The 54,394-nt window shown below is 70.6% G+C and carries 57 protein-coding genes and 1 pseudogene (1 of these 58 cut by a window edge); 25 read left to right on the forward strand and 33 right to left on the reverse strand.

Features of this window, described 5'->3' with window-relative positions; all coding sequences use genetic code 11:
* The 6 genes from ACZ6ZP_RS40015 to ACZ6ZP_RS40040 form a co-directional block, all read right to left on the reverse strand.
* Window positions 1–353, reverse strand: a 353-nt coding sequence (locus ACZ6ZP_RS40015) for an ATP-binding cassette domain-containing protein (RefSeq protein ID WP_469410405.1), incomplete at its 3' end; no start/stop codon positions are given.
* Window positions 354–715: 362 nt separating this feature from the next.
* Window positions 716–1,150: an SHOCT-like domain-containing protein gene (locus tag ACZ6ZP_RS40020; RefSeq protein ID WP_351168216.1), complete on the reverse strand. Its 435-nt coding sequence runs from the start codon at window positions 1,148–1,150 to the stop codon at window positions 716–718.
* Window positions 1,151–1,188: 38 nt separating this feature from the next.
* The gene (locus tag ACZ6ZP_RS40025; protein WP_351168214.1) at window positions 1,189–1,449 is read right to left on the reverse strand and encodes a hypothetical protein; all 261 of its coding nucleotides are present in this window, start codon (window positions 1,447–1,449) and stop codon (window positions 1,189–1,191) included.
* Window positions 1,446–1,808: a DUF2089 domain-containing protein gene (locus ACZ6ZP_RS40030; RefSeq protein ID WP_351168212.1), complete on the reverse strand. Its 363-nt coding sequence runs from the start codon at window positions 1,806–1,808 to the stop codon at window positions 1,446–1,448. The genes ACZ6ZP_RS40025 and ACZ6ZP_RS40030 overlap by 4 nt, the downstream gene beginning before the upstream one ends.
* Window positions 1,809–1,861: 53 nt before the next feature.
* Window positions 1,862–2,116 carry a hypothetical protein gene (locus ACZ6ZP_RS40035; RefSeq protein ID WP_469410353.1) on the reverse strand — a complete coding sequence of 85 codons (255 nt, stop codon included), beginning with the start codon at window positions 2,114–2,116 and terminating at the stop codon, window positions 1,862–1,864.
* A 129-nt stretch (window positions 2,117–2,245) separates the two neighbouring features.
* Window positions 2,246–2,863 carry a TetR/AcrR family transcriptional regulator gene (locus ACZ6ZP_RS40040; protein ID WP_469410354.1) on the reverse strand — a complete coding sequence of 206 codons (618 nt, stop codon included), beginning with the start codon at window positions 2,861–2,863 and terminating at the stop codon, window positions 2,246–2,248.
* A 70-nt stretch (window positions 2,864–2,933) separates the two neighbouring features.
* On the opposite strand from ACZ6ZP_RS40040, the gene ACZ6ZP_RS40045 reads away from it, so the two are divergent.
* Entirely contained in the window at window positions 2,934–3,827 is an 894-nt protein-coding gene (locus ACZ6ZP_RS40045; RefSeq protein WP_366463109.1) for an NADP-dependent oxidoreductase, read from the forward strand.
* A 111-nt stretch (window positions 3,828–3,938) separates the two neighbouring features.
* On the opposite strand, the gene ACZ6ZP_RS40050 is transcribed toward ACZ6ZP_RS40045, so the two are convergent.
* The 6 genes from ACZ6ZP_RS40050 to ACZ6ZP_RS40075 all read right to left on the reverse strand — a co-directional run bounded on the left by ACZ6ZP_RS40050 (window position 3,939) and on the right by ACZ6ZP_RS40075 (window position 11,060).
* Window positions 3,939–5,195: an MFS transporter gene (locus ACZ6ZP_RS40050; RefSeq protein ID WP_469410355.1), complete on the reverse strand. Its 1,257-nt coding sequence runs from the start codon at window positions 5,193–5,195 to the stop codon at window positions 3,939–3,941.
* Window positions 5,192–6,331, reverse strand: a complete 1,140-nt coding sequence (locus tag ACZ6ZP_RS40055) for a PLP-dependent cysteine synthase family protein (RefSeq protein WP_469410356.1) — start codon at window positions 6,329–6,331, stop codon at window positions 5,192–5,194. The genes ACZ6ZP_RS40050 and ACZ6ZP_RS40055 overlap by 4 nt, the downstream gene beginning before the upstream one ends.
* A 129-nt stretch (window positions 6,332–6,460) precedes the next feature.
* Window positions 6,461–6,895, reverse strand: a complete 435-nt coding sequence (locus ACZ6ZP_RS40060) for a hypothetical protein (protein WP_383822054.1) — start codon at window positions 6,893–6,895, stop codon at window positions 6,461–6,463.
* A gap of 448 nt (window positions 6,896–7,343) precedes the next feature.
* A complete protein-coding gene (locus ACZ6ZP_RS40065; RefSeq protein WP_469410357.1) occupies window positions 7,344–9,389 on the reverse strand; it encodes an ATP-binding protein in 2,046 nt (681 codons plus the stop codon).
* 320 nt (window positions 9,390–9,709) lie between these two features.
* Window positions 9,710–10,183: a DUF6174 domain-containing protein gene (locus ACZ6ZP_RS40070; protein WP_469410358.1), complete on the reverse strand. Its 474-nt coding sequence runs from the start codon at window positions 10,181–10,183 to the stop codon at window positions 9,710–9,712.
* A gap of 427 nt (window positions 10,184–10,610) precedes the next feature.
* The gene (locus ACZ6ZP_RS40075; RefSeq protein WP_351168194.1) at window positions 10,611–11,060 is read right to left on the reverse strand and encodes a carboxymuconolactone decarboxylase family protein; all 450 of its coding nucleotides are present in this window, start codon (window positions 11,058–11,060) and stop codon (window positions 10,611–10,613) included.
* Window positions 11,061–11,239: 179 nt separating this feature from the next.
* Here ACZ6ZP_RS40075 and ACZ6ZP_RS40080 point away from each other — a divergent pair, with 179 nt between their 5' ends.
* Entirely contained in the window at window positions 11,240–12,100 is an 861-nt protein-coding gene (locus ACZ6ZP_RS40080; RefSeq protein WP_469410406.1) for a sigma-70 family RNA polymerase sigma factor, read from the forward strand.
* Between the two features lie 417 nt (window positions 12,101–12,517).
* A complete protein-coding gene (locus tag ACZ6ZP_RS40085; RefSeq protein ID WP_469410359.1) occupies window positions 12,518–13,993 on the forward strand; it encodes an FG-GAP-like repeat-containing protein in 1,476 nt (491 codons plus the stop codon).
* A 50-nt stretch (window positions 13,994–14,043) separates the two neighbouring features.
* Here ACZ6ZP_RS40085 and ACZ6ZP_RS40090 read toward each other — a convergent pair whose 3' ends face one another.
* Window positions 14,044–14,463 (reverse strand): arsenate reductase ArsC, encoded by a 420-nt coding sequence (locus tag ACZ6ZP_RS40090; protein WP_366463100.1) that lies wholly within the window; start codon window positions 14,461–14,463, stop codon window positions 14,044–14,046.
* 241 nt (window positions 14,464–14,704) lie between these two features.
* On the opposite strand from ACZ6ZP_RS40090, the gene ACZ6ZP_RS40095 reads away from it, so the two are divergent.
* Genes ACZ6ZP_RS40095 through ACZ6ZP_RS40105 form a run of 3 tightly spaced genes read left to right on the forward strand, consistent with a single transcriptional unit; the run spans window position 14,705 to window position 16,253 of the window.
* On the forward strand, window positions 14,705–15,010 hold the full coding sequence (locus tag ACZ6ZP_RS40095) for an ArsR/SmtB family transcription factor (RefSeq protein ID WP_351168188.1): 306 nt from the start codon (window positions 14,705–14,707) through the stop codon (window positions 15,008–15,010).
* Window positions 15,010–16,125, forward strand: coding sequence for an ACR3 family arsenite efflux transporter (gene arsB, locus ACZ6ZP_RS40100; protein ID WP_469410360.1), 1,116 nt, complete (start codon window positions 15,010–15,012; stop codon window positions 16,123–16,125). The genes ACZ6ZP_RS40095 and arsB overlap by 1 nt, the downstream gene beginning before the upstream one ends.
* Complete coding sequence (locus ACZ6ZP_RS40105; protein ID WP_361471259.1) at window positions 16,122–16,253, forward strand: hypothetical protein; 132 nt, start codon at window positions 16,122–16,124, stop codon at window positions 16,251–16,253. Before arsB ends, ACZ6ZP_RS40105 begins: the two co-directional genes overlap by 4 nt.
* Window positions 16,254–16,284: 31 nt before the next feature.
* On the opposite strand, the gene ACZ6ZP_RS40110 is transcribed toward ACZ6ZP_RS40105, so the two are convergent.
* A complete protein-coding gene (locus ACZ6ZP_RS40110; RefSeq protein WP_351168182.1) occupies window positions 16,285–16,650 on the reverse strand; it encodes a metalloregulator ArsR/SmtB family transcription factor in 366 nt (121 codons plus the stop codon).
* Between the two features lie 229 nt (window positions 16,651–16,879).
* On the opposite strand from ACZ6ZP_RS40110, the gene ACZ6ZP_RS40115 reads away from it, so the two are divergent.
* Window positions 16,880–18,238 (forward strand): NAD(P)-binding domain-containing protein, encoded by a 1,359-nt coding sequence (locus ACZ6ZP_RS40115; RefSeq protein WP_399978484.1) that lies wholly within the window; start codon window positions 16,880–16,882, stop codon window positions 18,236–18,238.
* Window positions 18,235–19,372 (forward strand): annotated as a pseudogene (locus tag ACZ6ZP_RS40120) (MFS transporter); the annotation flags it as partial. The gene ACZ6ZP_RS40115 and the pseudogene ACZ6ZP_RS40120, both read left to right, overlap by 4 nt.
* Before the next feature lie 96 nt (window positions 19,373–19,468).
* Here ACZ6ZP_RS40120 and ACZ6ZP_RS40125 read toward each other — a convergent pair.
* From ACZ6ZP_RS40125 to ACZ6ZP_RS40140, 4 genes are all read right to left on the reverse strand, one after another.
* Window positions 19,469–20,257 carry a sulfite exporter TauE/SafE family protein gene (locus ACZ6ZP_RS40125; RefSeq protein WP_361471264.1) on the reverse strand — a complete coding sequence of 263 codons (789 nt, stop codon included), beginning with the start codon at window positions 20,255–20,257 and terminating at the stop codon, window positions 19,469–19,471.
* Between the two features lie 233 nt (window positions 20,258–20,490).
* Window positions 20,491–20,874 carry a hypothetical protein gene (locus ACZ6ZP_RS40130; protein ID WP_469410361.1) on the reverse strand — a complete coding sequence of 128 codons (384 nt, stop codon included), beginning with the start codon at window positions 20,872–20,874 and terminating at the stop codon, window positions 20,491–20,493.
* Between the two features lie 56 nt (window positions 20,875–20,930).
* Entirely contained in the window at window positions 20,931–21,737 is an 807-nt protein-coding gene (locus ACZ6ZP_RS40135) for a hypothetical protein (RefSeq protein ID WP_469410362.1), read from the reverse strand.
* Window positions 21,734–22,318 carry an RNA polymerase sigma factor gene (locus tag ACZ6ZP_RS40140; protein ID WP_469410363.1) on the reverse strand — a complete coding sequence of 195 codons (585 nt, stop codon included), beginning with the start codon at window positions 22,316–22,318 and terminating at the stop codon, window positions 21,734–21,736. The genes ACZ6ZP_RS40135 and ACZ6ZP_RS40140 overlap by 4 nt, the downstream gene beginning before the upstream one ends.
* Window positions 22,319–22,618: 300 nt before the next feature.
* On the opposite strand from ACZ6ZP_RS40140, the gene ACZ6ZP_RS40145 reads away from it, so the two are divergent.
* Complete coding sequence (locus ACZ6ZP_RS40145; protein ID WP_351168170.1) at window positions 22,619–23,254, forward strand: HAD family hydrolase; 636 nt, start codon at window positions 22,619–22,621, stop codon at window positions 23,252–23,254.
* A 221-nt stretch (window positions 23,255–23,475) separates the two neighbouring features.
* Entirely contained in the window at window positions 23,476–24,402 is a 927-nt protein-coding gene (locus tag ACZ6ZP_RS40150) for a bile acid:sodium symporter family protein (protein WP_361471272.1), read from the forward strand.
* A gap of 80 nt (window positions 24,403–24,482) precedes the next feature.
* Here ACZ6ZP_RS40150 and ACZ6ZP_RS40155 read toward each other — a convergent pair whose 3' ends face one another.
* From ACZ6ZP_RS40155 to ACZ6ZP_RS40175, 5 genes are all read right to left on the reverse strand, one after another.
* Complete coding sequence (locus ACZ6ZP_RS40155) at window positions 24,483–24,941, reverse strand: nitroreductase family deazaflavin-dependent oxidoreductase (RefSeq protein ID WP_351168166.1); 459 nt, start codon at window positions 24,939–24,941, stop codon at window positions 24,483–24,485.
* Window positions 24,942–25,122: 181 nt separating this feature from the next.
* Window positions 25,123–25,857, reverse strand: coding sequence for a hypothetical protein (locus tag ACZ6ZP_RS40160; RefSeq protein WP_366463094.1), 735 nt, complete (start codon window positions 25,855–25,857; stop codon window positions 25,123–25,125).
* Window positions 25,858–26,021: 164 nt separating this feature from the next.
* A complete protein-coding gene (locus ACZ6ZP_RS40165; protein WP_399978463.1) occupies window positions 26,022–27,410 on the reverse strand; it encodes an MFS transporter in 1,389 nt (462 codons plus the stop codon).
* Window positions 27,407–29,431: a PEP/pyruvate-binding domain-containing protein gene (locus ACZ6ZP_RS40170; RefSeq protein WP_469410364.1), complete on the reverse strand. Its 2,025-nt coding sequence runs from the start codon at window positions 29,429–29,431 to the stop codon at window positions 27,407–27,409. Before ACZ6ZP_RS40170 ends, ACZ6ZP_RS40165 begins: the two co-directional genes overlap by 4 nt.
* Entirely contained in the window at window positions 29,428–30,783 is a 1,356-nt protein-coding gene (locus tag ACZ6ZP_RS40175) for an ATP-grasp domain-containing protein (RefSeq protein ID WP_454429281.1), read from the reverse strand. Before ACZ6ZP_RS40175 ends, ACZ6ZP_RS40170 begins: the two co-directional genes overlap by 4 nt.
* Window positions 30,784–31,167: 384 nt before the next feature.
* Between ACZ6ZP_RS40175 and ACZ6ZP_RS40180 the strand changes: the two genes are divergently transcribed.
* Both ACZ6ZP_RS40180 and ACZ6ZP_RS40185 read left to right on the forward strand, forming a co-directional pair.
* Window positions 31,168–32,463 (forward strand): PAS domain S-box protein, encoded by a 1,296-nt coding sequence (locus tag ACZ6ZP_RS40180; protein WP_366463091.1) that lies wholly within the window; start codon window positions 31,168–31,170, stop codon window positions 32,461–32,463.
* 121 nt (window positions 32,464–32,584) lie between these two features.
* Window positions 32,585–32,977 carry a hypothetical protein gene (locus ACZ6ZP_RS40185; RefSeq protein WP_351168283.1) on the forward strand — a complete coding sequence of 131 codons (393 nt, stop codon included), beginning with the start codon at window positions 32,585–32,587 and terminating at the stop codon, window positions 32,975–32,977.
* 99 nt (window positions 32,978–33,076) lie between these two features.
* Here ACZ6ZP_RS40185 and ACZ6ZP_RS40190 read toward each other — a convergent pair whose 3' ends face one another.
* A complete protein-coding gene (locus ACZ6ZP_RS40190) occupies window positions 33,077–33,646 on the reverse strand; it encodes a TetR/AcrR family transcriptional regulator (protein WP_351168156.1) in 570 nt (189 codons plus the stop codon).
* 115 nt (window positions 33,647–33,761) lie between these two features.
* Here ACZ6ZP_RS40190 and ACZ6ZP_RS40195 point away from each other — a divergent pair, with 115 nt between their 5' ends.
* Window positions 33,762–34,772 carry an NADP-dependent oxidoreductase gene (locus ACZ6ZP_RS40195; protein WP_469410365.1) on the forward strand — a complete coding sequence of 337 codons (1,011 nt, stop codon included), beginning with the start codon at window positions 33,762–33,764 and terminating at the stop codon, window positions 34,770–34,772.
* 87 nt (window positions 34,773–34,859) lie between these two features.
* Here ACZ6ZP_RS40195 and ACZ6ZP_RS40200 read toward each other — a convergent pair whose 3' ends face one another.
* Window positions 34,860–35,612 (reverse strand): TioE family transcriptional regulator, encoded by a 753-nt coding sequence (locus tag ACZ6ZP_RS40200; RefSeq protein WP_469410366.1) that lies wholly within the window; start codon window positions 35,610–35,612, stop codon window positions 34,860–34,862.
* 58 nt (window positions 35,613–35,670) lie between these two features.
* Between ACZ6ZP_RS40200 and ACZ6ZP_RS40205 the strand changes: the two genes are divergently transcribed.
* The 6 genes from ACZ6ZP_RS40205 to ACZ6ZP_RS40230 all read left to right on the forward strand — a co-directional run bounded on the left by ACZ6ZP_RS40205 (window position 35,671) and on the right by ACZ6ZP_RS40230 (window position 41,248).
* On the forward strand, window positions 35,671–36,873 hold the full coding sequence (locus ACZ6ZP_RS40205) for an erythromycin esterase family protein (protein ID WP_469410367.1): 1,203 nt from the start codon (window positions 35,671–35,673) through the stop codon (window positions 36,871–36,873).
* Between the two features lie 255 nt (window positions 36,874–37,128).
* Window positions 37,129–38,733: a PP2C family protein-serine/threonine phosphatase gene (locus ACZ6ZP_RS40210; RefSeq protein ID WP_351168281.1), complete on the forward strand. Its 1,605-nt coding sequence runs from the start codon at window positions 37,129–37,131 to the stop codon at window positions 38,731–38,733.
* The gene (locus ACZ6ZP_RS40215) at window positions 38,730–39,824 is read left to right on the forward strand and encodes a cobalamin B12-binding domain-containing protein (protein WP_351168148.1); all 1,095 of its coding nucleotides are present in this window, start codon (window positions 38,730–38,732) and stop codon (window positions 39,822–39,824) included. Before ACZ6ZP_RS40210 ends, ACZ6ZP_RS40215 begins: the two co-directional genes overlap by 4 nt.
* Window positions 39,821–40,258: an STAS domain-containing protein gene (locus ACZ6ZP_RS40220; RefSeq protein ID WP_351168146.1), complete on the forward strand. Its 438-nt coding sequence runs from the start codon at window positions 39,821–39,823 to the stop codon at window positions 40,256–40,258. Before ACZ6ZP_RS40215 ends, ACZ6ZP_RS40220 begins: the two co-directional genes overlap by 4 nt.
* Before the next feature lie 58 nt (window positions 40,259–40,316).
* A complete protein-coding gene (locus ACZ6ZP_RS40225; RefSeq protein ID WP_361471289.1) occupies window positions 40,317–40,811 on the forward strand; it encodes a MarR family winged helix-turn-helix transcriptional regulator in 495 nt (164 codons plus the stop codon).
* Window positions 40,812–40,954: 143 nt separating this feature from the next.
* A complete protein-coding gene (locus ACZ6ZP_RS40230) occupies window positions 40,955–41,248 on the forward strand; it encodes a VOC family protein (protein WP_351168142.1) in 294 nt (97 codons plus the stop codon).
* Window positions 41,249–41,251: 3 nt separating this feature from the next.
* Here the strand turns inward: ACZ6ZP_RS40230 and ACZ6ZP_RS40235 are convergent, their stop codons facing one another.
* The 3 genes from ACZ6ZP_RS40235 to ACZ6ZP_RS40245 are packed head-to-tail and all read right to left on the reverse strand — an operon-like array spanning window position 41,252 to window position 44,482.
* A complete protein-coding gene (locus tag ACZ6ZP_RS40235; RefSeq protein WP_469410368.1) occupies window positions 41,252–42,148 on the reverse strand; it encodes an MBL fold metallo-hydrolase in 897 nt (298 codons plus the stop codon).
* A gap of 50 nt (window positions 42,149–42,198) precedes the next feature.
* Window positions 42,199–43,164: a D-2-hydroxyacid dehydrogenase family protein gene (locus ACZ6ZP_RS40240; RefSeq protein WP_469410369.1), complete on the reverse strand. Its 966-nt coding sequence runs from the start codon at window positions 43,162–43,164 to the stop codon at window positions 42,199–42,201.
* Window positions 43,157–44,482: an MFS transporter gene (locus tag ACZ6ZP_RS40245; RefSeq protein ID WP_351168136.1), complete on the reverse strand. Its 1,326-nt coding sequence runs from the start codon at window positions 44,480–44,482 to the stop codon at window positions 43,157–43,159. The genes ACZ6ZP_RS40240 and ACZ6ZP_RS40245 overlap by 8 nt, the downstream gene beginning before the upstream one ends.
* Before the next feature lie 198 nt (window positions 44,483–44,680).
* Here ACZ6ZP_RS40245 and ACZ6ZP_RS40250 point away from each other — a divergent pair, with 198 nt between their 5' ends.
* A complete protein-coding gene (locus tag ACZ6ZP_RS40250) occupies window positions 44,681–45,283 on the forward strand; it encodes a TetR/AcrR family transcriptional regulator (protein ID WP_469410370.1) in 603 nt (200 codons plus the stop codon).
* Window positions 45,284–45,371: 88 nt separating this feature from the next.
* Here ACZ6ZP_RS40250 and ACZ6ZP_RS40255 read toward each other — a convergent pair whose 3' ends face one another.
* Entirely contained in the window at window positions 45,372–45,968 is a 597-nt protein-coding gene (locus ACZ6ZP_RS40255; protein WP_469410407.1) for a TetR/AcrR family transcriptional regulator, read from the reverse strand.
* Window positions 45,969–46,167: 199 nt separating this feature from the next.
* Between ACZ6ZP_RS40255 and ACZ6ZP_RS40260 the strand changes: the two genes are divergently transcribed.
* Together ACZ6ZP_RS40260 and ACZ6ZP_RS40265 are read left to right on the forward strand one after the other, a co-directional pair.
* Window positions 46,168–47,133: an alpha/beta hydrolase family protein gene (locus ACZ6ZP_RS40260; RefSeq protein ID WP_469410371.1), complete on the forward strand. Its 966-nt coding sequence runs from the start codon at window positions 46,168–46,170 to the stop codon at window positions 47,131–47,133.
* Between the two features lie 217 nt (window positions 47,134–47,350).
* Window positions 47,351–47,515, forward strand: coding sequence for a hypothetical protein (locus tag ACZ6ZP_RS40265; RefSeq protein WP_351168128.1), 165 nt, complete (start codon window positions 47,351–47,353; stop codon window positions 47,513–47,515).
* 304 nt (window positions 47,516–47,819) lie between these two features.
* On the opposite strand, the gene ACZ6ZP_RS40270 is transcribed toward ACZ6ZP_RS40265, so the two are convergent.
* Window positions 47,820–48,452 (reverse strand): TetR/AcrR family transcriptional regulator, encoded by a 633-nt coding sequence (locus tag ACZ6ZP_RS40270; protein WP_361471301.1) that lies wholly within the window; start codon window positions 48,450–48,452, stop codon window positions 47,820–47,822.
* A 190-nt stretch (window positions 48,453–48,642) separates the two neighbouring features.
* On the opposite strand from ACZ6ZP_RS40270, the gene ACZ6ZP_RS40275 reads away from it, so the two are divergent.
* Together ACZ6ZP_RS40275 and ACZ6ZP_RS40280 are read left to right on the forward strand one after the other, a co-directional pair.
* Entirely contained in the window at window positions 48,643–50,040 is a 1,398-nt protein-coding gene (locus ACZ6ZP_RS40275; RefSeq protein WP_366463081.1) for an MFS transporter, read from the forward strand.
* Entirely contained in the window at window positions 50,037–51,314 is a 1,278-nt protein-coding gene (locus ACZ6ZP_RS40280) for an FAD-dependent monooxygenase (protein WP_469410372.1), read from the forward strand. The genes ACZ6ZP_RS40275 and ACZ6ZP_RS40280 overlap by 4 nt, the downstream gene beginning before the upstream one ends.
* Before the next feature lie 66 nt (window positions 51,315–51,380).
* On the opposite strand, the gene ACZ6ZP_RS40285 is transcribed toward ACZ6ZP_RS40280, so the two are convergent.
* On the reverse strand, window positions 51,381–51,803 hold the full coding sequence (locus tag ACZ6ZP_RS40285) for a MerR family transcriptional regulator (RefSeq protein WP_351168120.1): 423 nt from the start codon (window positions 51,801–51,803) through the stop codon (window positions 51,381–51,383).
* 49 nt (window positions 51,804–51,852) lie between these two features.
* Between ACZ6ZP_RS40285 and ACZ6ZP_RS40290 the strand changes: the two genes are divergently transcribed.
* Window positions 51,853–52,737 (forward strand): NAD(P)-dependent oxidoreductase, encoded by an 885-nt coding sequence (locus ACZ6ZP_RS40290; protein ID WP_366463078.1) that lies wholly within the window; start codon window positions 51,853–51,855, stop codon window positions 52,735–52,737.
* Between the two features lie 60 nt (window positions 52,738–52,797).
* On the opposite strand, the gene ACZ6ZP_RS40295 is transcribed toward ACZ6ZP_RS40290, so the two are convergent.
* Both ACZ6ZP_RS40295 and ACZ6ZP_RS40300 read right to left on the reverse strand, forming a co-directional pair.
* Window positions 52,798–53,601 (reverse strand): SDR family oxidoreductase, encoded by an 804-nt coding sequence (locus tag ACZ6ZP_RS40295; protein WP_366463077.1) that lies wholly within the window; start codon window positions 53,599–53,601, stop codon window positions 52,798–52,800.
* A 229-nt stretch (window positions 53,602–53,830) separates the two neighbouring features.
* A protein-coding gene (locus ACZ6ZP_RS40300) for a sensor histidine kinase (protein WP_469410373.1) crosses the window boundary here: on the reverse strand, window positions 53,831–54,394 show its 3' portion. 549 nt of this gene lie beyond the right edge of the window; 564 of the gene's 1,113 nt are visible here — the last part of the coding sequence; the start codon falls outside the window, past its right edge — the gene reads right to left on this strand; it ends in the stop codon at window positions 53,831–53,833.

Consider the following 54,394-nt stretch of genomic DNA (forward strand, 5'->3'; position numbering starts at 1 on the left):
AGGTGGTGCAGGTCGGCCATGAGGAGCATGTTCTCCTCGCCGGTGATCAGGCCGTCGACGGCGGAGAACTGCCCGGTCACGCCGATCGCGGCGCGCACCCCGTCCGGGGAGGTGGCGATCTCGTGGCCCGCGACTTGGGACTGTCCGCCGTCGGCGCTGATGAGGGTGGAGAGGATCTTGACGGCGGTGGTCTTGCCGGCGCCGTTCGGGCCGAGCAGCGCGAAGACGCTGCCGGCCGGGATGTGCAGGTCGATGCCGTCGAGGACGGTCTTGTCACCGAACGACTTGCGCAGACCGACGGCTGAGATGGCGGCGGACGGCTGAGGGCCACCAGCCTGCGTGGATGTGGGCATGACAAAATAAGCCATGGAGCTCTCCCTTTCGGAGGCTGGAGCGCCGGGGTGGCTGAAGTGACTGGGGGAGTGGGGAAGTTGGCAGGCCGGGAGTCAGGGCCGGGTGCGGCGTGGGTCTCGACAGTGTCCGCGGCCTTCTGTTCCGGGGCCGCAGGCGTCGAGTGCCGTGCGCCCGCCCGGCGCCGGAGGAGGCGTCGAGCCAGATAGCAGTGCCCGCTGCGATGCCGACCTTCAAGTCGCGGTGCGCGGTCCTGAGTTCGGCCGCATCACAGGCAGCCTGGCCCGGGTGAATGCTGCCGTCACCTACTGAGACGGGTGAACGCCCGTGCCCGTGCCCGAGGTCGTGGCGGTGCGTGGCGGGATCACTCGCAGAAGATCTGCACCTGGGCGTCGGGGTCGTCGACGTCGATGGTGAGCTCGTCGAGCTGTTCTACGAGCTCTTCGAGGTGCTGCGGCTTGAGTTCAGTGAGGTCTATGGGTACTCCTGCCTTGTTCAGCTCCGCGTTGGCCTTGGTGAGCGCCTGCGGAGGGAGAAGGCTGGTGAGCCGGACTCCGGCGCGCAGGAGCTGGAGCGGGACTCGGATGTTGACCCTGCTCGTCCCCTCGGCGCCGGATTCGTCCGTCGCGTTCACAATTACGCGCAGGTACTTGGCTCGGGCTTTCGGGTGGCGGTACGCGGTTCCCGGCGGCGACTCGGGCTGCTGTCGTTCCAGGGCCCCGATCAGCCGCTCGGCCTCGTCCGCGGTGATCTTGCCCTCGGCCAGCATCTCCAGGATCTGGCGGCGCTGTTCGTTCACTGCTACTCCTCGCTTCGCTGAGCTTGTCTGACTCTGACTCATCTGACGCTGACCAGTACGGCCGTGCGGTCGTACGCGAGCTCGAACCGGGTGCCGGGCAGCGCCCACAGCAGCTGTCCGGTGCCGCGCAGCGCGCCCGCCGGGCTCACCCCGTAGATGCGGCAGGCGACTACTCCGGCCAGCACGGCGAGCAGCAGGAGCGGCGAAAGCACCAGCACCACCGGCAGGACCGGGACGTACAGGCGCTGCCAGCGGCCGCTTGGACGGCGGCGGCGCACCGTCACCAGCTGCGGGATCACCGCGATTTCTCCAGCTCGGCCAGGGCTTCTTCGGCGCTGATCTCCCCCCGCCGCAGGCGCTCGACGACGTCCGCGCCGGTAGGAGCCGGGTCGGTGTCGACGAAATCGAGCTGCTCGGTGATGCGGTTCAGCCGGGACTTGATCGTCGGGTAGCTCACCCCGAAGATGCGCTCCATCTCCTTGATCGAACCGTGCGACCGCACGAACGCGGCCACGAACACCTGGTCGTCGATGCCGAGTTGGGCCAGCTGAGGCGGCTCGAACTGCCCCTCGATCGCGACGCCGCTGCCGTCGAGGCGGACCCGCTCGACCACGAACGGCTGCCCGCGTGTCAGGTCCGTCAGTTCCTGCCAGTCCACCCTGGACTCCTTACTCTCGGCGACTCTCTCAGTTCCGTTATAGATTGAGATTCTTAAGGAGTCAACGCGCAGATCTTGATTTTCTCAATCTCGACTTTGATGAGAGTGGTGGCCGGTCTGGTTGCTCGTGTGCTGGGGACGTCGGTGAACGCGTCGCGGTTGATCGCACCGTCGGGTGGGCCGCCGGTGGGGGAGAAGAACACGAGGGCGGTCAGCGCGGTGTCGAGGGCGATGCCCAGATGCGTGGCGGTGTTGGGCAGACCCGAGGCGGAACCGGCGTTCTCATGCGACACCTTGGCTAGCGACATGTCGGCGAGCGGGCTGCGGCCCGACGCGTGGGGCCGGGCTACCGTCCCCGGGCTGGACCGTGACCACGGCGGACCGCCCGCCACGGCGCGGGCCACTGGTCACTGGTGCCAGATCGTGTCCATCGCCTCTCAGGGCTGAGTGGAGACGGGAACGGTTCCTCGCGCGCGTCCGGCAGGGGGAGCGGCCTCCCAGGCCGCCTCGATCATCTGGAAGATTTCGTCCACCGCGGCGTCCGGATCTGCCGTCTCGCGGGCCAGTGCGTAGGCGTCGATCGCGAACCTCGCGATCGTGCGGCAGGCCGTTGCGGACTGGGGCAGGTCGGGGTCGGCGGCGATGGCCGTCGCCAGTGACTCGGCATGACGCAGCCTCATCGACTCCTCGTACTCCCGCAGGGCGGGTGATTCGTCGACCATGCGGTAGATCGGGGCGGCGCTGTCCGCCGTGCAATGCCGCACCAGGGCCAGGATCTCGCGGCGCAGAGCCGGGATGAGCGGCTCGTGGGGCGCCCGGTCGGTGACCGCCTGCGTGAGGCGTTGCTCGAAGTCCCGGTCCTGCTCGAAGACCAGGGCCTCTTTCGAGGCGAAGTGGGAGAAGAGCGTGGTGACGGCCACGTCGGCCTCGGCGGCCACATCCCGGATGCCCACCGCGTCGTACCCGCGTTCCAGGAAGAGTTCCATGGCGGTGTCGGCGATCTTCTGGCGGGTCGCGGCCTTCTTGCGCTCACGACGTCCGGGCTGCACGGTCATGCCCTCAAGCTACCAGGTGCGAAAGAGAAACCGTTCTTAAACACTAACCGTTAGTGCTACGGTCCTCGGCATGAAGAAAGTGAGCTTCGCCGAATTCGGCGGTCCCGATGTCCTGCAACTTCTCGATGCCGAGGAGCCCCACGCGGGTCCCGGCCAGGTACGCATCGCCGTGCGGGCGGCGGGCGTGAACCCCGTCGACTGGCGGGTCCGTGAAGGCCAGGTCCTGGGCGCCCATCCGATTGAGCTGCCCTCCGGAGTCGGTCTTGACGCCGCCGGGGTGGTGGACGAGGTCGGTGAGGGCGTCGAAGGCATCAAGGTCGGCGACCACGTGTTCGGCGAAGGCGCGAGCACCTACGCCGAGTTCGCCGTGCTGTCGGCATGGGGCCGCATGCCCGAGGGCCTGACGTTCGAAGAGGCGGCCGGGTACCCCTCCGTGATGGAGACCGCGCTGCGCATCATCCGCGAGGTGGGTGTGCAGCCCGGGCAGACGCTGCTGGTCAGCGGTGCGTCCGGGGGAGTCGGATCGGCGGTGCTGCAGATCGCCCGCGACCGAGGCATCACGGTGATCGGCACAGCTGGGAGCGCCAACCAGGACTATCTGCGCAGCCTGGGCGCGCTCGCCACGACGTACGGCGAGGGCTGGGCCCAGCGGGTGCGGCAGCTCGGCCCAGTCGACGCAGCCCTCGACCTGGCCGGTTCGGGCGTGATCCGCGAGCTCGTCGAGCTGACCGGGGACCCGCGGAAGGTGATATCCATCGCCGATCTGGATGCGCCCAAGCTCGGTGTCCGCTTCTCCGGCGTGGCCGGGAGCGTTCCGGACGCACTGGCCGAGGCCGCCGACCTCATCGCGCGGGGCAGGCTCCACATCCCGGTCGAGAAGTCGTACACGCTCGCCGAGGCCGCGGCGGCGCACATCGACAGCCAGGCCGGCCACTCGCGTGGCCGCCGGGTCGTGGTCATCTGAGGAGAGCCGAGAGCCGAGAGCCGATTGCGTAAGGACGCCTGGAGAAACACAGAGGAGCAGGGGCGGCGGCGTGGTGCGCCGCCGCCCCTGCTCCCGCTGTCCTTGCCAGGATCAGGCGGCGGCGAGCTGCGCATCCCGCGCGGTCAGGCGTCCGCTGCGTGCCAGAGCGGCGACGGAGGCCGCGCACGCGAGCCCGGTGGCGGTCAGGGCGCACCAGGTCATCCACAGGGCGTTGTGCCGCTCGGCGAAGTCCCAGACGGCTCCGGTGAGGAGATTGCCGAGGGTGATGCCGAGGCCGGAAATGGTGTTGTAGAGGCCGTAGTGGGTGGCGACGAGACGGTTCCCGGAGAGGGCGACCACGGTGTCCATCTCCAACGGGTAGACCACTGCGCTGCCCGCCGCGAGCAGGACCACGGCCGCCAGCAGGGCGGCCAGGACCGCGGGCGCGGCACTGGAGGGGGTGAGAGCCAGCGGCAGGAAGGCGATGCCCATCGCGAACAGTCCCCGGCTCAGCGCCTGTCCCGGCTCCCACCGCCGCTTCGCCCAGGCGGTGAGCCGCAGTTGGCCCACGACGGCGACCGCGGCCGACACGACGAAGAGCCCGCTGGTGACCCATGTGCCCCGCGCGCCCAGGGCGTTGGACGCGGCCAGCGGGAGGGCGAGGTAGACCTGGAAGGTCAGGACGTACGAGCCGATCATCGCGGTGGCGAAGAGCAGGAACGGCCGGTTGGCGACGACGGTGCGCCACTGTGCCAGTACGCCCTCCGGCCGGGCTCCGGCGGCGGAATCGTCACCGCGGCGTGCGGGCAGGGCCCGCCACTGCAGCAGGGTCAGCGCGGCGAAGATCGCGGCGGCGGCCGTGCAGACGAGGCGGAAGTCGGCGGCGAGCAGGGCGAGGCCGACCAGCGGGCCGAGGAGCATGCCGGCCTGGTAGTAGACGTTGAAGGTGGCGAAGGCGTCCACGCGCCTGTCCCCTGCCTCGGCCGCCAAGTAGGCGCGCACGGCCGGGTTGAACAGAGCCCCCGCGAAGCCGGTGGCCGCCGAAGCGGCGACGAGCGCGGGGAGATTGTCGACCCAGCCCAGCAGGCCGAAGCCTGCGGTCCGCAGGAGGCACCCCGCCATGATCGGCGCCTTGTAGCCGAAACGGTCGGCGATGGTGCCGCCGATGAGGAACATGCCCTGCTGGGAGAAGTTGCGTACGCCCAGGACGAGCCCCACGGCCCAGGCCGCGAGCCCGAGTCGACCGGCCAGATGGGCGGCGAGGTAGGGCATGAGCATGTAGAAGGCAAGGTTGATGGCGAACTGATTGGCCATCAATAGGCGTACCGCGGGCGGGAAGGAGCGTGTCTGCTGCCACAGGTTCTTCATCGGGTGGCTCCCAGGGGCTCGTGCGCGTGAGCGTCGGCGAGGGGGTCGGTGATGCGCGCGCAGCGGGTCCAGCGGGTGACGACACGGTCGGTGGGGCGGTCGATGTCGTCCGGGTCATCGGCCGGCAGATGGCCGAGCAGGTCGTGCTCGCGGCAGTAGACGTCGTCGAAGACGGTGCCGACATAGCGTTGCGGCCCGTCGGGCAGGACGGTGACGATGCGGTCCTCGGCGGGCAGGGTGCGGGCCAGCCAGCGGGCGACGAGGGCGACGGCCCCGACGCTCCAGCCGCCGGTGGCGTAGTGGTGGCAGGCGAGTTGGCGGGCGGCCCAGACGGCCTCGGGCGCCGCGACCCAGTGCACTTCGTCGAAGAGGTCGTAGGCGACATTGCGGGGGTAGATGCTGCTGCCGAGGCCGCGCATGAGGCGGGGAGCGGCGGGCTGGCCGAAGATGGTGGAGCCGGGCGTGTCCACCCCCACGACCCGCAGGCGGGGGAAGTACGCGCGCAGGACGGAGGCGACGCCGGCGGAGTGGCCGCCGGTTCCCACCGAGACGACGAGGGTGTCGATCCGGCCGAGTTGGGCCACCAGTTCGTGGGCGAGCGGGGCGTAGGCGGCGACGTTGTCGGGGTTGTTGTACTGGTCGGGGCACCATGCGTGGGGGTGCAGGGCGAGGAGTTCCTCGACGCGGTGGCGGCGTGCCTGCTGCCAGCCGCCGGTGGGGTGCGGGGCGTCGGCGAGTTCGATCTGCGCTCCGTAGGCGGTGAGCAGGCCGGTCATCAGCGGTTCCATGCCGGGGTCGGTGACGACGGTGACCGGGTGTCCGAAGGCGTTGCCGGCGAGGGCCAGGCCGAGCCCGAGGGTGCCGGAGGTGGACTCCACGATCCGGGCGCCGGGCGCCAGGTGCCCGCGCTCACGGGCGGCCCGCACCATGTGCAGGGCGCTGCGGTCCTTGATGCCACCGGGGTTGTGGCCTTCGAGCTTGGCCCAGAAGCCGCGTCCGGCAGCGGTGAAGGGTGCGCCGACCCAGAGGACCGGTGTGTCGCCGACCAGGCCGGCGGGGGTGTGTGCCGGGCGTTTGGTGCCGCTGAGCAACTGGGCCGGTGGGAGGGAACTGGGGGCGGTGGCGAGCTGGTTCATGGCGTGCTTCTCCCGCGAGCGATGGCGCCAGAAGGCTGTCGCTCGTTCTGTGGGTGGAAGGAGGGTGACTGATCGGGAGCCATCGCGCGGCCTTGCGAGCGGTGCCCGTGGCCGTGGCTCAAGGGGCGATCAGGTCCTCCACACGCCCAGGCGGGCCCGCTCCCGCCCGGCGGATGCGGTGCCGGTGTCCGGAGGCGGGGGAGCGCCTTCGCGTACGGAGCGAGTCGACCCGTCGGTGTCCAGGGCCGCCTGCGCGTCCTGCACGGCCTCGGCGTCCGGGGCGATGGCGCGGGGTGGCTGGATCGTCGGCTCGTCCGTACCCCAGCACTGCGCCGGGCTGTTCTCGACGGGCGCTGCCTGTCGCGCGGCCGGATCGACGCTGGGCTCGGACGGCGGAGTACAGGTCGCGGTGGCGGCGAGGAGGGAATCGGCGCGTGCCGCCCCGGTCGGCGCCGGTCCGTGGGCACAGGCCAGCAGGTGGACCAGCGTGACCAGCAGCACCGCGAGCGCCGCTCCGGTGCGGGACACGGAGCGGCCGCCGCGGGATTCCGACCGAGCCGTCATGAAGCCACACAGTAATCGATGAGTTACGTAAGGTGCGTGTGAGGTGTACGGAGGGTGGCTGGAACGGCCCCCTCCTTGGAGTGTGTTGGGACGGTCCGCAGGGGCGGGGGCGGGGGCGGGGGCGGGGGCAGGGGCAGGGCAAGACAGGCGGGCGGCTTGCTGCAGGTCGTGGTGGGGGCGCCAGGTGACGGCCCGGCCGTCCTTCGCGGTGGTGCCGCGGGACGTGAGCGGACAAGTGGGGCACTGCTTGGCGGTTGGCGGTGAACCAGGCTTTGCGCCGGTGTGGCTGCCGCCGGGTGGCAGCAGGACGGTGGTGTGGCCGCCCGGGCAGGTCAGCGTGCCGGCCGTCGTGTCGATGTGGAAGTCGTAGAGGGTGAAGCCGCCGGGGATGGCGGGGTTCAGGGCCGGCGGCCCGGTCGGGCGTTCGCCAGCGGGAGCAGGTGCGGGTTCAGGTCTGGTGCAGGGCGTAGGTGATGCCGTCGTCGATGCTGTCTTCCATGCCCTTACGGAAGGCGGCCTCGTACGCGTCGTCGCCGATGCTGTCGCGTGCTTGGCGTTCGCAGGCTTGGCGGGCGGCGAGGAGTTCGGGGACGCCGACCTGGGGCGGACCGGTGGTGTCCCAGATCTGCTGGCCGATGCCGAGCAGCCGGGCCGCGCGCTCGCCCCGGCCGGTGACGGCGTCCAGCGAGGCCAGCACATCGATGGCCGTGGCGCTGCCGATGCTGTCGTGGAGCAGGGCCTTGCCCTTCAGGGCCGTGCGGGCGTGGGCCGCGGCCTGGTCCATTCGGCCGAGGCCGCGTTCCGCAAGCCCCTGTACGTAGTCGGCGTAGGCCCGGATCCACCGCTCGGCGCGTTTGGCGCACTCCGCGCGCAGGGCGGCGGCTACCTCGGCGGCCTCCGTGAACTCTCCCAGGCTGGTGTGGATGAACGCGCGAACCATCCATGCCAGGAAGCGTGGCCCGGTGTACGCACCGCCGTGGTCCCGGGTGTACGGCGTCGTATCGAACATGGTGGCGGCCTGCGCGGGTTTTCCGCACAGCACGAGGCGCCCGCCGTCGAGATGGGCGGCGGCGACCAGCATGGCCGGGTCGGCCGCCGCCTCGGCTTCGGCCCGGAATTCCTTTCCCAGTCGTGCGACTGCGTCGGAGTCGGCCTGCACGTGGGCGATCGCGCCGCAGGCCCATACCGCTTTGCTGCGGGCCGGACTCGGGGCAGGGCACTGCTGCAGGGCGCGGTCGAGGTAGTGGCGGCCTTCGCGCTGGAAGCCGCAGGCGAGCCAGAAGAACCACAGGGCCCCGGCGAGCTCCAGGGCGGTGTGTCCGTCCTCGCCGTCGCCCAGGCAGAAGTCCAGGGCGGCACGGTAGTTGGCGTGTTCGGCGGTGATCCGCTCGTACCAGCTGATCTGGTCGGGTCCGATCCAGTCGGCGTCCGCGCGCAGGGCAAGTTCCCGGTAGTGGATCCGGTGGCGGCAGCGCAGCTCCTCTTCCTCGCCCAGGTGGCGCAGCCAGTCGGCGCCGAACTCACGCAGCGTGTCCAGCATCCGGTAGAGATCCCCGCCGACGGTGGGCTGCCAGGTCACGATCGACTTGTCCACCAGCGCTGCCAGCAGGCCGGTGATGCGTTCGGCAGGCAGATGCCGGTCGGCGCACACCATGCGGGCCGCCTCGGCGTCGAAGGTCCCGGCGAATACCGAAAGGCGGGCCCACAACAGCCGTTCGGCCGGGCTGCACAGCTGGTGGCTCCAGCCGATCGCGGTCCGCAGCGCCTGGTGCCAGGGCGGCTGGGCCCCGCGCACCACCTTGTCGGTGTCCCCCAGGACGGCGAACCGGTCGTCGAGGCGCTCGGTCAGCTCCCGTACCGACAACTCGCCCAGGCGTGCAGCGGCCAGTTCGATGGCCAACGGCAGACCCTCCAACCGCCGGGCCAGGCCGACCAGATCGGCCTGGCTGACAGCGTTGTCCGCGAGGCCGGGAACCTTCTGGGCGGCGCGCTCGGCCAGCAGCACCACCGCATCCGCCTCGGCCGCCGCCGCGTCGTCGGTCTGCGGGAGAGCCAGCGGTTCGACCGTGCACACCTCCTCGCCGGGGACGTCCAGCGGATGCCGGCTGGTCGCAAGGAACCGCAGGCCCGGCGCGGCCCGCATCAGCGCCTGGACAGTCAGCGCGCAGGTGTCGGCCAGATGCTCGCAGGTGTCCAGGATCAGCAGTGGCTCCCGGTCGGCCAGATAATCGGCCAGCACGTCGAGCATCGGGCGGGTGGTCTGGTCGACCAGCGGCAGCGCCTCCGCGATGGCATACGGCAGCGCGTCGCCCTCGCTCAGCGGCGACAGTTCCACCAGCCACACGCCGTCCCAGAAGGCGGGCCGCAGCCGGGCCGCGGCCTCCAGCGCGAGCCGGGTCTTGCCCACCCCGCCCACCCCCGTGAGGGTCACCAGCCGCGCCGGCCCCCTTAACAACCGCACGACCTCCGCCAGCTCGGTACGGCGACCCACCATCCTCGTCGCCGTCGGAAGGTTGCCCACTTGTCGCTGCCCAACAGCCACGATCGCCCTTCCTGCGTTTTGCACACCGCCGCGCGGTACGGACCCGCAGTCTGCCGCCCTCCGCCGCGCCACGTGCCGACCGGCAAGAAAGATTCCGATGACGCCGGAATCGGATCACGGCAGTACAGAAGTGGAAGGTTCCGGGCGCCTCGTGCACTACGACCGACCGGCGGCGGAAGCGTCGTCGGGTCGGCACCGGACCTGATCCAAAGCGATCGACCCGGCCGGTGACCGTTCGCGGCTCGCCGGATACGTCTCGGGCCCCATCTCCCCTAGCCGTCGCTGGGTGCGTAGGCGGTGATGACGTACAAGGCCTCGTCGTCGATCGCGTTCTCGTCCCAGTCCAGCGAGATCCGCACGGGGTGTCCGTCGGCCGCGTACTTCGCCTCCGCCGTGTGCGCCCCGTCGCGCCGGGCTTGTTCCATCTCGCGCAACAGCTCGGCGATGGTGGGTACTTCACCGGGCAGCTGCTTCACCACTCGCCGACCGCTCTCGTCGAGACCGACCGACTTGGTCACCTCGCCGTCGCGCACGGTCACGCGGAGAGTGCCGAGCAGGGAGCGTTCCCCCTCGCTCGACTTCAACGTGTAGGTGTACGAGGAGGGCTGCTTCCAGGTGGCTTCGCTCTGCGTCGCTGATCGCGTGGAGGTGGAGGCCTCCGTGCCGCAAGCGGCAGTCGCGCCGATGAGCCCTGCGATCAGGGCCACAGTGGACACGGCGTGGAGGCTGAAGCGTGCGGCAGGCATGGTGGCTCCCTTGACGAACGGTTACCACTACGACGCTGATCGGCCCGGCAACGTTCGGTCGGTGTCTCCGAGGCGGCCTGGGGCCGGCGCGTTGGCGGCTGTCCGATGTGGCGCCAACCGGAGGCCGGGAGAGACGCGGTCGCGATGGCGGTGATGATCTCGACGGCGTGCTGGAGGCGGGGGATGCCCCGGGCGCCGAGGCGGGTGACGGCCGTGATGCGGTTTCGCCTGCGCCGCAACCCGCCCCAACAGACGGCACTACCCGGTGCGATACAGCGCTGGCGCCCTACCCGGCCACACATCCCGCGCCCTACCCGGCCACACATCCCGCGCCCCACCCGGCCACACATCCCGCGCCCTCCCCGGCCACACATCCCGCGCCCCGACGGACGGCTGTTCGCGGTCGCGGGACGACGCCCCGCCCGACTCACCAGGTCTTGCCGGCCTGCTCCCGGACCGTCCGGTTGAGCCGGTTGAAGAAGTTGGTCATCGCGATCACCAGGGTGATCGCGCCCAGTTGGTCCTCGCTGAAGTGGTCGGCGGCGGCGTCCCAGATCTCGTCGGTCACCCCCGGTGCTCCGTCCTGGAGCCGAGTGGCCGCCTCGGTCAGGGCGAGGGCCGCGCGCTCCTCATCGGTGTAGAAGGGCGTCTCGCGCCACGCCACCACGTTGTGCAGTCGCTCCTCTGTCTCACCGGCCTTCTTCGCCGACTGTATTCCGGCGAAGACGCAGGGGCTGCAGCCGTTGATCTGGCTGGCGCGCAAGTGGACCAGGGACAGCAGTTGCTCGTCCACGCCCCCGGCGTGAACCGCCTTGTAGAGGTGCTGGATCGCTGTGATCACATCGGGATTGGCCGGGCTTGTCATGCGTGCTTCCATCGGACCTGCTCCTTCATCGGTTGCCTGCTCGGTTACCTGCGCCCCTCCGGGCCCGTCATCACCCATGACGGAGCAGAGCCGAGGAAGGTAACAACATGTCCGACACCAGCCCGATGGACAGCCCGGTGGACCCGAGGGACCCCGTGGACCGGATAGACCCGGTGGACCCGGTGGACCCGATGGACCCGGTGGCCGAGACGTTCGAGGCCCAGCGCGAGCGGTTGCGCGCGGTCGCCCATCGCATGCTCGGATCGCACGCCGATGCCGAGGACGTGGTGCAGGAGGCGTGGTTGCGGCTCTCGCGCCAGGACGCGGCGACCATCCACAACCTCGCCGGCTGGCTGACCACGGTGGTCGGCCGGATCAGCCTCGACGTCCTGCGCTCGCGCCAGGCCCGCCCGGAGGCGTCCTACGACGACGGCCTGTCCGAGCTCGTCGTGACGCTCGACGACGGCCCTGCCCCCGAGGACGACGCGGTGCTCGCCGACTCGGTCGGGCTCGCGCTGCTCGTCGTCCTGGAGTCGCTGAGACCGAGCGAGCGGCTGGCGTTCGTCCTGCACGACCTGTTCGCGGTGCCGTTCGACGAGATCGGCCAGATCCTCGGCAGGTCCACCGCCGCAACCAAGATGCTCGCCAGCCGCGCCCGCAGGAAGGTACAGACGGTCGAGCGGCCGAACGGAGTCGGACGCGAGCAGCGAGAGGTGGTCCGGGCGTTCCTGACGGCGGCTCGCCACGGCGACTTCGAGGGATTGCTGCGGGTACTCGACCCCGAGGTGAAACTGACCGTCGACACCCCGTCCGGCGTCGTGGTCGCCCTCGGCGCCACCAAGGTCGCGGCCGGTGCGCGACTGTCGGCCAGCGCAGCCACACAGGGGCGGACGGTGCTCGTCAACGGCCTCCCGGGGGTCATGGCCTGGCACGAGGACGGCACCCCGCTCTCGGTCCTCGCGTTCACCGTCGTCGACGGCCGGATCACCGACATCACGGTGGTGATCGACCCGGCCAAGCTCGCGCTGATGGACCTGCCGGACCCGAGGTGAGTCTCCGCGAGTCCTTGCCGGCCCGATGCGGGTCCCTGCGATGCCCTCCGGGCAGGCCGATCCGCAGGCGCCCGGCGCCGCAGGTGCAGCCGCGGTCGCTTGCCGTCAGCTCCGGTACGCCGACACTCCGCCGACGGGCGAACAAGCCGCCATCGGCGACGACACCGGCACCACCTCGCTCAGCGGCAACGGCGGCCGAGCAGGCCTTCGGCAACAGCAGCACCGAGGGGGACTGCCGGTCGAGGCGCAGCGCGCGACACAACGACCTCACCAGAGCATCAGTCCTGCCTCCTCCAGCCTCATCGGTCCGTTCAAATGCCGTTCAGCGCACAACCATCGGCCGTTTCCGTGTGTCTCGCAGGTGAATCACATTTGCGCGCACGCGTCTCGACATCGCTCGCGCTTCGAGGAGGAACCGTGGGCATCCGCCGACCTGCCATATCGACCGCCGTGGCCGCCGCCCTGATCGGGTCGTTCAGCGTGCCGATCGTCGCCGGCACCGCATCTGCGAAGGACGCCGCCGCCACCGTGCGCGAGGACTTCGACGGCGACGGCTACCAGGACGTCGCCGTCGCAGCTCCCGGCGCGAAGGTCGGGGGTCATGCCTCGGCCGGCTACATCACGATCAGCTACGGCTCGGCGCACGGCCTCGACCCCGCGCGCACCACGGTCATCACCCAGGACACCCCCGGCGTGCCCGGTGCCTCCGGCGACAACCAGGTCTTCGGCTACGAGATGATCTCCCGCGACCTGGACGGCGACGGCCTGACCGACCTGGCGGCGGTCGCCCGTGACTACCGCCCGGAGAACAACGTCAACGGATCGGTGATCGTCCTGTGGGGCGCAAAGGCCGGCATCTCCGGCCAGGGCGCCGTCCGTATCGGCGCACCGGCGAACGCCCAGGTCGGCGACGACATCACCACGGGCGACTTCGACGCCGACGGGCACCCGGATCTCTTCATGGGCAACGGCGAGGACTACGACTACCACGACGTGCTCTACGGCCCCTTCAGCCGGGACGGTCTCCCCGCCCGCGATCAGCAGGTGAAGGTGTACAGCACCGACAATTCCATCAACTCGACCGCCGCGGGCGACTTCAACGGCGACGGCATCGAGGACCTCGCGACGTTCTACGTCTACGAGAACCACGCCGAGGGCGGCAAGTTGTGGCTGGGCACCAAGGACGGCCTTTCCACCGTTCCGCAGCGCCTGAACTCCTCGGCCGGCACCGCCGTCGCCGACTTCGACCAAGACGGCTACGCCGACCTCGCCACCCGGATCTTCCCCAACGGTGACACCGAGGGCACCGAGGAGGACCCCGGCACCGTCAAGATCTACTACGGTTCGCCGTCCGGCCCCAGCCAGACCCGCACGCAGACGATCACGCAGAACACGGCGGGTGTGCCCGGGGCCAACGAGAAGGGCGACCAGTTCGGCGGCCGGCTGAGCGCAGGCGACGCGAACGGCGACGGATACCCCGACCTGGCCGTCGGCGTCCCCGGCGAGGCGATCGGTTCGAAGGCGAAGGCCGGTGCCGTGGTGCTGCTCAAGGGCGCCAAGGGCGGGCTCACCGGCAAGGGCGCCCAGGCCTTCCACCAGGACACGGCGGGCGTGCCGGGTGTCGCGGAGTCCGGCGACGTGTTCGGCGGGTCGGCACGACTGCTCGACGTGACGCGGGACGGCAAGGCGGACCTGCTCGCGGGGGCGCCGGGCGAGAACCTGGGTACCGTCGTGAACGGCGGCGCGGTGTGGCTGCTGCGCGGCACTGCCTCCGGCGTGACGGCCTCGAACTCGGCCGCGCAGAACCCGACGGACATCGGGGCCCCGGCGGCGAAGGCGTTGTTCGGCGCGAACCTGAGCGGCGACAACGGCCCCGGAACGGTGATCCCCTAGTGCGCGCCACAGAAGGCCTTCGGCCGACAATTGACTGACGCAGAGCGGACTTACGCCGTCCGCTGCGCGTCGATCTCGGCGATGAGGGCCTCGATGCGGGTCTTGATCTCGTCGCGGATGGGGCGGACGGCGTCGACTCCCTGGCCGGCCGGGTCATCCAGCGCCCAGTCGAGGTACGTCTTGCCGGGGAAGATCGGGCAGGCGTCGCCGCAGCCCATGGTGATGACGTAGTCGGACGCCTGAACGGCTTCGGTGGTCAGGACCTTCGGCTGCTGGGCGGAGATGTCGACACCGACCTCCCTCATGGCCTCGACCGCCGCCGGGTTGACCTGGTTGCCGGGGACGGACCCGGCGGAGCGGACCTCGATCCGGTCGCCCGCGAGGTGGTCGAGGAATCCGGCGGCCATCTGCGAACGGCCTGCGTTGTGGACGCAGACGAAGAGCACGGAGGCGAGAGGGGAGGTGGTCATGGCGTCTTCCTTCACAAGCATGAGCGGTAGCTATGAGTGGTCAACGGGTTTCTGTGCCCCAGGCATGGGCGAGGACATCCAGGCATTCACCGGCGAACCGCTCGGACAGCACCCACCAGGCAGGTGCGTGGAAGAGGGGGAGACGGTCACCAGGGAACCCTTCATCAGGGGCCCCTTCCGGCGGGCCCTACGGTTCAGCCTAGACTGGTATCAGCTCCAACTGATGTGACAGTATCAGTCCATGCTGACTTCAGTCGATGCTGATGTGATTCGGGTGCTGGGTGACCCGCTCCGCCTGCAGATCGTGACCCTCCTCGCCCAGGAGACGCTCTGCACGACCCACCTGGTGGAAGAGACCGGCGCCAAGCAGACCAACCTCTCCAACCACATGAAGGTGCTGCGTGAGGCGGGTCTGGTGGAGACCGAGCCGTGCGGCCGCTTCACCTACTACAAACTGCGCCCCGAGGTTCTGACCTCTCTCTCCGGGCGGTTCGCCGAGCTGGCCGCCTCCGCCCGCACCGCGGCCGACAACAAGAGGGCCTGCTGATGAGCCGTACCGACACGGCGCCGCGGAGCGACCAGGCAGCGGCACCGTCCGGCGACGGCATCGTCGCCAAGCTCTCCACCCTGGACCGGTATCTGGCCGTATGGATCCTGCTGGCCATGGCGGTCGGCCTGGGCCTTGGCCGACTGGTCCCGGGCATGAACGACGCTCTGGCGAAGATCGAGGTCGGCGGCATCTCGCTGCCGATCGCGCTCGGCCTGCTCGTGATGATGTACCCGGTCCTTGCCAAGGTCCGCTACGACAGGCTCGACACGGTCACTGGCGACAAGAAGCTGATGGCGTCCTCGCTGGTCATCAACTGGATCGTCGGCCCGGCCGTCATGTTCGCCCTCGCGTGGATCTTCCTGCCGGACCTGCCCGAATACCGCACCGGCCTGATCATCGTCGGCCTGGCCCGCTGCATCGCCATGGTCATCATCTGGAACGATCTGGCCTGCGGCGACCGCGAGGCCGCGGCCGTCCTGGTCGCCCTCAACTCCGTCTTCCAGGTCATCGCGTTCGGCCTGCTGGGCTGGCTCTACCTCGACCTGCTGCCGGGCTGGCTGGGCCTGGGCGACGGCGAGCACCTCGACATCTCCATGTGGAAGATCGCGCTGAACGTCGTCATCTTCCTCGGCATCCCACTGCTGGCCGGATTCCTCACCCGCCGCATCGGCGAGAAGAAGATGGGCCGGGCGAAGTACGAGTCCAACTTCCTTCCGAAGATCGGCCCGTGGGCGCTGTACGGACTCCTGTTCACCATCGTCATCCTCTTCGCCCTCCAGGGGAAGACCATCACCACGCAGCCGCTGGACGTCGTACGGATCGCGCTGCCGCTCCTGGTGTACTTCGCCGTCATGTTCTTCGGCGCGTTCCTGCTGGGCAAAGGCCTGGGCCTGGCCTACGACCGCACCGCGACCCTCGCGTTCACGGCCGCGGGCAACAACTTCGAGCTGGCCATCGCCGTCGCGATCGCCACCTTCGGTGTCACCTCGGGCCAGGCGCTGTCCGGCGTGGTCGGCCCGCTCATCGAAGTCCCGGTGCTGATCGGCCTGGTGTACGTCGCCCTGGCCTGGCGCAAGAAGTTCAACACTCAAGGCCTGACGACGGCCCCGTGACGCACACGACGGACGTGGGGGTGATCGGCGGCGGGCAGGCAGGGTTCGCCGCCGATCGCCACCTGCGCCGCAAGAAGCTCGACTTGGTCGTCCTCGACGCGCTGAAGGATTACCTGGCGCGCTGCTGACCGCCGGGCCGCGGCTGACCGGCGGCTGGGGTCAGACGCGCAGGTCGAGCATGGCGGACATCGCCGCGACCACGGAGGGCGCCACCTTGTAGTACACCCAGGTTCCGCGACGCTCGGAGGTCAGCAGACCCGCGTCCTTGAGCTTCTTCAGGTGGTGGGAGACGGTCGGCTGGGAGACGCCGACGTCGGAGATGTCGCACACGCACGCCTCGCCGCCCGCATGTGAGGCGACCTTGGAGAACAGGCGCAGCCGCACCGGGTCGGCCAGTGCCTTGAACATAGCGGCCATTCGCTCGGCGTCCTCAGGGGAGAGCTCCCCGGCGGTGATCGGCGGGCAGCACGGCACCACGGCCTCGGTGTCCAGCACCGGCAGTTCGACAACCTTCGACTTCGACATGTGTCTATGTTGACACCCATCGATACCAGTGGCAAGCTCCAGGCATCGAATGACATCGATGGATGTCGAAACAAGGGGGCGCCGCCTCGCCGGAGTCAGCTTCTGCGACAGCTTCGCCCAGGTCAGCGACCGTGCCGCCCGAGTCGCGGAGATCCGCCGGCGCACCCAGCCGGCCGCCTTCCCTCACGCACGCTGACCCAGTCCACCCCGTTTGAGGAGACCGAGCATCATGAGCATCCAGCAGCTCCCCGTCATCGTCATCGGCGCCGGCCCCATCGGACTGGCTGCCGCCGCACACCTCGTCGAGCGCGGCATCGAGCCCCTGGTCCTGGAAGGGGGCGACAGCGCTGGTGCGGCTGTGCGCGAGTGGAGCCACGTGCGCCTGTTCTCCACCTGGGGTGAAGTCGTCGACCCCGCCGCCGAGAAGCTCCTTGCCCCCACCGGCTGGGTGAAGCCGGACGGCGCGACCTATCCCACCGGCGGCGACTGGGCCAAGAAGTACCTGCAGCCGCTGGCCGACGTCCTTGGCGACAAGGTCCGCTTCGGAGCGACGGTGACCGGCGTCTCCCGCCAGGGCCGTGACCGTGTCGTCGACGCCGACCGCGACCAGCAGCCCTTCACCGTGCACATCCAGAACGCCGACGGCAGCGAGCAGCGGCTCGTCGCCCGCGCCGTCGTCGACGCCTCCGGCACCTGGTCCACGCCCAGCCCCATCGGCGGCGACGGCCTGCCCGCCCTCGGCGAGCGCACCGCGGGCGCGCGCGTCTCCTACCGCGTGCCCGACCTCAAGGACCCCGCCGTCCGGGCCCGTTACGCGGGCAAGCACACCGCGGTCATCGGCTCCGGCGCCTCCGCGTTCACCGCGCTCGCCTACCTGGCCGACCTCGCCAAGGAGACCCCGGGCACCCATGCGGTCTGGGTGCTGCGGCGCGGCATCGGCGGCTCGACCTTCGGCGGCGGCGAGGCGGACCAGCTGCCCGCCCGCGGCGCGCTGGGCCTGGCGGCCAAGGCAGCCGTGGACGACGGTCACGCCGATGCCGTCACCGGCTTCCGCACCGACGCCGTCGAGCGGCGCGGCGAGCAGCTGGTGCTCGTGGCCGAGGACGGACGCCGTCTCGACCCGGTCGACGAGGTCATCGTCCTCACCGGCTTCCGCCCCGACCTGTCCTTCCTCGACGAGCTGCGCCTGGGCCTCGACGAGCGCCTCCAGGCCCCCCTCGAGCTGGCCCCGCTGATCGACCCCAACCAGCACTCCTGCGGCACCGTCTACCCGCACGGCGTGGGTGAGCTCTCCCACCCGGAGAAGGACGTCTACCTGGTCGGCATGAAGAGCTACGGCCGCGCCCCGACCTTCCTGGCCATGACCGGCTACGAGCAGGTCCGCTCCATCGCCGCAGCCCTCGCCGGCGACAAGGAGGCCGCAGAGCGCGTGGAATTGACCCTGCCGGAAACCGGGGTCTGCGGAGGCGCGGGCCTCTTCGACGAGCCCGCCCCGGCCGAGGCCCAGGAGTCCGGCGGCTGCTGCGCGACCCCGTCCACCGTCCAGATCGGCATCGGAGCCCCGGCCGCCACATCGGGCGGCTGCTGACCGACGCCGACGCGAACGCGACCGCGGCCGATGCCGGAACAGCGGTTCCGGAACGGTCGCGGCCGCGCGCCGTGTCGCCCGCGCTGTGCGCCACCCAGATCACCAGCTGGGGGATCGTCTACTGCGCCTTCCCGGTGCTCAACTCCCGTAGACCGGCGGACACCGGCTGGTCCACGACCTCGACGACCGCCGCATTCTCCGCAGCCCTGCTGGTGTCCGCGATGGTCGACATACCCGTGGGCCGCGCCCTGGACCGGCGGGGCCCACGCGCCGTGATGACCGGTGGATCGGTGCTTGCCGTCGCCGCGATCCTCGCGATCGCCTGCGCGCCCAACCCCACCGCGTTCACCGCCGCGTGGCTGCTGGCCGGAGTCGCGATGGCCGCCACCTTCTACCAGCCCGCGTTCGCCGCCATCACCCGCTGGTGGGGCGAGCAGAGAATCCGCGCCCTCACCGTCGTCACCCTCGCCAGGGTCTGGCCTCCACCGTCTTCGCCCCGCTCGCCGCCCACTTCGACTGGCGCACGACGTACGGCCTCCTGGCACTGATCCTCGCCGCGGTCACCATCCCTGCCCACGCCCTCGCCCTGCGGGCCCCCTGGCCGCCGACCTCCGCGCCACGGTTCGACCGGGAGACCGCGACCAGCGCGTCGATCATCCGCAGCCGCCCCTCCCTGCTCCTGACCGCCGCCCTCACCCTCAACGGCTTCGCGATCTACGCGGTCGTCATCGCCCTCGTACCTCTCCTGACAGAACGCGGCGCCAGCCCCTCCGTCGCCGCGTGGGCGCTCGGCCTGGGCGGCGCGGGCCAGACCCTCGGCCGAACGATGTACGCAACTCTGGCTCGTCGTACGGGAGTCACCCACCGCACGGTCGCCCTCATCGCGCTGAGCGGCGCCACCACGGCTGCCCTCGGCCTCGTTCCCGGACCGATCCCGCTGCTCGTGGTTCTGGCGGTCCTCGCCGGCATGGTGCGCGGCAACCTCACCCTCCTCCAGGCCACCGCGGTCACCGACCGCTGGGGCGCCACGCACTACGGCCGCCTCTCCGGCCGCTGGCGGCACCGGTCACGGTGGCCGGTGCGCCGGCCCCCTTCGCCGGAGCCGCACTGGCGGCGGAACTTGGCGGATACCCGGCACCACCGGACGCTTGAGGGCGGGTCTCTTTCCCCTTGGCCGGTCGGTGTGAGTGTCGGAAGGGGGGACGTACGCCGACGGCGGGGTAGGCGGCCTCAGTTCAGATTCTGGGCGGCGTACAGCGCGCCGAGGGCGGCGGCGAGGAGGCCCAGAAGCAGGCGCAACGCGGTTTCCGGGAGCCGAGGTTGCAGGCGGGCGCCGAGGTAGCCGCCGATCAGACCGCCGAGGCCGCAGGCCAGGCCCAGCCGCCAGTCCGGTGCGACGGCTCCGGAGCTCGCCGGGGCCAGTACGGCGTACGCGGCGGCCCCGGCGACGGAGGTGGTGAACGTCGCGGCGAGCGTGGCCGGTGCGAGGCGGGCCAGTGGCATGCCGCGCGCGGCGAGGAGGGGACCGAGCAGGGAACCGCCGCCGATCCCGTAGATGCCGCCCACCACCCCGACGGCCAGAGCCAGGGCGGCGAGCGCGGGCGCCGACGGCTCGCCCGCGCGGGGATGCCGCCGGGCAGGGGGCGGACGCAGGGTGCGCAGACACAGCCAGGTGCCCAGTGGCAGCAGGAGGGCGGCGACCAGCATGCGGAAGACGTGCGGGCCGGGAAGGGCGAAGACCCGGATGGTGGCGCCGAGGATGACGCCGGGCAGCGTCCAGGCGACGAGGCGCCGGGCGAGGCGGCCGCGCAGAGCGCCGTCGCGACGGTAGCGCCAGAGGGCGCCAGGACCGGCCACCACGTTGAACAGCAGGTTCGTCGGCGTGACCGCGGGGCTGGGCACCCCGAGCACGCTGAGCTGGACCGGGAGGAGGAAGACCGCACCGGAGACACCGACGGGCGCGGTCAGCGTCGAGATCAGCAGGCCGGCCGCGAGCCCTGCCCAGATCGTCCAGTCCACCGCCGCTCCTGCCGCTCCCGGCGCTGCCGCCGTTCCTCGACCGCCCGGTCAGTATCGACGGATGGGGCCGCGCGGACGTGGGCCGGCAACGAGATGTTCACGAGCAGCAGGTGCAGCCCTGCTCGCAGCCGCATGCGTCCGCGTCCCCGATGCGGTCCTTCGGATCTGCTCGGCAGCGGAGCCCCGCCGTTGTGGCGGGGCTCCGTTACGGGACCATCTGCTGGTACGGGGGGCTACCGGTTGGCTGGGTCGGCCTGACGGGAGTCCTTGTCGTTCTTCCAGCGGTCGATCACGCGGCGCCCGAGGTCGTAGGCCATGCCGAGTGCGATCAGGACGATGCACGGCCAGACGTAGACCGGCTCGACGTTGCCGGTGGCGATGGCCACGGTGAGGCCGGTGCCGCCCGTCACGGCGCTGCCTCCGGAAATGATGGTGGAACGCGGGGCGGGGAAGCTCACTTCGACCCGTCGCGCCCCGGCGCCGCCTCCTGTGGCGCCGCCCATGCCGTCGCCTCTCAACAGGGTGGTGGTAGGGCCCGCGACGTGGGCGGGGATATGGCACTTGTCGGGCTGCGCCATCGCCTCGGCGTCCTGCTTCGCCCGACGCTTGGACGGCATAGCGGTCTCCTTCAACGGCTCGTCCTGTAGGGAACCTTGGGGCAGGGAGCGGTCTGCTACGGCCGCTTCTTCACGTTGCTCTCTCCGGTCACGATGCGCACGGTGCGGCGCGTGCGGGACCGCTCGCGAATCTCACGCAGGAGGCGGGCGTGCATCAGCTGGCTGCTTCGCGCGTTCCGGCTCTGCTCGTCGTGCAGGTAGCGCGCTGCTCGGGCCGTGCGGGCCGTGGCCCGGATGGACGCCATGGCCCTCCGAAAGGCCACGCCGAACCACATGCTGGCGACCACCAGGGCCGCCACGGGGAAGATCCCTCCCGGAGCGGTGAAAAACACCAGGGCCGCTACGGCGACGAGGACGCAACCGAGGCTGAGGCCGACACGCACCGTGCGCCTCCAACGGCCCGTGCCGGGAAGTGTGTTGGCGTTGCGCGACTGCCTCGAGCGCCCGCCCGTCCGCTCGAAGGGGGCAGGGTCGGGGTACTTCGTGGAGTCCAGGGTGATGATCAACCGGTCGCTCGGCTGCTGCTTGGGGATCTCGCTTTCGGCAGCCGGGGCGGCGAACGCCTCCTCGAGAGCTTGGGTCTCCTCCCTGCGCGCTCGCTGCCCCGCGCTCCGACGCAGGACTTCGGCCAAGTGCCGGTCGTAGTCGACGTAGGGGAGTTCGTCGAATCCCGGCTCCTCCAGCAGATGCTCTTGGACGATGGGGAACAGCATGTCCTCGATCACCGCGTCGCAGTGGTCAGGATCCTCCGCACGGCCCTCCTCCGCACGGCCTTTCGGGAACGGGATCTGGACGGGCGGGACGATGCGCGGGAGTTCAGGGGTGGTGCCGTCCTGACGCGGGAAATCGCTGTCCGAAGTCATTCTCCTGCCTCCTTATGCGTTGTCCTGGGGGTGCGTGGCTCCCTTATCAAGTCCGGGTAGTGGGCGGTGATGATGGTGCGCGCCCTGGCGGTCGCCCTTCGGTAGTGCGACTTCTCGGTGTTGACGGGGATGTCTTTGATGGCTGCTCGCTCCTCGGGCCCGTATCCCCAGGAGCCGAGGTACAGGCTCACCCGCTGTGAGTGCGGAAGCGGGGCGAGGACTTCGTACAACTGCTGCCGTGTGGTGATGAGCGCGAGCGGGTCCTCGATGATGTGCGCGGACAGGGCGCCCCGGTCGCCGGTGTCCTCGACTTTGCGGTGCGGGTTGTCCTTGCCGAGCCTGCGGTTCTCCTGGCGCAGGCGCTCGATGGCCCTGCGGCGCAGCACGGTGTGGAACATCGCCTCCGGGCTCTCGAACATCCACCAGCCGTCGTGGATCGTGGCCAGGGCGTCGTTCGTGGCCTCCTCCGCATCGGCCTGCCGCAGCCCCAGCCGCAGCCCGATGGCGATGCCGACCCGAAGGTGCCGGCGGAAGAAGCGGAGGAAGGCGGGATCTTGCTCCGCCGGTGGGTGGCCGGTCACTCGCCCTCGCTCTCTGATCCGATCATCGCCTTCGCTCCGGTGGTCTCGGGGGGCGGGCCTCAGAGGGCCCCTTCACTCAAGTAGTCGATGGCGGGTGCCTTCAGGGGTGCACTCGCGATGAAACTCCTCCAAGGGCGGTGATGCGGGGCCCGAGTGGTACGTGGTGTTCAGGGGTAGACCGGCGAAGCGATGAGAGAACTGCCGGGCACTCGGGCTCCGTAGGGGACACCTGCGGCGGCCGCATGTCATGAACTGGACATCCGCACTCTTTCGGTGCGCCAGGAGAGGGGCGATGACGCCATGAACAGATCCGTCTTCACAGGGGCGGTCCGCACGAGTCTCGCGCTCGGCACGGCCCTGGCGTCGACCGTGCTGTGCGCCACGGCGAGTGCGGCTGTGCCCGCGGCGGACGGCGGCACGGAAACGGCCGCCGTCGCGCGTGCGGGTACCGAACGCGGTTGCCCCGTCGTGTACTTCGACCTGGGCGAGACCCTGGTGCACACCGCCGACGACGGCAGTACCAGCTATCAGCCCGGCGCGGCCTCCTATCTGCGAGCTCTGCGTGAACGGCACATCAGGATCGGCCTGATCACCAACGTTCCGTCCTCCTGGGGCGCGACCGACGCCGAGCGTGCCGCACGGCTGAAGAAGGAGGTCGATGCCACGTGGCGGGGCTCGGCGCCCTTCGCCTGGAGGGACTTCGGCGACCGGATTCTCACGCCCCGCACGGAGGCGGAACGCAAACCGGCGCCCGCCCTCTGGGAACGTGCGAAGGCCGGCTCGGGCCGCTGCCGCCTCGTCTACCAGGCGGAGACGGCCGAAGAGGTCAACGTCGCGGCCTCGCTCGGCTATGTGCCGTACCAGGTCGCCCGGCCCCACAGGCCCGCGTTCCTCCCGGTCCGACTGATCGAACTCCTCGGCCACCGGACCCGTTGACCGACGTCCGTACGCTCCCGGAGGGTCTGTGGCACCCGGCGGGGCTGTGACGGAACAACCCCCTCACCCTCGACCCCCGCGCACCGGGCGAAATCGGTCGCCACGGCGGTCTCACTCAACTTCCGGGCGCGGGGCCCCGCACGCTCTGTGCCGCGGCGAGCGTGCGGGAGCCGTTCGGTAAGGTCGTGGACTTTTCGCGCGGCCTCCCGGAGTCTGTTCCCGTGGATTCGCCGCTGACCACCTATCTGCTGCCTGCCGTCCTCGCCGTGATCATGTTCGGTCTCGGACTCGGCCTGACGGTGGCCGACTTCCGCAGGATCGCGGCGTATCCGCGGCCGGTGGCCGTCGCGCTCGTCTGCCAGCTGGTGCTGTTGCCGGCCATCTGTCTGGGCCTGGTGCTGGCCTTCGACCTGGGTCCCGCGCTCGCCGTCGGCATGATGTTGCTCGCGGCCTCTCCCGGCGGCACGATGGCCAACATCTTCAGCCATCTGTTCGGCGGCGACGTCGCCCTCAACATCACGCTGACCGCCATCAATTCGGTCATCGCCGTCGTCACCCTGCCGATCGTCGTGAATCTCTCGCTCGACCACTTCATGACCGGCACGGACGAGGCGCTGGGACTGCGCTTCGACAAGACACTGCAGGTCTTCCTCATCGTGCTGGTGCCGGTCGCGGCGGGGATGCTGGTCCGCCATCGCCGTCCGGAGTTCGCGGAGCGCTCCACGCGGGCGGTCAAGGTGACGGCGGTCGCCGCGCTCGTCGGCATCATCATCGCCGCGCTGGCCGCCGAGCGGGAGAACGTGCTCGGCTATCTCGCCGATGTCGGCCTCGTCGTCTTCCTCTTCGGCGCGATCTCCCTGACCGTCGGCTACGGCGCGACCCGGTTGGCCCGCGGCGATCACCGGCAGTCCGTCGCCACCTGCTTCGAGATCGGCATGCACAACACCACGCTGTCGATGGCGATCGCCCTCAGCCCCTCGCTGCTGGACAGCACCCGGATGGCCATTCCCTCCGCGGTGTACGCGGTGGGAATGTTCGCCATGGCCTTGACCGCCGGCTTCCTGCTGCGCCGCATCGCCCCGGCCGAGACTGCCGCCGCCGTCGCGGGAGCACCTCCGGCGCCCCTCCGAAAGCCTGAAGCCGAGTAGGCGGGTGCGCATGCGGTGGGGGTCGGCGGTGGGGGCGGAGGCGTTGTCCCGCCTCACACGAGCCTGCCCGGCCCCGGAGCCTAAGCCTGCCCGGCCAGGTGCTCGGGTTCGAGTACGAAGACGGGGATCACGCGGTCGGTCTTCTCCTGGTAATCGGCGTACGGCGGATACGCGGCGACCGCCCGCTGCCACCACAGGGCCTTCTCGTCCCCGGTGAGCTCACGGGCGATCATGCCCTGGCGTTCGGGGCCGTCCTGGAGATCCACCTGCGGGGCGGCCTTGAGGTTGAAGTACCAGACCGGATGGCGCGGGAAGCCCGCCTTCGACGCCACCGCCGCGTACCGCCCCTCGTGCTCCACGCGCATCAGCGGAATCTTGCGGATCCTGCCGCTCTTCGCGCCGCGCATCGTGACGATGACGACCGGCAGGCCCGTGTCCCAGAGCGTCGTGCCCTCTGTGCCACCCGAACTCTCATACAGCTCGACCTGTTCGCGTATCCACTGCGCCGGACTCGGGTCGTACGGGCCCTCAAGAGGCATCGCATTCACCGCCGTTGTCGTGTGCGGATTATCTCGGGACAGTCCAACACAAGCCTCGCGCGAAGGGGAGACCGCCGTTCCCGCTCTGTCCGACCCGCGCCAGACTCTGCCCGACCCGCACCAGGCCCACGTTTCCCCGACGTCATCCCCCCGGGGCTCTCCCCGGCGCCTTCGGTGAGCTCTACGGGGTCTGCGACGCGGGGTGGGCCAGGTCCTTGAGGGCGGTGGGGGTTTCCAGGCCTCCGAGGGGGTGCCACGTGTTGCCGGCCTGGGCCGTGAGCACGATCAGCGCCGCCACGAAGGTGAGTGAGGCCAGCACGAAGGAGCCCTGGAGGACGTAGGGGTCGTTGGGGTCGGTGCGGCGCAGCAGGAAGAAGGCGTGCACGGCGGGGGCTGCCGCGCCGAGGCCGTAGCACCAGAGAGCCAGGTGGTTGACCGTGGTGCCCAAGTGGCGACGGGCAGCGGGAGCGTGGGCGAAGAGGTCGTTCAGATGAGTGCGGACGGCCGTCTGGAAGGCGGGGTCGCGGCCGATGTCGCCGACGCGTGTGCGGTCGCGGACATGCTGGTACCGGCCGATGGCGCGGAACGCGGCCGCGGTGACCGGGTGCGCCGGCTCAGCCGCGGTCTCCGTCAGCTTCATGCCGTCCCGGTCGAGCAGCTTGTCCTCGCTCATCAGACGGACGGCCACCGCGGCCGCGCGAGAGGAGTTCAGCAGCAGCCTGCCGGGTTGGTGGTCGGTCGAGCACAACGGTTCGGAGGTGCTCAGCAGGTCCGCGTGGTACGCGTCGAGCCCCGGCCAGGCCCGCACCTGCCGGACCGTCCGAGCCTCCACCGACCGCCGCCACGGCCGCGTCACCAGACCCAGCACGATGTTCACGCCGGCCAGCGAGACCAGGCAGGTCATCAGCATCTCCATGGACACGACGATCGATGGCGCGATGTGCGGCCCGCAAGACCCGGGTTCCTACCGGCGCTCCAAACGGGGCCGCGTAAGCCCCGACAGGGTCATGATGACCCTGCCCCGCTGACACACGTTCCCCCAGGGCGCTTACGTCAGCGGGGCAGGCATCCACGCCGCGGCTACATGTCCGACCGCGGTCTGCCGCGCCCGCCTCCGGCCAGCCGGTTCGCGTCGGCTGCGTCATCCACGGCAGTTGTGTCGGGCACCCCGGTCTCGGCCGGGAGCTCCGTTGGTACCGGCGGCTCCTGGCCCCGCTTCACCACCCCGCTGCGCAGCAGCAGTTGGAAGGCTCCGAGCAGTACCGCCGTCGCGAGCGCGCTGTGCCACAGCAGGGCGTCCAGGTGTCCGGCGGAGAGGTAGGCGCCCGCGGCGACCGCGGCCAGGGCGCACACCGCGCGGTCCACGATGCTCTCGATCGACAGCAGCGTGGCGCGCGGGGCGTGCGCGGGCACCGCGTCGTTCACCAGCTTGCGTTGGATGGGGTACGCGAAGCCGGTCGCGGCGGCGAACAGGCAGAGCAGCGCGACCACGGCCCACGGCCCGCCGAGCGTCATGGCCGCCAACGTGCCCGCGAGCGCGAGGCTGAGGATCGAGACCCAGGCCACCGGTGGCAGACGGCGGCTCAGCCACTGGGGGCGGGCCGAGGCCACCGCCTCCGCCACCGTCATCGCGGCAAGCACGCCGCCGTGCGAGGCCTCCGCGATGCCGTGGTCCAGCAGGATCGGCTGGAAGAGGTTGACCTGGCAGATCCGCGAGAGCGTGAAGACGGCGACGCCCTGCACCATCACCAGCGCCAGCCACCGTGAGGAGGCGACGCAGCGCAGCGCGGAGCCCGCGTCCCGCAGGAAAGCGCCGCCCCTGCGCCCTGCCGCGGCCTTTTCCGCGCCGCGGCCCGGCCCCGCGAGCCGGGGCAGGGCGATGGCGCAGGCGAGGGAGCCCGCCGCGCTGGCGGCGCTGAGGACGTACGGCGCCCCGTGGGCGAGGGCCATCAACGGGCCGACCAGCGGCCAGCACACGACTTTCGCGGCAAGGCCCAGGGCCCGCGCGGTGCCTTCGGCCTTGAGGTAGTGCTCGTCGCAGTTCTCGGCCCGCAGTCCGTCGTACAGATAGGCGCTCGCCGCGCCTGAGGTGAGCGAACGGCCCGCGGCGATGGCCAGGAAGTGGACGAGGAATCCGGTGTACGAGGCGCTGATCACCGGTGCCAGGTTCGCCGCCGTCATGACCACCGCCCCGGCCCGCAGGCAGTTGCGGGTGCCGATCCGGTCGGCGATCAGCCCGGTCGGGATCTCGAACAGGCAGAAGGCCACGTAGTAGATGCTCTGGATGCCGAAGATCTGCGCGTCCGTCAGGCCGGCGGCCTTCTGGTAGGCGTAGAACACCGGCATCCACCACAGCAGGTTGAAGAGCAGCTGGAAGCCGTAGTTGAGCCGGATGATGCGGCGGGCTGTGTCCGTCAGGCCGCCGCCCCCCTCCTTGCCGGGACGCGCCCGCCCAGGTCGCGGGCTCACAGCGCGTACGGGCGGATCTGGACCAGGCGGAAGTCGCCCCGCTCGGTCATCAGCCACTCGATGTCCAGCGGCTTGTCCACCTCACCACCACCGAGGTCCGGCCCGCTGAAGTGGGACTGCAACAGCCGCCCGGTCAGGGACAGGTCGGCGAGCCGGGCGCGGGTGGCGGCGGACAGCGCGTCGCCCCAGGAGCCCAGGGCGACGGTGCGGCCGCCGCCCTCCACCGTGTTGTAGAGGTACTGCTGCGGCAGGACCGAGCCGTCGACCACCTGCTCGGGGGAGCCGGGGGAGCAGTTGAGGTAGACGTTGCGGAAGTCCTCGCGGCGGGTGGGGTTGCACGTCACCAGGACACCGCCGAGGGAGGCGGGCACGTACTTCTGGATGATCACGCCCATGTAGGTGTCGTCCAGGGAGATGCCCACCTGGTGGCGCAGGCGCACGCTGCGGGGCGACACCAGGGAGGCCCACACCTGCCGTACGGCGTCCAGGAGTTCGCCGGTGCCGTGCACGGTGGTGACGGAGTCGTAGACGCCCGCCGCGGAGAAGCCCGGAAGGTCCTCGGCGTTGGACGAGGAGCGCACCACCAGACGCGGACGCGCGCCTTCGCTGGCGGGAAAAGCCTGGCTGATCTGTCGGGCGACCGTCTCGGGGAGGGGCGTGTGCCGGATCAGGTGCTGAAGTTGCAGGCACAGCGCGTCCAGGACGTCGGTGGCATCGAGTTCGAGCGCCATCTTGAGCTTGCCGATGCCCTGTTGGAGGGCGGGGGAGGAGGCGAGGAAACGCTGCTGGAGCGCGAAGGGCAGCGCGACGCCGTCCGGCGCGCCGACCGTCCGGGCCACGAAGTCGGCGGCACCGGCGCGCAGTTCGGCCGTGGAGGGCGCGTGCAGGCCCAGCCGGGCCGCGAGGTGCCCGTGGAGGTCCTGGCGCGGCGGGCGGGGCCGGCCGTAGAAGGCGGTGAGATCGGCCGTCCTGCTGTCGAGTACGTGGTGCAGCTCGCCGAGGTTGGCCGCCTTGGTGCCGTACCGGTCCCGGTCGCTACTGCGCAGCCGGTGCAGGGACAGGACCGGGGTGTCGTCGAGCAGGGGCGGTTCGAGGCGGATGCGTTGCTGGTGCCAGGCCGGGGCCTGCAGGTCCGGCTCGTGGTCCAGCCGCTCCAGGGAGATCTCGTCCTCGCGCACGCGGTAGCGCACCCACGCCTCGTCCAGGCCGTCCCGCTCGACGAGGTGGTCCAGGTCGCGCACGATCGCGTTGGGTATGCCCCAGCCGGAGGCCAGGACATTGGTGTGCGACAGCGGGGTGATCGGCGCGGTGTTGAGGAAACCGGCCACCCGGGGCACGTCGTCGGGCAGGCATGGCATGGCCACGATGTCCGCCCAGCCGAGCAGGTCCTCCGCCGCCGCGTACTGCTCGGGCGTACGGAAGTAGCGCAGTCGCCCGGTGGCCTCGCCGACGTTCAGCGGCGTGCGGGTCCTGGAGCCGAAGAGCTCATGGCTCAGGATGCGCGGCACGCGCAGTTCGCTGATCGCCGTCAGCGCCTCCTCCTGCCCGTGGTTGGCGGGCTTGAGCAGGACCGGCAGCCTGCCGTCGACCCGGACCCGGACGAACTCGTAGAAGAGGCAGAGCAGTTCGCCGTGCATGGTGTCGGCTTCGGTCGTCTCCAGGACGAGGAAGGTGCGCTCGGGGCCCTCCGCGTCCTGCTCGGTGTGCAGGGACAGCACGCCGAGCAGGAAGCGGCGCCCGCGGTCCATGTAGACGGAGGTGTTGAACGCGTCCAACTCCGCGTCCAGCGCGGCCAGGTCCATGCCCAGGATGCGGGTGGCGATGTAGTTGACGTGGAAGGGGTGTGCGGCCGTGTCGAGGAGGTGCCAGGTGTTCTCGGCACGGTCGACGACGACCTTGAGGTAGGGGTGACCGGCCAGGACGCCCGAGAGCGTACGGAAGAGCGGCAGGGAGAGGTTCTCGCCGACGACCGTGCGGTCCGCGACCGGTTCGGCGGCGCCGCTGAACAGCTGGGCGGTCATCGGGACACCTGCGCGGGCTGTGCGGCGGGCAGGACGCGGGGCAGGGCGTCCACCAAGGTCTCGAAGTCGCGCAGCACGGTGGCCGGGTCGGTGGCGGAGAGCAGGCACAGGGCCGCCATGGTGTTGGCGCCCGCCGCAGGGTCGTAGACCGGCACGACGTCGCCGTCGGCGAGCGAACTCTCCGCGACCACCGACAGCTCGCTGCCCCCGCTCAGTGCCACGTCCGCGGTGACCGCGGAGAAGTCCCAGACCTTGCGGCCCGGCCAGGCCTTCCCCTGTCCGTCGACCGCGAGGACGACCAGGGAGCCCGCCGCGCCGCGTGCCTGTTCCGGCGTGAGGGCCTGCTCGGGCCACGCGACACGGTGGCCGAGGAGGTGGTCGACGAGCATGCCGACCAGGTCCAGCCCGAAGACCTCCTCGATCTGCGGCACCGTCATCGCGCCGCCGAAACGGGCGGCCGTCTCGATCAGCCACATGCTGCCGTCCGCGCCGAGCTTGATCTCGGTGTGGATGCCGCAGTCGCGCAGGCCGAGGGCGTCGACGGCCTCCCGGGCCAGGGCCACGATCCGGTCCTGGGCGTCCGGGGGCAGCAGGGCGGGGGTGATGCCCGCGCGTTCGGTGAACGGCTCGACGGTGGGCATCCGGCCGCTGAGGCACACCGGGTGGAAGACGCCGTCCGCCACGACGCCCTCGACGCTGACGTAATCGCCCCAGCCGGGTTCGTCGAACCAGTCCGCGGCGGTGCCGGTCACGATCTGCTCGACGACGAAGTCCGTGTCGGCCTCGGCGACATGCAGCTCCGCGTACCCCAACTGGGCCGATTCGGCCATCACTTCCCGCGAGCGGTGCCAGGCGCCGGACACCTCGTGGGGGGAGCGGATGATCTGGTGCGCGGTGGACCCCGCGCTCCAGGCCGCCTTGAGGAGCAGCGGGAAGGGCAGGGCATCGGCCGCCGCGTGCAGGTCCGCCTCCGTGGCGACGGGGCGGAACGCGGGCTGCGGCAGGGCGTGTCGCTGCCAGGTGCGCCGCATCAGACGCTTGTCGCGGGCGAGCGCGGCGGCGCTGCCGGCCCCGGCCAGGCCGAGCGCCTCGCAGGCCTCGGCGACGGCCACGACCGCGTACTCGGAGAAGGTGAGCACCGCGTCCGCGCCCACGGCCCTGGCCTGCGAGACGATCAGGGACACCAGGTCGGAGCGCTGCGCATCGGTCGGTGTCACCACCGTGGCGCACAGGCTGTGGGCGGCGCCTGCCACGGAGGGAGGAAGAGCGCTGAGCGCCAGCAGGTGCACTTCCGCCCTGGCGGCCGTCCGGGACAGGACGTGACCGAGCGGCGGACCACCCTTGGCATGCACTAACAGCACCTTGCTCACTGAAGTTCGTCTCCATTCGTCCGGTTGGTGCGTCTCGTCGTACGGGTCGGTGACGCGCGTAGAGCGCGGGGGAGATCACCCCGTGTCCATCGCGGGGCGTGTTCACCCGCACACTCAAGGAGACCAGGCGACAGGCGCCCGCGGCGCCACGGGGGACTCCGTGGACTCAGGCAAATGCCTGAGTACCAGCACGCGTTGGGCCGCCCGCGGGGTGCGCGAGGGATCACGGGCCGACGCGCGGTCGCGCCGTCGCACTCGGGCGGCCCGCCACTTCGGCCGAGAACCGAGCATGTGCGCGACCGGGACGGGATACGCATCGCGTGGTGACTGTGCGTCAACCAGCCGTATACGGACGGAGAGACCGCTGTGGACGATGCCAACCTCAAGGCGCTGCTCGAGAACCTTCCCGTGTTCTGGTGGGAGGTCGATCAGCCGTGGCAGGTGCTGGAGAGGGGAGGCGGCGCCTTCGCCGACACCGGCACGGCGCAGCGCTTCCTGGAGCGGATGCACCAGGAACTCTCGGCCCCGGGGCACCCACCGCAGCAGGGCTGCTGGCAGGCCCGGTTCGACGGCCGCACCTTCGACGTGAGCTCGTCACTGGACGAGAACCACGCCCCCAGCCGTACGCGCGGCCTCGCGGTGGAGGTCGACGCCCACCCCACCGCCCCGCGCCGGTACGCCGCCTTCGCGGACCTCGTCGACCTGGCCCCGGCCGCCGCCTTCATCCGGGACCGGCACGGACGCTACCTGTGGGCCAACCACGCCTACGCCCACCTCTACGGCACCACGCCCCAACAGCTCGCCGGCAAGTGCATCGAGGACTTCGACGCCCCCGCCGAGGCCGTCCAGTTCCGCGCCCTCGACCAGGAGATCCTCACCCGGGGCACGCCCGTACGCCACACCCTCGGCTACCGCCGCCCGGACGGCAGCGTCGGCCAGGCGGTGGGCCACCGCTTCCCCGTACGGGAGAACGCGCAGACCTGCGTCGCCGGGATCTACGTGGACATCACCGACCACCTCCGCGCCATGGTCCAACGGCGGGAAGCCGAGGAGAACCTCCAGGCGCTGCGCGACCACAGCGGCGTGCCCTGCGCACTGCTCTCGGCCAACGGGCGCGTGCTCGAGGCGAGCGCGGCGGCGGCCGAGCTGGTCCAGCTCAGCCTGCCCCACCTGGTCGGCCGCCGCGCGCACACCCTGCTCGCCCCCACTCCCGAGCTCGACCGGCTGCGCCGCGGATGGAACGGCCTGATAGCCCGCCGCACCAGACGGGTGGAGACCTCCGCCGTGCTCGTCGACGCCCAGGGGCGCCAGCGCCGCGCGCAGCTCCACCTCACCACGGTCGGCCATACCGCCGCCCGCGCCCGGCACGTCTGGGCCGTCGTCACCCATCAGAGCCTGGCCCACGAGGCCCACCCCTCGCTGACCGCCGCCCAGATCCGCATCCTGTCCCTCCTGGCGGAGGGCAGCAGCAACAGTGATATCGCCGCCTCGCTGAAGCTGTCCCGGCAGACGGTCGACTACCACCTCAGCCGCCTGCGGGACATCCTGGGCGCCGCCACCCGCCCCGCCCTCGTCGCCCGCGCCTACGTCCTGGGCATCCTCGCCCCCCGCGCCTGGCCCCCGCGCTCGGCCACGGCGGCGCATCCGCTCAGTACGGCCTGACGAGGACCTGACGGGGACCTGACGGGGAGGAGAGGCTGGTCGGCCCGGCCTGGTTCCGCCTGGTGGGGCGTGACCAGAGCGACGATCCGGCTGTTCGCGACGCCGATATGCTGAGTCCGTGATGATCAGGGGGAAGGGCGGGCAGTGGCTTGTCGCCGCCCTGACCGCTTGTGCGGTACTCGCCTCAGGGTGTACGGACTCGGTCGACGCCGACGAACTGCCCGGCGTGTACCGCAACGACGCGACCGGCGGCGAGATCCAGCTGGAGTCCGACGGGGCGTTCTCCGCCACTGATGTGTCGACCGGCGTGCTCCCCGGCCCCGCCGACTTCAGCGGCCGCTGGGAGTTCGTCGACAACGACGCGTCCAGCGACTTCGTCTACCTGACGGTCGACGACGGCGGACTCGGCAAGATCGGCGGCATCCAGCTCTACCCGGGCGGCCGGGAGACGGTGGAGTTCCGCACGCCGGACAAGCCGCCGTCCCTGGTGCTCACCCGGGTGGCAGCGCCGTAGATCCCGCGTTCCCGGTCCAGGTGAGATCTGGTCCCCGTGCGCGTGTGGGTCGCCGGCACCAACTGACGCACATCGCCCCCTGCTGTCCGGCCGGGCAGATCACTGTGCCGGTGGTGGCGCCTCTGCGGACGTCAGAATCGCGCTCGCGACAACCGCGAAGAGGCGATCGGCGCGGGACGCGAGCGAAGGCTGATCGCCGAGCCAGGCGAGCGCCGCGATCAGCGCGAACAGATCGGTGCCGTCGATGTCGGTCCGCGCCGTGCCCGCGGCCTGGGCGCGGGTGAGGAGACGCGCTCCGGCCGCGCGCAGGGTGACGCACGAGGCGTGGAGCGCTGATTCGGTGTCCTCGATGGCGGCTGCCATCAGCACGGTCACGCCCCGGTACTCGGTCGTCCACGCGACGCAGTCGCGCAGCCATGAAGCGAGAGCGTCTTCGGGCGAGTTCGACGTCTCGAGTTCGGCTGCCTTGGCCGTCAGTTCGTCGAAGCTCGTGCGGAGCAGGGCCTCGAGCAGGGCCTCGCGCGTGGGGAAGTGCCGCAGCAGGGTCGCGAGCCCGACATCGGCCCTGCGCGCGATGTCGCGCAGCGACACGTCGACGTCCTGCTCGGTGATGGCGGTGCCCGCTACTGCGAGCAGGTGGTCGCGGTTCTTCCTGGCGTCGGCCCGCATCTGTCCCTCTTGCTTGACTATCCGGATCAGTGGTCCATATATTCGGATCAGTGGTCCACTTATGTGGATCGCTGATCCGAATAAGCCTATCCCGCAGCGCGGGCAGGAGAAGACGATGCCGACACACACGATGAGGGCGATCCGGCTCCACGAGCACGGCGGCCCAGAGGTGCTGCGCTACGACGAGGTGCCGATTCCCGAGCCGGGGCCGGGCGAGGTGCTCGTTCGCGTCCACGCGGCCGGCATCAATCCTCCCGACTGGTACCTGCGCGACGGGATGTCCAATCTGCCTGAGGAGACGAGGCCGAAGTTCAGCCTGCCCGTGATTCCGGGGACCGACCTGTCGGGTGTCGTCGAGGCCGTCGCCGCGGACGTGGACGGTCTCGCCGTCGGTGACGAGGTCTTCGGCCTCCTTCGCTTCCCCAGCTTCGACGGCAGCACCTATGCCGAGTACGTGGCCGCGCCCGCGTCGGACCTCGCACTCAAGCCGCCCGGTATCGATCACGTGCACGCCGCCGGGGCGCCCATGGCCGGGCTCACCGCATGGCAGTTCCTGATCGAGCTCGGACACGATCACCCGTCGCCCTTCCAGGCGGCGAAGCACCGCCCGGTGCCACTCGACACCGACACGACGGTGCTCATCAACGGCGCCGCGGGCGGCGTGGGGCACTTGGCGCTCCAGCTGGCGAAATGGAAGGGTGCACGGGTCATCGCGGTGGCATCGGGCGCCCATGAATCGTTCCTGCGCGAGCTCGGCGCCGACCAGTTCATCGACTACACCAAGAGGCGCCCCGAGGAACTCGTGCACGGCGTCGACCTCGTTCTCGACGCCGTCGGCGGCCCCTACAGCAGGCGCTTCCTGCGCACGCTCAAGCGTGGCGGCTCCCAGTTCCCCGTGTTCTTCGGCGAGTTCGACGACGAAGAGACCGCGAAGCTGGGCGTCACCGTCACGGCCACCCAGGTCCGCTCGAACGGCGCGCAACTCGCCGAACTGGGAAGCCTGCTCGACGCGGGCACGGTTCGCGTCGCGATCGACAGCACGTTCGCGCTCGCGGATGCCCGGGCCGCGCACGAACGCGCTGCCCGAGGGCACATCCAGGGCAAGATCGTGCTCACGGTCGCTTAGGGGCGAGCTGCTCGACCGACGCGCCCCTCGGGCGCGCGAGCAGCGGCCCGGCCCCCGGAGCCGCGCCGACGGCTGACGGACACCGGCTCAGCCGTGCTCGTGCAGGTACGCCTCCAACTGCGCGGCCCCGGCCAGCATCGCCCGTCCGCGGGCGGACAGCCGGCCGTGCCAGTCGCGCAGTGCCGCCTCCAGCGGCTCCAGCCCGCCGGCCGCCCGTACCTGGGCGATCAGCGGGGCGATCTGCTCCAGCAGGTGGCCGCCCCGCCGGAGTTGGTGGGCCAGCCGGGCGTCTCGTACGTCGGCCTCGTCGTAGACGCGGTATCCGGTCCGCGGATCGCGGCGCGGGCGCACCAGACCGGCGCGCTCCCATTTGCGCAGCGTCGCGGGCCGGATGCCGAGCTGCTGGGCCAGCGGCCCGATGAACGTGGAGCCGGGCGGCCCGGACACCGCGGCCGGCTCCGGTCCCGCACCGGGCCCGGGCGCCGGGGCGGGCTCCAGATCGCGCAGGGCCTTCTCCACGGCCTGGAGGGTCCGCCGGTCGTCGAGGAGCTGGGCGTGACTCTCGTCGATGCGGTGGAACGCCTCGTCGGCCGCGCCCTGGTTCACGGCCCGCATGATCGCCGTCGCCGTCGCGTGGCCGTGGCCGGGAACCAGGGCAAGGAACGCGCGCAGGGCCCCGGCGTGCAGCGCGGTATAGGTGCGGTAGCCGTGGGGTGTGCGCTCGGCGGCCGGAAGGATGCCGGCCTCCTCGTAGTTCCTGACCGCCTGCGTGGACAGGCCGTGTCCGCGCGCCAGGTCGATCGGCCGGAGTCGCCCACCGTTTTGAAGGTTTCGTCCCATGCCCCTGCCGATATCGCGGAGAAGTTTCAACCGAGGGTTCAACGATACCGTTTAAGGCATGGCTACTGACATCCAGGACACCGTCCACGCCGTCGAGGCTGCCGCCGTCATGAGGCTGCTTGCGGCCCGACCCAGGCTGCTCGCGCTGGGCGAGCCCACTCACGGCGAGGACGCTCTGCTCGAGCTGCGCAACGACCTCTTCCGGCAACTCGTGGAGCAGGAGGGCTACCGGGCGATCGCGATCGAGAGCGACTGCATGATGGGCCTGGTCGTGGACGACTACGTCACCTCGGGTACGGGCACTCTCGACGAGGCCATGGAGCACGGCTTCAGCCACGGCTGGGGCGCCTCCGCGGCCAACCGCGAGCTCGTGCGCTGGATACGGGCCCACAACCAGGGGCGGCCCGCCTCCGAGCAGGTCCGCTTCGCCGGTTTCGACGGCCCGCTGGAGATGACCGGTGCGGCGAGCCCGCGGCAGGCCCTCACCGCCCTCCACGCCTACCTCGCCGACCGGGTGGACGCGGACCTGCTCGCCTGCACCGCGCAGACACTCGACGGCCTGCTCGGCACCGACGACCGGTGGACCGACCCCGCCGCGATGATGGATCCGGCCCAGTCCGTGGGGCAGTCGGACGAGGCCGCTCGGCTGCGGCTGCTCGCCGACGAACTGGCGGCGCTGCTCGAAGCACAGCGGCCCCAGCTGAGCACGGCGACGTCGCGCGACGGCTGGGAGCGGGCGTGTCTGTACGCACGCACCGCCACCGGCCTGCTGCGCTACCACCACTGGATGGCCGACACCTCACCGGCCCGACTGACCCGACTGGCGGGCCTGCGCGACCAGATGATGGCCCACAACCTCCTGGCCCTCGCCGAACGGGACCCGGCCCTCATCCACGCCCACAACAGTCATCTCCAGCGGAACAAGAGCACGATGCGCATGGGCGGGCTGCCGCTGTCGTGGTGGGGCGCCGGTGCGCTGGTGAGCGCCCGACTCGGCGAGGAGTACGCCGTCGTGGCCACGGCCCTGGGCACGATCCGGCACCAGGGAGTGGAGGCCCCGTCGCCGGACAGCGTCGAAGGGCTCTTGTACGCGCTCCCGGAGGACCGCAGCGTCATCGACGCCCCGCGGCTGGCGGCCACTCTCGGCGACGCGCTGCCCGCACAGCGCGTATCTCCCTGGTTCGGCTATGCCCCGCTGGACCCGGCTCACCTGGCGGACAGCGACGGGATCGTGTTCGTCAAGGACGTTGCACAGGCCTGAAGCCGGCGCCGCGGGGCAGCCGGTCAGCGTGCCGGGGAAGCCCGGGGAAAGACGTTGGGCAGGAGCGGTGCTGTCGGACAGTCAGAGTATTTCGCCGGTGCGGGGGGTGGTTGCCAGAAGGGTGCGACTTGGGGGATGGTTGCCTAAAGGCAATGTTTCTACGAGTTGATGAGGTGAGGGATTCGCCCAGCGAGTCCTCCGTTTTTGGTCGCTACCCGAGCGCAGACCGCCGCCAGTTCCACGCTCAGCTCTCCGCTGGGCCATGCGCCCTACCCCGTCCTCGTCGCTGACGCCAAGGGCGCCGTCCTGCTGCGCAACGAGGCGGCCGCCCTGCTCCTGCCCGGGGCCCGCCCCGGAACCGCGTTCACGGACGTGGTGCCCGAGTGGCTCTCCGCTGCGCATGACGCACTGCGGGTGCCCGGCCGGCCCCCTGCTCAAACGGCGGGCACACCGGTCTCGGGCGTGATCGGCGACCGCAGTTTCGAGGCGCACCCCAGCGCGCAGGGCGATGGCACCGTGGTGTGGTGGCTGGTCGACGACACCGACCACCAGCTGGTGCGGGACGCCCTGCACATGGAGCGTGAGCGGACCGAGTTCCTGGCCAAAGCGTCCAACCTGCTGCTCTCCTCCTTGAACCTGGAGCGCTGCATGGACGTGACGGCGGAGCTGGCCGCGGAGTACCTCGCCGACGCCGCGCTGGTCATCGCGCCCTCGCGCGGGCAGCGGCTGCCGGTGATGACCTGCCTGCACGGCCACAGCCCCGTCCGCTCCCAGGAGTCGGCGGACCCGGACGACGTGCCCGGTCTCGGCGAGGCCCTGCGCGGCTTCCCGCCGGTGCCGTCACGATGGATCGATCCCTCGGTCGCACCGGACTGGATGGTGCCCGAGGGCTTCGGGCCGGTCGGCTCCATAGTGATCACCCCGCTGCCCGGTCACGGCGTCGCGGCCGGCGCTCTGGTCCTCCTGCGCAGCTCCAGCACGGCGGCGTTCACCGATGGCGAGGAGGTCTTCGCCCGGCTGTTCGCCACGCGCGCCGGGGCGGCCATGTCGGCCGCACGCCTGTACGCGGAGCAGACCTCGATCACCGAGGTCCTGATGCGCGAGCTGCTTCCCCCCGCGCTGCACCAGATCTCCGGGGTGGACTTCGCCGGCGGCTACCGCCCGTCGGAGGACCACGAACGGATCGGCGGGGACTTCTACGACGTGCACCCCGCCGTCGTCGAGGGCGACGCGTCCCTGGTGGCGCTGGGTGACGTCTGCGGCAAGGGGCTGGAAGCCGCCGTGCTGACCGGCAAGATCCGCAACACCCTGCATGCCCTGCTGCCCATGGCGGACGACCACCAGCGGATGATCAGCTTGCTGAACACCGCTCTGGTCAATTCCCACCACACCCGGTTCGCGACGCTGGTCCTGGCCTCTGCCATGCGGGAGGGCAACGAGGTGAGCCTGCGGCTGACCAGCGCCGGTCATCCCGCTCCGCTGATCATCCGTAGCAGCGGTGCGGTGGAGGAGGCCGAGACGCGCGGCACGCTGGTGGGGGCGATTCCCGAGGCCCGGGCCCACACCGCCGCCGTCACGCTCGCGCCCGGCGAGTCCTGCGTGCTCTACACCGACGGGATCACCGAAGCCAAGGGCGGACCGATGGGCGGGGCCGAGTTCGGGGAGCAGCGCCTCCAGCGCGTCTTGACCGAGTGCGCGGGCATGCCGTCCGAGAGCATCGTGGAACGCGTCCAGATGCTCGCCTCCCAGTGGGTGGGCAAGGGCCGGCACGACGACATGGCCGTCGTGGTGATCTCCGCGCCCCGCACCCACCATCTCAGTGCGGTGGACGGCCACACTCGGGGCAGGTACACCGCATGAGCATCCGTACTCCACACCGAACTCCGCCCGACATAGCAGTCCAGGATCTGGCCGACGCACTGTGGGACGCCGTCGCCGTGGCCGACGAATACGCGGCCACCAGCGTGGTGCTGCGCGCTCTGGACGAGGGCGTCGCACCGGAGAGCGTGCTGCTGAATGTGATCGCGCAGGTGCAGGGCAAGGTCGGTGAGGAGTGGGCCGCCAATCGCCTCAGCGTGGCCCAGGAGCACGCCGCGACCGCCATCAACGAGCGGGCCGTGGCGGCACTGTCCGTGCATCCGGCGGCGCGCACCACCCCGGACCGGGGCAGGATCACGGTGGCCTGTGTGGACGGCGAATGGCATGCGCTGCCCGCACGCCTGCTGGCCGAGGTGCTCAAACTGCGCGGCTGGCACGTCGATTACCTCGGCGCGCAGGTCCCCGCCGCCCACCTCATAGCCCATCTGCACCGCACCGACGCCGACGCGGTCGCCCTCTCCAGCTCGATCGCGGCCCGGCTGCCCACCGCGCACGCCGCGATCACCGCCTGCCAGGCCATCGGCGTACCCGTACTCGCCGGCGGAGCCGCCTTCGGACCCGACGGCCGCTACGCCCGCCTGCTGGGCGCCGACGCCTGGGCCCCCGACGCCCGTGCCGCGGCCGACCGGCTCGCCCGGCAGCCGCTGCCGCGCCCGCAGCCCGATCACCAGCCCATCGACGACCTGCCCCACCTGGACGACCAGGAATACACCCTGGTGTCGCGCAGCACGACGTCCCTGGTCCGCACCGTCTTCACGTCCCTCGAAGACGCCTTCCCCGCCATGCGCACCTACAGCGACCAGCAGCGTGAACGCACCGCGGAAGACCTCGCGCACATCGTCGAATTCCTCGCCACCGCCCTGTACCTCGGCGACGAGGACCTGTTCACCTGGTTCATCACCTGGACCTCCCAGATCCTCACCGCGCGCGGCGTGCCCGCCCACAGCCTGCCGCCGGCCCTGGCCATCCTGGCCCGCGAACTCAAGGATTTCCCCAGAGCCACCCGCATCCTCGAACACGGCATCGACGCGCTCACCCCCCACCACCGCACCACCGCCGGGAACTCCGCATGACCACGACGCCCCCCTCCCCCCTGCGCCTGACCACCGTCGACACCGAGGGCACCGTTCGCATAGAGGTGCACGGGGACCTCGACTACGACAACGCCGACCACCTCCTGCACGCCGTCACCACCAAGATCGCGCAACACCCGCGCCTGCGCGACCTGCATCTGCACTGTGCGGGGCTCGATGTCGTCGACTCCATGGGTCTCTCGATCCTGCTGATGATCCACCGCAAGACCAGCGCCGCCGCCGTCCGGCTCCATCTGGACGACCGCACGGCCAAGCTGGACCGGCTCCTGCGGCTCACCGGTACCCTGGACCACCTCACCGCGCCCCTCACCGACACCGCGAACTCCCCCCTCGGCAGTAGTACGGCAGAACCCCCGATGACCAGCGGGGAAGCGAGACCGGCCCGCCCCACAGGGCCGGATCGCACCACCTGACGCCACTCCATCCCCGACCAGGTACGGGGAGGGAGCCAGACCCACTGACGGGGCGCACATGCCAGCATCAGAGTCCACCTCACGCCGGTTCTCCCACGAGGCCACCCGGTCCGCCAGCAACATCGTCGAACTCCTCGACGTGATGTGGGAACACGCCAGGGAATCCACCACCACCGCCCCCGCCTCCACCTCGCAACTGCGCCTGATGTACCTCGTCGACCGCGACGAGGGGATACGCATGCGGACTCTGTGCAAACGGCTCGCCACGGCCCCTCCCTCCGTCACCCGCATGTGCGACCGCCTGCAAGCCATCGGCTTCCTGGAGCGGCTGCCGTCTCCCGCCAGCGGACGGGAAGTCACCCTGCGGCTGACCCCCGAGGGCAAGGTTCACCTGCAACGCATCCGCGAGCAGCGCGAGAAGACCCTGCATCACGCCATCAACGCCCTGACCCCGGCCGACCGCCGCGCCCTGGCCAAGGGACTCGCAGGACTCCACACCCAACTCACCGCGGACGCCGACGAGAGCAGACCCGGCTTCGTCACGGTGGCCTGACCCTGAGCCCGAGGGCATGTGCCGTCAGAAGCCAACTGGGCAACAGTCCTCCATGAAGACCCAACCGCGTTTCACGTTGACCGCGACGACTGTCGACGCGCCGGACGCCCGAGCGTTTCTACCAGGCCCTGCTGGGATGGCCGGTGGCGAAGGAAGAACCGGACTGGGTGGAGATCGCGCCGCCGGGCGGTGGCACCGGCCTGTCGTTCCAGACAGAGCCGCTCTTCACACGTCCCCAGTGGCCTTCCGCCCCTTCCGGGCAGCAGATCATGATGCATCTGGACATCGAGGTGGACGATCTGGCGTCAGCCGCCGAGTTCGCGCTGGGGCTGGGAGCGACCCTGGCCGACTTCCAGCCCCAGGAGGATGTACGCGTCCTGCACGACCCGGCGGGCCACCCGTTCTGCCTCTGGGTGCGGCCCACCTCGGGCGCCTAGGCCTCAGTCCTCCCAAGGGCGCCAGCGGCCGGTGTCGTCGACGGTGCCGAGTTGCTGGTCGGCGAAGTGGACACCGAAGCCGAAGACATCGTCCTGGGCCATGAATTCCACGAGTCGGCGGCGTGATTGCTCGGCCTGGGCGCGGTCGTGGTCGAGGACGACCTCCCAGTCGGGGTGCTGGATCTGGACGGGGGAGTGCATGGCGTCGCCGAAGGCCACGATCCGGCGGCCGTCACCGGTGTCGAGGATCCAGGCCGTGTGCCCGGTGGTGTGTCCGGGCAGCGCCCAGGCGTGTACTCCCTCGGCGATCTCCGTTCCGTCGGCGACGGCCGTGGTGCGTTCGCTCTGTCCGGCGAGCCGGGGGCCGGAGGCGGGGTCCAGGCCCTGCAGTTCGCCCTCCCCGACGATCCAGCGTGCGTTGGGGAACAGACTGCGCGGGTCGTCGACGGCGTCCGGCCGGGCCCATCCCGTGTGGTCGTCGTGCAGGTGGGTGAAGGCGACCGTCTCCAGCGTGGCCGGGTCGACGCCCAGGCGTCGCACGTGATCGGGGAGGGCCTTTACGTGATCGAAGCCGTGTTGGAAGTGTTCGGGGTCCTCGCCCGAGATGCGGCCGTGGCCCGCGTCCAGGAGCAGGCGCTTCCCACGACGCTCGACGAGCAGCGCGCCGCATCCCATGGCCAGATGACCCGCGTCCGTGATGTGGGGGCCATGGCCCGTCCAGTCCTCGTCGGCGGATTTCGGGTAGACCCGGGTGGGGATCATGTGGACGCCGGCGTCGGGGACGTACGTGATGGTGAGGTCGCCCAGGGTCCGCGTCCACAGCTGCGGCAGGCGGCCCCCCGAGTCGTCGGCGGGATCGTGCTGCGGGTGGGCGGTGGTGATCTGCTCGCTGGTGGTCATGGTGGGTCCCGTTCCTTGTTCGTGTGTGGGGCGGGTGGGGCGTGGTGCGCTCATGGCGTGAGGACGCGGATCGGTTCGTCGGCGGCGTAGGCGAGGATGTCGCCGAGCGCGTCGCCGTAGAAGATCTCGTAGGCGTCGGCGGTGACGTAGCCCAGGTGTGGGGTGAGGACGGTTCGCGGAGCGCTGCGCCATGGTGAATCGGTGGGCAGCGGCTCGGTGACATGGACGTCCAGGGCGGCGCCGCCCAACGTTCCGGCGTGCAGCGCGGCCAGCAGTGCCTCCTGGTCGACGACGGGCGCCCGGGAGGTGTTGATCAGCAGCGCGTCCGGCCGCATGAGGGCGAGTTCGTCGGTACCGATGAGGCCGACGGTGCGTGGGGAGAGCCGCACGTGCAGCGTCACCACGTCCGAAGTCGTCAGCAGTTCCCGTTTGCTGACGGGGGTGACGCCCAGTGCTTTCGCGTGCCCGGCATCGAGGTGGGCGCTCCAGGCGACGACGTCCATGCCGAAGGCGACCCCGACCTCGGCCACGCGACTGCCCACGCCGCCAAGGCCGACAACGCCCAGGCGGGCGCCGTGCAGGTCACGCCCCACGGTCCGCTGCCAAGCGCCGTCGCGCAGGTTGCGGTCCTCGGCGGGGAGCGAGCGGGTCAGGGCGTGCAGGAGACCCCATGTCAGTTCGGCCGTCGAGGTCAGTCCCGCGGCGCGGGTGCCGGACACCACGATGCCGAGCCGCGCGGCCGCGGCCGTGTCGATGGCCGCGTTGGCGGGGCCCGTGGTCACCAGCAGGCGCAGGTTCGGCAGCCTGTCGAGCACCTCGGCAGGGAAGGGGGTGCGCTCGCGCATGGCTACGACCACATCGAACGGCTCCAGCGCGGCGATCACTTCCTCGGGGCCGCCCAAGTGCTCGAAGAAGTACGTGAGGTGGGCGCTTTCGGGCAGGGAATCCCAGGCGGCGTACCGGTGCGCTGTGTGCTGGTAGTCGTCCAGGATCGCCACTCGGCGGATCTCAGGCATGAGCGGTCTCCTCGGCGTGGGTGTGGGTGCGGTCCGCGCGGGCGCCAGAGGCACGGGCCGCGTGGAGGTCTTCGTCCGCCGACGGGTCGGCGAGCGGTTCCGCGGGGCTTGGGCGGAGCAGTTCCAGGGACCAGATCGCGAGGCCGATCAGCGCGATCACCGCTCCCATCGCGGAGACCCCTGCCCAGCCCACGAGCGGATACAGCGCGGCCGTCAGCGCGGACGTGACGGTACTGCCGGCGAAGGCGGAGACCATGAGTGCTGTGGTGACCCGGCTGCGTGCGTGCGGGATGCGGCGGTACAGGACGCTCTGGTGGCTGATCAGCAGTGCCTGCTGTGCCAGGTTGAGCGCCACGATGCCGACCATCAGCGCGCTCAGACCGAGCGGGCCTCCCAGGCCGGCGAAGACGAGCACGCCCCAGCTGCCCGTCAGCACGATGAGCCCGCCGGTCGTCACCTGGCGGCCGCGGCCGCGGTCCGCCAGCCGGCCCGCCACCGACGCGGCGGCGGCCCCGACGACCCCGACCAGCCCGAACAGGCCGATGATCGCCGGACCGTAGCCGTAGGCGGGGCCGGCCAGCAGGAAGGACGATGCGGTCCACAGGACCGTGAAGGCGCCCATGCCGACCGCGGCCAGAGCCATGCGCCTGCGCAGCAGCGACTCGGTGCGCACCAGAGTCACCACCGAGTGCAGCAGCCGGGGATAGGGCGTTCTCGCGGTGGGCGGTACGAGAGGCAGAACCAGGCGCAGGGTGACCGCGAGCACCACCATGACGCCCGCCGCGAAGACGAACACCAGTCGCCAGTCCCCGAATTCGGCCAGCAGCCCGGCAACCGTCCGCGCGAGCATGATGCCGATGAGCAGACCGCTCATGACCGTGCCCACCACCGCGCCGCGCTCGTGGTCGGCGGCCAGAGAGGCGGCCATGGGCACCACGATCTGCGCCACGGCGGAGGTCACCCCGACCAGCGCGACCGAGGCGTACAGCGCACCCAGCGAGGGGGAGGCCGCCGCACCGAGGAGAGCGACGGCGCTCAGGGCGAGCAGCCCGCTCACCAGCCGGCGCCGCTCCAGTACGTCACCCAGGGGCACCAGCAGTGCCAGCGAGAGCGCGTACCCGATCTGCGAGGAGGTGACGATCAGACCCCCCGCCCCCTCGGAGACGCCGAGCGCTTTGGAGACGACGGGCAGCAAGGGCTGCGCGTAATAGATGTTCGCGACGGCCGCGCCGCAGGTGACCGCCAGCAGCAGCGTCATCGCGCGGCTCAGCGGGGAACGGGCGCCCGTGTCGCCCTTGCTGGATTCTGGATCGTTCATGCCGAAATACTCTTCCTGGCTTGGTATGCAGGTCAAGCTATTTCGGATCGATTGATCCATAAGTGATCAGGGTCACTGTGGGTCGACGGCGTGCGAGCACTTCGGCACTTGGCGCTTTGTGGAGCAGTTGGTCCAATATGGGAGGCGGGGGGGTGCTCCCCATGCCCGAACGCTCGTCTTGTGACGCAGGAGGTCCCTATGCCGCCAGCCGGCCGTCCCCGCGCCTTCGACATGGAGGCCGTACTAGAGGCAGCGATGCTGCTGTTCTGGGAGCAGGGTTACGAAGCGACCTCGCTGGCGCAGCTGCGAGCCGCCACCGGTCTGTCATCCGCGAGTCTGTACGGCGCCTTCGGCTCGAAGGAGGCGCTGTTCAAGCAGGTCGTCGAGCACTACATGGAGGGGCCGGGCGGCGCCGTCGACGTCATCGAGGACGAAACGATCAGCCCGCGCGAGGCCGTGGCCGGCCTGCTGCACCGCTCGATCGGCATGCAGGCCGACGCGTCTCACCCCACCGGCTGTCTCATCGCCCTGTCCGGCACGATGCGGGCACCGGGGGAGGAGCATGCCGGAGTGCGCGCGACCGTCGCGGCGCGGCGTGCGGCGGACCGAGTGCGCATCAGGGCCTGCGTGGAGCGGGGCATCACCGCCGGTGAACTCGATGCCGACGCCGACGTCGAGGGGGTGACCACCATGGTCCACGGCTTCCTCCTCGGCCTCTCCACGCAGCTGCGCGACGGGGTGGCAGCGGCGACTCTGCACGCCGCGGTCGACGTACTGCTGCTCAACTGGCGCCGCGCATAGGGCTCGTGGCACGGAACGTCGTCGGCGTGGCGGCTTGGCGGTGTCGGCTCGTCCGTTGCCCGCTCGGGAGTCCGTCCGGCCGTCGACATCAAGGTGTCTGCGGTTGCTGGAGTCCCTGTAGGAGAAGTGCGACCAGTCGGCGGGGGTCGTAGCGGGGGTCGCTGTCGGGTCCGATGCAGAGGTTGCCGATCCCGCGCATCAGTTCGTAGGGCCGCGTACCGGGCCTGATCTCGCCTGCGTCGACAGCGGCGTCGAGCAGCTGCTCGGCGACGGGCAGCAAGCGGTCGAGGAAGTAGGTGTGGAGCGCGGCGAAGCCGCTGCTGTCCGGTTGCACCGTGTTGGCCAGGCCGTGCTTGGTGACCAGGAAATCGACGAAGACGTCGATCCACTGACGCAGTGCCGCGAGCGGTGAGTCCGCGGCGGCCAGCAGGTTCGGACCGGCTTCGGCGCACGCCTCGACCTGGTGGCGGAAGACGGCGACGACGAGATCCGCCCGCGTGGGGAAGTGGCGGTAGATCGTCCCCATCCCGACGCCCGCCTTGGCCGCGATCTCGCGGATCGGCGCATCGACGCCGGAGGTCACGAACACCTCGGCCGCGGCGGCAAGCAGCTTCTGCTGGTTGCGCACCGCGTCGGCCCGCTTGCTGGGGGCCGACACCTCTCCGGACCGGTCCTCGGTGGGCACCACGCACTCCTTCCTGTAGTCGCCGACAAGCCGGAACGCTGTTCCGCTTGTCAAGCGGAACAGTGTTCCGTATCGTAAGTGGAGCAACGTTCCGCTTCAGTCTAGCCGAAGCCGGACCTTCCTCCCTGCCTCACGCGCCCCGCCCCATGCGATCGGCGGCAGAGGCCTGCGCAGGGACAACCGAAGGGAAAGACGCACCGTGAGCGCATCGACATCCACGACGACCGACACCCTTGGCCCACCCGCCCCCGTGCTCTCGTTCAGCCCAGTAGTGCTGTCCGTGCCCGGACGCCCCGTTGACCTTCAGATCCGTGTCACCGCACCCGCGACCGGAACCGACCTGCCGGTCATCCTCCTCTCCCACGGACACGGCAACTCGAACCACCTCTCCTCGCTCAACGGCTACGCCCCGCTCGCCAACCTCTGGGCCGAGCACGGCTTCGTCGTCATCCAGCCCACCCACCTCAGCTCCAAGACGCTCAGCCACCTGCATGCGGACACCCCCGGAGCGCCCATGTTCTGGCGCTCGCGCGCCGAGGACATGACCCACATCATCGACCGGCTCGACGTGATCGAGAATGCCGTGCCGCAACTCGCCGGGCGCATCGACCACGACAGCATCGCCGCGGCCGGACACTCGCTCGGCGGCTTCACGGCCGGCCTCCTGCTGGGCGCCCGGGTCACCGACCCCGACGACGGACAGGAGGCCGACTTCTTCGAGCCCCGGATCAAGCAGGGCGTGCTGCTGGCCGCCCCCGGCAGGGGAGGCGACATCCTGACCGGGGTCATGGCCGAGCGGGTGCCGGTCTTCCGGACCATCGACTTCTCCGCGATGGCCACGCCCACGCTGGTCGTCGCCGGGGACAAGGACGACTCCCGGCACTTCACGGAGATGGGCCCGGACTGGCACGCCGACCCGTACCACCTCGCTCCCGGCCCCAAGACGCTGCTCACCCTGGTCGACGCGGAGCACGGTCTCGGCGGGATCAGCGGGTACGACGCCGCCGAGACCACGGACGAGAACCCCGAGCGAGTCACCGCGCTCGGACGCCTCACCGCGGCCTACCTCCGCACGCAGTTCCACCCGGACGACGACGCGTGGCAACAGGCGCAGCACGCACTGACCACCGGCCCTGACGCGTTCGGGCGAGTGGAATCCAAGTAGGCACGGGCGGAGGTGACTTGGCGGGGGCTCGGCAGCGCACGACGGGCAAGTCGGCGCGTGGGCGCCCGAGCGGCTTGGGGCGTTGAGGCAAACGGAGTCCCTGCTCGGTGAGCAGGGACTCCTGCTCGCGCTTGTCTCAACGGCCTGTTGTCGCCGCACGGCCCTGGCGGCAGTCTGATCGTGCACCGAGCGCCTGAAGGCGCGTGCAGGGGGGGTCGTGAACTTCTTGTTCGAGTGCGGGTGGTGCGGCGAGGACAACGTGTTGTACGGCGAGCAGACCGGATTCTGGGGGGCCACGTACAGGCTCCCGGAGGAATTCGACTGCTGGGCGTGCGGCGGTACGAGCACCACGCCGGACGGGCCCTGGACCCCTGCCGAGTGAGGCCGGCAGGTCGCGTGAATCGTCAGCGGCCTTTGGCGGCACCCAGGGGACGCGGCGGACATGTTCGCCGACGGTCCGCACTCCGCCTAGTTTCGGCAGGCCCGTGAAAAGCCCGTGGAGGCAGCGGGCTTGGGTCTGCAGCTTCCGCAGTCATGCCGCTGGCGTGCTCAGGCGAGTCAGGCGAGTCAGGCGAGGATGACCGCCAAGTGGAGCACGGCCGAAGGCACACGATCGGCAGCTGCAGCGTTCGGCCCGCCCGGCCATCGGGGTGTCTCCTCTGGTGCGACGCGTCCACTCCTGCGCCCTACGCGGCCCGGTAGGCCCGGAGGAAGGTTCGCACTCCCTCGATGACGAGGGGACGGACGCGCGAGTCCTCCGCGGCGTTCGCGGAACCGAGCCTGTCCAGTGCGACGCCGAAGGTCAGTGCGATGAACTGGTCGGCCGCGAGCCGGGGGTCGGGGACGTGGAGCAGTCCGGCCGCGGCGAAGGCGGCGAAGCGCTCGGCGATCGCCTCGTCGGGGGTGTCGGCCATGGAGTTGTAGCCCCGGTGCGGCAGGTGGCCGGATTCCGCCCGGACCAGACGCTGCAGCGTCGCGTACTCCGCCGAGCCGAGCATGTCGGTCGCGATGCGCATCGAGAACGCGACCAGGGCGTCCTCGAGGTCGGCGTCCTCGGTGACGTCGGTGAGGGTGTCGTCGAGGGTGCGCCGGATGGTGGTGATCAGTGACTGGCCGACGGCGTCGACGACTGCTTGCAGCAGCGTCTTCTTGTCGCCGAAGTAGTCGTAGACCGTCCGCTTGGACACCTCGGCCCGGGCGGCGACCGCGTCGACGCTGGACCGGTCGAACCCGTCGGCGAGGAACAGTTCCCGGGCGGCCGAGAGGATGGCGGCCCGCTTCGGCGTGGACCCCTCGCGCAGTGTCTTCGTGGTCGGCATGGGCTCATCCTAACTCTCCTACACTGCACGGTGTAGTGTAATGCTGGCTCGGTAGGTGCCGAATTCCTGCACCCGCTCTGCCCGGGGGGCCTGCCTGCGCCATCTCCGTTACCACTGAACGGAGTTCACCCCGCCGTACGACCTCGGGCCCGTCCACAACTCGCCGCCCGGCAACGACGGAAGGACGTCCATGACCGCAACTCTGGCTCCGCCGGTCCGCATCGCGAAGGCCGCTGTCTGGGCCCTCGGCCTGCTGGCCGTCGCCACCGGCGCCCTGGAGTCGGTGGTGGCACCGACGCTCCCGCTCCTGGAACGCGAGCTCGACATGAGCCACGCCGAAGGGGCGTTACTCAGCGTCGTGCTCCTCATCACCGGCGCACTGGTCACACCGGTCGCGGGCAAGTTCGGCGACCGCTACGGAGGAAAACGGGTCCTGATCCGGCTGATGGCGGTGGTCTGCGCCGGAGGTCTGGTGTCCGCCCTGGCGCCGAACATGCCCGTTCTGCTGCTCGGCCAGGTACTGCAGGGAGCGATGGTGGGCGCGCTGCCCCTGTCGTTCATCCTGGTGCGCGAACACCTCCCGGCGGGGGAGTCGAAGGTGGCCATCGGAGTGGTCAGCGGGCTGTTCGTCGGGGGCAGCATGGCGGGCACACTGTCGGCCGGGCCCGTGGCCGAAGGGCTGTCCCGGCACTGGATGTTCGCGCTGCCGACGATCGCGGTCATCGGGGCCACCCTGCTGGTGAACCGGCTGATGCCGTCGGACGAGCCGGGCCGGTCGGACGGCGCCCGAGTGGACTGGCCCGGCCTGGCTCTCCTGAGCGGGACGCTGGTCACGCTCATGCTCGTGCTCGCCGTCGCACCCGATGTCGTCTCGCAGCCACTGGTGCTCTGCGCCCTCGTCGTGGTGCTGGCCGCCTTCGTGACCGGATGGATCGCCGTTGAGCGCCGAGCGGCCTCGCCGATGATCGATCCGCGCATGCTGGCACGGCCCACGATATGGAAGGCGTGCGTGCTGACGTTCGTGATCTGCGTCGGTACGTCGGTGGCCATCTATCTCGTCCCGCAGCTGTTGGCGGTGCCCTCCCGTGAGTACGGGTTCGGGGCCGGCGCCACCGAGATCGGCTTCATCCTGCTGCCCGGTGCCGTGGCCGCGTCGCTGGCCGGGCCGCTGAGCGGGATCGGGGCGCGGCGTCTCGGCTCGCGTGCCGTGGTCATGACCGGGCTCGCCATCATGGCCGTCGCCCTGATCGCCCTGGCAGCCGTGCACACCGAGATCTGGCACCTGGTCGTCGGCAAGGTGATGATCTCGCTCGCCAACGGCCTGTGCGTCACGGCGATGGTCACCGGCATCGCCACCTCCGTCGACCGGAGCGACACCGGCATCGCCACCAGCCTGGTCCTGGTGACGCGCGTGATCGGCTTCGCCGTCGGTGCGCAGCTCGGCGGCGCGGTCCTCACCGCCGGCACCCCTGCCGGGTCGGATGTCCCGGCCCCATCGGCCTTCACCACCGGCTTCGTCATAGCCGGCGCCGTCACGGCGCTGTCCCTGCTCGTCGCCCGCACCCTGAGCAAAGGAGTCAAGGAATGACCCGCACCGATCAGTCGACGGACAGCCGTACCGCGCCGAGGCGCGAGGTCCTCATCTCCGGGGCCAGCATCGCGGGGCCCGCCCTCGCGTTCTGGCTGAACCGCCACGGATTCGCGGTCACGGTGGTCGAGAAGGCGGGCGCGCTCCGTGGCGGCGGCTACCCCATCGACGTACGCGGCACCGCACTTGAGGTCGTCCGCAGGATGGGCATCCTGCCGCGACTGCGGGAGGCGCACATCGACCTGCGCCGGCTGACCTTCCTCGACGCGGACGGCAAGGAGGTCGCCTCGGTCAACCCGCACGCTGTCACCGGCGGTGTCGCGGGACAGGACCTGGAGGTGCGGCGCGGGGATCTGACCGACGCTCTCTACGCGGCGGTCCGTGACGACGTGGAGTTCCTGTTCGACGATTCCATCGACACCCTCGACCAGACGGGCCACGGGGTCGACGTCACCTTCCGCGGGGGCAGCACGCGTACGTTCGACATGGTTTTCGGTGCGGACGGTCTGCACTCCCGTACCCGCGCGTTCCTGTTCGGCCCCGAAGAGCGGTTCCACCGCTACCTCGGCTACTGCTTCGCCGGATTCACCATGCGCAACACCTTCGGCCTCTCCCACGAGCTGATGATGTGGAACACCCCGGGCCGGGCCGCCGCCCTCTATGCGGTGGGGGACAACGACGACGTGCACGCCTTCCTGAACTTCGCCCACCCGGAACCGCCGTACGACGCGTTCCGGAACCCCGAAGCCCAACGGGAGCTGGTCGCCACGGTCTTCGCCGACGCGGGATGGGAGGTCCCGGGGATGCTGGCCTGTCTGCGCGACGCGGAGGACCTGTTCTTCGACGCGGTCAGCCAGATCCGCATGCCCCGCTGGTCCAGCGGCAGGGTCGCGCTGGTGGGCGACGCCGCGTACGCGCCCTCGTTCCTCACCGGGCAGGGCTCCAGCCTCGCGCTCGTCGGCGCGTACATGCTCGCCGCTTGCCTGGCCGAACGGGACCACGCTTCGGGCTTCGCCGCCTACGAACACTCCACCCGTGAGTTCGTGACGGTGAACCAGGACCAGGTCGGCACGGGAGATGCCACGCTCTTCCCCACCACCGCCCGAGCCCTGGAACAGCGCAACACCATGCTGCGCAATCTCAGCGCCATGCCCTCCGCGGAGGGCCGCCCGGCCCATTCGGCCCTCACTCTGCCCGCATTCATGGACAGCGGTGGTCCTGTGGACCATGGGGGTCCCGACGGGCAGTACGCGTGCCCCCAGAACCAGAAGTGACGCGACGCGCCGAGGGGGCGGCTGCGGCCTGGGCCGGTGCCCACCGGCGGGCAGTCTCCCCTCCTCCTACGCCCGGTCCGCCCCGGCCGGAACGGGCTCCTGGCCGATCTGGTCGAAGGGGGGATAGCTCTCGCTGCCCGCCTGCTCGGCCGCATGGATGTAGACGGTCAGAGCGTCGCGGGACTGAGCGAGCTTCTCCATCTGATCGTTCAGCCGTTGTAGCCGTGACCGCATCGCGGACAGCAGCTCGGCACACCCGGGCAGCTCCGGGGCCTCCCCGACCGCACAGGGCAGCAGGTAGGCGATGTCCTCGGAGGACAACCCGGCGCCCAGCAGATGCCGGATCTGCTTCACCCGCAGCATGGCGGTCTCGTCGTACTCGCGATACCCGTTCGCGCGGCGGTCGGCCTCCAGCAGGCCCTGGGCCTCGTAGTAGCGCAACTGATGGGCGTTGACGCCCGTTCGGCGACTCAGTTCCCCAATACGCATCGAAACCTCGCTTGACCTTCACACCGGTATGAACGTTGACGATGCTGCCATGAACAACAAAACCGATGCACCCATTACCGTCATCGGCCTCGGACGGATGGGCCAGGCACTCGCCGGCGCATTCTTGAAGGCCGGCCATCCCACCACCGTGTGGAACCGCACGGCCTCCAAGGCCGACCAATTGGTGGCCGAGGGCGCACAACTGGCACCGACGGTCGGTGACGCGCTCAAGGCAGGCTCCCTGACCATCCTTTGTGTCACCGACTACCCGGCCATGTACGAGCTGCTCGGCGCGGACGACGTTGCCCTGGACGGCACGATGCTGATCAACCTGACCTCGGGCGACTCGACGCAGGCCCGCGAAGCCGCCCGATGGGCCGAGCAGCACGGCGCCCGCTACCTGGACGGCGCCATCATGGCCATCCCGTCGGGGATCGGAACCGCGGAGGCGGTGATTCTGCACAGCGGGCCGCAGCAGGACTTCGAGGCACACCAGCCCGCCCTCGACGCGCTCGGCACCGTCACCTACCTCGGCGCGGACCATGGTCTGGCCTCCCTGTACGACGTGGCAGGACTGGCCATGATGTGGAGCGTCCTCAACGCCTGGCTCCAGGGAACTGCCCTGCTCAGGACGGCCGGTGTGGACGCAGCGACGTACGCGCCGTTCGCGCGGCAGATCGCTGCCGGGGTGGCCGAATGGCTGCCCGGATATGCCGAGCAGATCGACAGCGGCTCCTTCCCGGCCGAGGTGTCGGCCCTGGAGACCGACGCGCGGGCGATGACGCACCTGATCGAGGAGAGCGAGGCGCTGGGCGTCAACGCCGAACTGCCCAAGCTGCTCAAGAAGATGGCCGACCGCTCGATCGCCGCCGGGCACGGAGGGGAGCAGTACCCCGTACTGATCGAGGAGTTCGGCAAACCCCACAACGACTGACCGGTACCGCGACCGCGGCGGGAGGGGACGCCGAGGCGGACGGTCCGAGCCACCGCAGGCCTAGGCGAGCCCGCCGTTGCTCATCAGCAACTGGCCGTTGATCCACTCGCCTTGCCTGGAGCACAGGAAGTCCACGAGGTGCGCGGTGTCCTGCGGGGTGCCCAGCCGGCCGAGCGGGGTGCTGCGGACGCAGTGCTCGCGGACTTCCTCGGGCATCCAGCCGGTGTCGACCGGCCCGGGATTGATCGCGTTGGCGGTCACGCCGAGGTGGGCGAGTTCGTGGGCGGCGGCGAGGGTGATGCGGTCCAGGGCTCCCTTGCTCGCTCCGTAGGGCAGGTTGCCGACCGTGTGATCACTGGTGAGGCTGATGATCCGGCCGGTTCCCCGTGCTGAGGTGAAGCGGCGTCCGAACTCGCGGATGAGCAGCCAGGTGGCGCGCGTATTGACGGCGAAGTGCCGGTCGAAACTCTCGACGGTGGTGTCAAGCAGCCCGGAGTCGACGGATTCGCAGTGGCTCATCACCAGCGCGGTGACACGGCCCATCCGCTGTTCCACCTCGTCGAAGACGCGTGCCGGGGTGTCCGGATCGGCGAGATCCGCCTCGATCGCGGTGGTGGACGCCCCGTGTTCGGCCAGAGCTCGGCGGATCGCTTCGGTCGCGCCGGGCTCGCTGCCCCAGCTCATACGGTCGTCGTAGGGGGACCAGTAGGTGAAGGCGATGTCCCAGCCCGATGCGGCCAGCCGACGGGCGATGCCGGCGCCGATACCGACGGTGCGGCCCACGCCGGTGATCAGGGCGAGCGGTCGGTCGGTCGAAGGACCCTGTCCCGGGACGGGCTGGTCAAGATCGGAGTTCGTCGTCACGGTCCGGAATGGTTCACGAACGGCACCGGAGCGTCAATCGCTTTCCTGCACGTCACGTCACGGACGGTTGATGCCGAGCGGGCGGCCCGGCCTGGAACGCCCGGCGACAGGCGCCGGGCGTGGTGCCCAGGGTGTCGAGGAAACGCCTGCCGGGACGAGTGCCGTGACACGGTGCGTGGCGGGAAAGTGCCGGAGAACGTTGGTCAAGACACCGGGGGAGGCTCTTCACCTATCGCTGCGCGGGGCTGGCCGTCGCGGGCAGTTCCACGGTGATGCGGAGTCCGCCGGTGGGGCGTGGGGTGAGGGTGAGGGTCCCGTCGTGTGCGTGGGTGATGGCCTTGACGATGGTCAGGCCGAGGCCGACGCCCGCTTGGCCGGTGTGGATGCGCTCGGTGCCGCGCTGGAAGGGTTCGGTGAAGGCCGAGGTCCGCTGTGGGGTGAGCTGCTCGCCGGTATTTTCCACGGTGAGCGCGACCGTCTTGGGGCGGACGCTGGTACTGACCCGCACGGTGCCCCGTTCGGGCAGGTTGTGGACGATCGCGTTGTGTACGAGGTTCGTGGCCAGCTGGAGCAGAAGCGCCTGCGACCCGGTCGTGGGGGCGATGTCGCCGCTGGTCTCCAGCGTGACACCGTGCTCTTCCGCGAGGGGCAGGAGTGTCTCGGTGGCCTCTTCCGCCATGAGGGACAGGTCGACGTGTTCTCGGGTGAACGACCGCTGGTCGGCGTGGCTGAGCAGGAGCAGCGCCTCGGTGAGGTCGATGGCCCGGGTGTTGACGGAGTGGAGGCGGTCGAC

Source organism: Streptomyces sp. NPDC054047, from assembly GCF_055585065.1.

Coding starts and splice junctions, on each gene's coding strand:
- ACZ6ZP_RS40115 (WP_399978484.1), top strand. CDS start 16,880: ATGAGCATCCAGCAGCTCCCCGTCATCGTCATCGGCGCCGGCCCCATC.
- ACZ6ZP_RS40225 (WP_361471289.1), top strand. CDS start 40,317: ATGCCAGCATCAGAGTCCACCTCACGCCGGTTCTCCCACGAGGCCACC.
- ACZ6ZP_RS40035 (WP_469410353.1), bottom strand. CDS start 2,116: ATGTCGCTAGCCAAGGTGTCGCATGAGAACGCCGGTTCCGCCTCGGGT.
- ACZ6ZP_RS40285 (WP_351168120.1), bottom strand. CDS start 51,803: ATGCGTATTGGGGAACTGAGTCGCCGAACGGGCGTCAACGCCCATCAG.
- ACZ6ZP_RS40090 (WP_366463100.1), bottom strand. CDS start 14,463: ATGACCACCTCCCCTCTCGCCTCCGTGCTCTTCGTCTGCGTCCACAAC.
- ACZ6ZP_RS40235 (WP_469410368.1), bottom strand. CDS start 42,148: ATGACCACCAGCGAGCAGATCACCACCGCCCACCCGCAGCACGATCCC.
- ACZ6ZP_RS40130 (WP_469410361.1), bottom strand. CDS start 20,874: ATGCCGTCCAAGCGTCGGGCGAAGCAGGACGCCGAGGCGATGGCGCAG.
- ACZ6ZP_RS40040 (WP_469410354.1), bottom strand. CDS start 2,863: ATGACCGTGCAGCCCGGACGTCGTGAGCGCAAGAAGGCCGCGACCCGC.
- ACZ6ZP_RS40170 (WP_469410364.1), bottom strand. CDS start 29,431: ATGACCGCCCAGCTGTTCAGCGGCGCCGCCGAACCGGTCGCGGACCGC.
- ACZ6ZP_RS40070 (WP_469410358.1), bottom strand. CDS start 10,183: ATGCCTGCCGCACGCTTCAGCCTCCACGCCGTGTCCACTGTGGCCCTG.
- ACZ6ZP_RS40280 (WP_469410372.1), top strand. CDS start 50,037: ATGACCCGCACCGATCAGTCGACGGACAGCCGTACCGCGCCGAGGCGC.
- ACZ6ZP_RS40205 (WP_469410367.1), top strand. CDS start 35,671: ATGGCTACTGACATCCAGGACACCGTCCACGCCGTCGAGGCTGCCGCC.
- ACZ6ZP_RS40215 (WP_351168148.1), top strand. CDS start 38,730: ATGAGCATCCGTACTCCACACCGAACTCCGCCCGACATAGCAGTCCAG.
- ACZ6ZP_RS40275 (WP_366463081.1), top strand. CDS start 48,643: ATGACCGCAACTCTGGCTCCGCCGGTCCGCATCGCGAAGGCCGCTGTC.
- ACZ6ZP_RS40195 (WP_469410365.1), top strand. CDS start 33,762: ATGCCGACACACACGATGAGGGCGATCCGGCTCCACGAGCACGGCGGC.
- ACZ6ZP_RS40240 (WP_469410369.1), bottom strand. CDS start 43,164: ATGCCTGAGATCCGCCGAGTGGCGATCCTGGACGACTACCAGCACACA.
- ACZ6ZP_RS40155 (WP_351168166.1), bottom strand. CDS start 24,941: ATGCCTCTTGAGGGCCCGTACGACCCGAGTCCGGCGCAGTGGATACGC.
- ACZ6ZP_RS40055 (WP_469410356.1), bottom strand. CDS start 6,331: ATGAACCAGCTCGCCACCGCCCCCAGTTCCCTCCCACCGGCCCAGTTG.
- ACZ6ZP_RS40060 (WP_383822054.1), bottom strand. CDS start 6,895: ATGACGGCTCGGTCGGAATCCCGCGGCGGCCGCTCCGTGTCCCGCACC.
- ACZ6ZP_RS40080 (WP_469410406.1), top strand. CDS start 11,240: ATGGACCCGGTGGCCGAGACGTTCGAGGCCCAGCGCGAGCGGTTGCGC.
- ACZ6ZP_RS40250 (WP_469410370.1), top strand. CDS start 44,681: ATGCCGCCAGCCGGCCGTCCCCGCGCCTTCGACATGGAGGCCGTACTA.
- ACZ6ZP_RS40200 (WP_469410366.1), bottom strand. CDS start 35,612: ATGGGACGAAACCTTCAAAACGGTGGGCGACTCCGGCCGATCGACCTG.
- arsB (WP_469410360.1), top strand. CDS start 15,010: ATGAGCCGTACCGACACGGCGCCGCGGAGCGACCAGGCAGCGGCACCG.
- ACZ6ZP_RS40095 (WP_351168188.1), top strand. CDS start 14,705: ATGCTGACTTCAGTCGATGCTGATGTGATTCGGGTGCTGGGTGACCCG.
- ACZ6ZP_RS40135 (WP_469410362.1), bottom strand. CDS start 21,737: ATGACTTCGGACAGCGATTTCCCGCGTCAGGACGGCACCACCCCTGAA.
- ACZ6ZP_RS40110 (WP_351168182.1), bottom strand. CDS start 16,650: ATGTCGAAGTCGAAGGTTGTCGAACTGCCGGTGCTGGACACCGAGGCC.
- ACZ6ZP_RS40065 (WP_469410357.1), bottom strand. CDS start 9,389: ATGGTGGGTCGCCGTACCGAGCTGGCGGAGGTCGTGCGGTTGTTAAGG.
- ACZ6ZP_RS40145 (WP_351168170.1), top strand. CDS start 22,619: ATGAACAGATCCGTCTTCACAGGGGCGGTCCGCACGAGTCTCGCGCTC.
- ACZ6ZP_RS40160 (WP_366463094.1), bottom strand. CDS start 25,857: ATGGAGATGCTGATGACCTGCCTGGTCTCGCTGGCCGGCGTGAACATC.
- ACZ6ZP_RS40190 (WP_351168156.1), bottom strand. CDS start 33,646: ATGCGGGCCGACGCCAGGAAGAACCGCGACCACCTGCTCGCAGTAGCG.
- ACZ6ZP_RS40220 (WP_351168146.1), top strand. CDS start 39,821: ATGACCACGACGCCCCCCTCCCCCCTGCGCCTGACCACCGTCGACACC.
- ACZ6ZP_RS40245 (WP_351168136.1), bottom strand. CDS start 44,482: ATGAACGATCCAGAATCCAGCAAGGGCGACACGGGCGCCCGTTCCCCG.
- ACZ6ZP_RS40045 (WP_366463109.1), top strand. CDS start 2,934: ATGAAGAAAGTGAGCTTCGCCGAATTCGGCGGTCCCGATGTCCTGCAA.
- ACZ6ZP_RS40270 (WP_361471301.1), bottom strand. CDS start 48,452: ATGCCGACCACGAAGACACTGCGCGAGGGGTCCACGCCGAAGCGGGCC.
- ACZ6ZP_RS40185 (WP_351168283.1), top strand. CDS start 32,585: ATGATCAGGGGGAAGGGCGGGCAGTGGCTTGTCGCCGCCCTGACCGCT.
- ACZ6ZP_RS40075 (WP_351168194.1), bottom strand. CDS start 11,060: ATGGAAGCACGCATGACAAGCCCGGCCAATCCCGATGTGATCACAGCG.
- ACZ6ZP_RS40290 (WP_366463078.1), top strand. CDS start 51,853: ATGAACAACAAAACCGATGCACCCATTACCGTCATCGGCCTCGGACGG.
- ACZ6ZP_RS40050 (WP_469410355.1), bottom strand. CDS start 5,195: ATGAAGAACCTGTGGCAGCAGACACGCTCCTTCCCGCCCGCGGTACGC.